Source organism: Paracidovorax valerianellae (genome assembly GCF_900102625.1).
In the GTDB taxonomy this organism is placed as follows: domain Bacteria; phylum Pseudomonadota; class Gammaproteobacteria; order Burkholderiales; family Burkholderiaceae_C; genus Paracidovorax; species Paracidovorax valerianellae.
Map to the genome: position 1 here is coordinate 1 of NZ_FMZC01000015.1, position 55,771 is coordinate 55,771.

Genomic DNA, 55,771 nt, shown 5'->3' on the forward strand with positions numbered 1-55,771 from the left:
GCCAAAAGCGTGGCATCACCCGAATGCTCAAGGCCATGATCAAAAGGCGCAGCGCCATCGAACCGGCTATCGGGCACATGAAGATGGACGGCAGGCTTGGCCGCAATCCGCTCAAGGGTGCGCTGGGCGATGCGCTGCATGCGGTGATGTGCGGGGCCGGGCACAACCTGCGCCTGATCCTGGCCGCGCTGCGGTTTTATTGCGCCCGATTCGGGCTGTCGATGCAGCCGGTCATCGCAGCCCTGGTCGCTGCACCCGCTGACCGCCGACCTCTCTGCTGCTGAGAACGGAATTGTTCAGGACGGACTATCGACGGATGGGCCGGCTTGGCTGGCAGGTGAGCGAAGTCGGCTACGGGATGTGGGGAATCGCCGGAGGCCCGGGCAACTTCACGGGCGCCAACTACGAGACGGCGCCACGCTGCCTGGAGCGCGCGGTGGAGCTGGGCTGCAACTTCTTCGACACCGCCTGGGTGTACGGGCGCGGCATCAGCGAGCAGATGCTGGGCAGCCTGCTCCGTGCGCACACGGGCGACCGGCTGTACGTGGCCACGAAGATCCCGCCGAAGAACCGCGAATGGCCGCCCCGCCCCGGTGATCGCCTGCAGGACGTTTTCCCCGCCGATCACATCCGCGAATTCACGATGAAGAGGCTGGAAAACCTGGGCACGGACCGCATCGACCTGATGCAGCTGCACGTCTGGGAGGACCGCTGGGCGGACGAAGAGGAATGGCAGCGCGCCCTCGGGGACCTGCGCGCCGAGGGACTCATCGAAGGCATCGGCATCAGCGTGAACCGGTGGGAGCCGGACAACTGCCTGCGGGCCATCGATACCGGGCTCATCGACGTGATCCAGGTGATCTACAACATCTTCGACCAGGCACCAGAAGACCGCCTGTTCCAGGTGGCTGCGGAGAAGGACATCGGCCTCATCGCGCGGGTGCCCTTCGATGAAGGCGGGCTGACGGGCACGCTTTCACCCGACACGGTGTTTCCCGCCGAGGACTGGCGATCGACCTACTTCGGTCCGGAGAACCTGCTTCCCACCGTGGAACGTGCCGAGCGGCTGCGCACGGTGGCGCCCGACGGCATGGCACTGCCCGAGATGGCGCTGCGTTTCATCCTGCACCACCCGGCCGTGTCGACGGTGATTCCCGGCATGCGCCAACTGCGCAATGTCGAGGCCAACCTGAGCGTGAGCGACGGGCACAGGCTGGAGGCGCCGCTGCTGCAGACGCTGCGCGCGCATCGCTGGGACCGCTCGCCCACCGCGTGGTCCCAATAAAGGCATCCGGCCGGGCGCCTGACGCACACCTTCCCTTTTCCGGAGCCTTCCATGAAACAGATCATTGCCCTCTGGGCGCACCAGCGCGCGCTGTCCACGGCCTTCCTGCGCATGATGATCGAGCGCAACGATGTCACCGTGATCCATGAGCCCCTGGTGACGCTGCTCGACACCGGCGAGGTGCCCCTGCCCGACGGCTCGGGCGGCCAGACAGTGGTGCGGTCCGAGCGTGCCTTCTTCGACCATCTGCGCGTGCTGGCGGAGCACCGGCCCGTGTTCTTCAAGGACACGGTGGAGCACCGCTACGGCTACCTCTTCGAGCACCCCGAAGAGGTGGCGGACATCGAACACACCTTCATCGTGCGGGACCCCGCGCCGACGATCAGTTCGATGTACCACATGAAGCCGACCATCGCCCTGCATGAAGTCGGCTATGAGCACCTGTTCGAGATCTTCGAGCTCGCTACCCGGCTGAAGGGGTCGGCACCGGTGCTGGTCGATGCCGACCGCCTGGTCGAAGCACCCCAGGCCGTGGTGCAGCGCTACTGCGAAGAAGTCGGCCTGCCCTTCATCGCGTCGGCCCTTCAATGGCAGCCCGGCGATCGGCCCGAATGGGGCCGCACCCGGCAGTGGCATCTGGATGCGATGCGCAGTTCGGGCTTCGCGGCCACCCACAAGACCTACCCCGACACCGTGGCCAACAACGCGGTGTTGAAGGGGTACTTCGACCACCACTACCCGTTCTACCGGCAGCTCGTGCAGCACGCGATCTGAGGGCCCTCGGCGCTTGCCAACCCGTTTGCCCCTGAACACGCACCACCTTTTCGCCTTTCCTCCGTTCACCTCGTTCCCACCCTTCCCAACCGAGAAAGCAGCCACCATGTCTTCGACCCAAGCCAACGCCATCGCTCCCCTCCGTCCCGTGGAGGCCCTGTCCTCCGGCGAGCAGTTCGCCCAGGCCTACCTGGAAAAAGGAGACAAGACCGAAGTGCACTTCGACTTCACCATCACCGAAGCCTTCAAGCCCACGCAGGACCGCCCGCGCCTGATGGTGAGCCAGCTCTTCAGGAAGCGCCTGGTGAGCGAGACGCACAACCGCTTTTGGTCCGAGAGCCGGCCGCCCAAGGTGGAAGCCGGCGGTATCCACGAAGGAGACTTGCGCCAGGAGGCCACCTTCCGCTTCGGCATGGGCGAAGGCATCGTCCGCCCGATCTCGGCCTGGGTGCAGTTGCCGCCCGACCTGGCGGGTGACGAGCGCGGCATCGCCGAGTTCATCGACTACCGGCTGCTGGTTCGCCTGGCCACGGCGGAAAACCAGGCGCTCACCTTCGGCCCGCACGGCCTGCTCAACCATCCCGGCGTGACGCGGCTGCCGTACGAAACCAGCTACTTCGACGGCATCATGGCCGCCTGCAACGCGATCGAGCAAAACGGCGCCACTGCGCACGCCATGATCGTGAACCCGGTGGATTACTACCACGGCCTTCTGGGCAAGGGCATCCTGGGCGACCTGCAGCAAAACGGCACGAAGATCGTGCGCACCCGCATGGTGGCCCCAGGCTGTGCGCTGGTCGGCGACTTCGCGGTGGCGGCGCGCATCCTGCACACGGGCAAGTCGGTCATCCGCGTCGGCACGCCGCCCGCCGGTACCTTCGCCACGGAAGGCACCGCGGTCTGCGCGGAAATCTACGAAGGGCTGGCGGTGCATCTGCCCACGCACTTCTTCCACGTCGTGAAGGCCGACTGAGCCCCGCAGCACAGCGCGCGGCGCCCGCCGCGCGCGCCCACCGACAAGGACCGCTCCCATGAACGCCCCACAGAACGGCCTGGCTTTCTACCGGCCTTTCATGCCGATCTTTCTCGGCCTTTTCTTTTGCCACCTGGGCATCGGCGCCACGTTGTCGGTGCTGCCCTTCTACGTCAAGGACGCGCTCGGCGGCAGCGATGTGGACGTGGGCACCGTCATCGCCGCCATCGCGGTCGCGGTGGTGCTCACCCGCCCCGTCGCCGGCCGCCTGTCGGACCGCGTCGGCCATCGCACGCTGATGTTGCTCGGCGCCATCCTTTGCGTGCTGGCCGGCGCCGGTTACGCCGTGGCACACCGGGTGGATGTGCTGACCGCCGTGCGGGTGCTGCATGGCATGGGCGAAGGCTGCGCCTTCACCGCCGGGGCCACCTGGCTGGTGGGGCTGGCGCCCGCGGCCCGGCGCGGAAAGATCATCGGTCTCTATGGCGTGAGCATGTGGTCGGGCGTCACGCTGGGGGCACTGGCCGGCGCGGCACTGATGCAGGCCGCCGGGTTCTCCGCCGTGTGGATGCTGTGCGTGGCGGCACCCCTGGCCGGCTTCGCCTTCGTGGTGGCCAAGCCTGCGCCGGCGAAAGTGCCTGCGGCGACGAAAAGCGCGCTGTTCCCCCGCTCGGCGTGCCTTCCCGGCGTCACCCTGGCGCTGGGGTCCATGGGGTACGCCGCGCTGGCCTCGTTCGTCTCGCTGTACATGGCGGCCAAGGGCATCGACAACGGCATTCTGGCGTTCAACGTATTCGGCTTCGCGTATGTGGGATCGCGGCTTTTTCTCGGGCATTGGCCAGACCAGTTCGGGCCTTACCGCGTCGCGCTTTGGGCGGCACTGGGCGAGGCCGTCGGGCTGGCGCTGCTGGCCATCGCGCCCAACCTGGCCGTGGCGGTGCTGGGCGGGCTGGCCATGGGGCTGGGCCTCTCGCTGTTCTACCCCTCGCTGGCGCTGATCGCCATCAAGAAGACCGAGCCGGCCCACCACGGCGCGGCGCGGCGCTCGGCATGTTCACCTCGTTCTGGGACCTGGGCATCGCCGCCGGCGGCGTGGTGGCCGGATTCGTGGCGGCCCGCTTCGGCTATGCCGAGATCTACGGCGTGATGCTGGCGGCCACGCTGGCGAGCACCGTCGGCGTGATGCTGCTGTGGATGCCGCAGCGCGCTCCCCGCCCGTCGCTGCCGCAATGAGGCACCCGCTCCGATCGCCCTGGAATTTCTGACCCTTCCTTTCTTTTCAAGGAGCCGACGATATGTTTCTCGATCATCTGCAGCGGCTGGAAGCCGAGAGCATCCACATTCTGCGCGAGACGGTGGCAGAGGCGGACAACCCCGTCATGCTGTATTCCATCGGCAAGGACAGCTCGGTGATGCTCCACCTGGCGATGAAGGCGTTCTACCCCGCACGGCCGCCGTTTCCGCTGCTGCACGTGGACACGCTCTGGAAGTTTCGCGAAATGATCACCTTCCGTGACCAGCGGGCGCGGGACACCGGCATGGAGCTTCTTGTGCACAGCAACCCCGACGGCATCGCGATGGGCATCGATCCCTTCGTACATGGCTCGGCGGTGCACACCGACTTGATGAAAACGCAGGCGCTCAAGCAGGCGCTGGACCACCACCGGTTCGATGCCGCTTTCGGCGGAGCGCGCCGCGACGAAGAAAAATCGCGGGCCAAGGAACGGGTGTTCTCGCTGCGGTCGGTGCACCACCGCTGGGATGCGCGGCGGCAGCGGCCCGAGCTCTGGCGGGTCTACAACACCCGCAAGCACCAGGGCGAGAGCATTCGGGTATTTCCCCTGTCCAACTGGACCGAAGCCGACATCTGGCAGTACATCGCGCGCGAGCAGATTCCCATCGTGCCGCTCTATTTCGCCAAGGAAAGGCCGGTGGTGGAGCGCAACGGCATGCTGCTCATGGTGGACGACGAGCGCCTGCCCCTCGCCCCGGGCGAGCGCCCCCAGATGCGGCGGGTGCGCTTTCGCACCCTGGGCTGCTACCCGCTCACCGGCGCCATCGAAAGCGATGCCGATTCGCTGGACGCGATCATTGCCGAAACCCTGGCGGCGCACACCTCCGAGCGGCAGGGCCGGGCCATCGACCACGATGGAAAAGGCTCCATGGAACTGAAGAAACAGGCGGGGTATTTCTGATGAGCGGCACCCAACCTTCTCCGGCACCACAGCGCAGCCTGCTGCGCGTGATCACCTGCGGCAGCGTGGACGACGGCAAGAGCACGCTGATCGGCCGCCTGCTGTACGAATCCAAGAGCCTCTACGAAGACCAGTTGCAGGCACTGGCCGTCGACTCGCGCAAATCGGGCACCCAGGGCGGCGCGCTCGACTTCGCGCTGCTGGTCGATGGCCTGGTGGCCGAGCGGGAACAGGGCATCACCATCGATGTGGCCTACCGCTACTTCTCCTCGCCCACGCGCAAGTTCATCCTGGCCGACACGCCGGGCCACCTGCAGTACACGCGCAACATGGCCACTGCGGCCTCCAACGCCGGCGCAGCCATGGTCCTGGTCGATGCGCGCAAGGGCGTGCTCACGCAGACCCGGCGGCATGCCTACATCGCCGCGCTGCTGGGCATCCGGGCCCTGGCGCTGGTGGTCAACAAGATGGATTTGGTGGACTACCGCGAAGACCGCTTCGCCGAAATCGAAGCGGAGTTCAGCGCGCTGGCGCAGCAGATGGGCCTGCCCGCGCCGGTGTGCATTCCGATGTCGGCCCTGCGCGGCGACAACCTGGTCGAGCGCAGCCCCCAGACGCCGTGGTACCAGGGCCCCACGCTCGGGCAGTGGCTGGAGGACACGGAGGTCGATGAAGCCGTCGCCGCGCGGCAGCCGCTGCGGTTTCCGGTGCAGTGGGTGAACCGGCCGAGCGAAGATTTCCGCGGCCTGGCCGGCACGGTCGCTTCGGGCAGCGTGCACGTGGGCGATGGGGTGGTGGTGCAGCCCAGCGCCCAGTTGGCACGCGTGAAGCGCATCGTCACGTACGACGGGGACCTGCCGGCCGCCACGGCAGGCCAGTCGGTCACCCTGGTGCTGGATGCCGAAATCGACGTCTCGCGCGGCGATCTCATCGCCGACCCGGCCTCGCCGGCGGAGGTGGCCGACCGCATCGAAGCCGACATGGTCTGGTTCAGCGAAACACCGCTCTTTCCCGGCCGTGGCTACTGGCTCAAGTGCGGCCCCCGCACCGTGGGCGCCACCGTCACGCGCATCGTCCACCGCGTGGACATCGAAACCTTCGACCGGCTGCCCGCGGACCAGCTCGACATGAACGCGGTGGGCCTGGTCGAGTTGACGCTGGACCAACCCATTGCCTTCGATGCCTACGACGTCAACCGCGACGCTGGCGGGTTCCTGCTGATCGACCGGATCGACAACGAAACCTCCGGAGCCGGCATGCTGGTGCGCGCCCTGCGCGACGCCGACAACCTCGTGTGGCACCACACCCAGGTCAGCAAGGCGCAGCGGGCGGCCATCAAGCACCAGAAAGGCTGCGTGTTGTGGCTCACCGGGCTTTCGGGAGCCGGCAAATCGACCATCGCCAACGTGGTCGAGCAGCAGTTGCACCGGCGCGGCTGCCACAGCTTTCTGCTGGATGGCGACAACGTGCGGCACGGCCTCAACAAGGACCTGGGGTTCACCGACGCCGACCGAGTGGAGAACATCCGCCGCGTCGGCGAAGTCGCCCGGCTGATGGTGGATGCGGGCCTGATCGTGCTGGTGGCGTTCATCTCGCGGTTCCGCGCCGAACGGCGTGCAGCGCGCGCGCTGCTGGAGGCTGGCGAATTTCTGGAGGTGTTCATCGACGCACCGCTGGAGCTTGCCGAACAGCGCGACCCGAAGGGCCTGTACCGCAAGGCCCGCAGCGGAGCGCTCAAAAACTTCACCGGAATCGACTCGCCCTACGAGCCGCCCGAGCAGCCGGACATCCACATCCAGACGGCGCACATGTCGCCCGAACAGGCGGCCGACTGCATCGTCTCGCGGCTCATCACCGCGGGGCTGGTGGTGCCGCCCTCGGCAGCGCGGACCCCTGCCACCGCATGAGCGGCGGCGGCTCTGCGAACACGAGTGGCGGGTCGCACTGGGACGCCATCGTGCTGGGCGGGGGCATGGCCGGGGCCAGCTGCGCCTGGGCGCTGGCGCAACACCGGCGGGTGCTGCTGCTGGAGCGCGAGGCGCACTGCGGCTACCACGCCACCGGCCGGTCGGCCGCGCTGTTCTCCGAATACTTCGGCAACCGGACGGTGCGCGCGCTCACGGCGCTCAGCCGCCCGTTTTTCGAAGCGCCCCCCTTCCGGCTTCGCCCCGGTGACGCTCGTGGCGCCGCGCGGCGTGGTGGCGCTCGCGACGCAGCAAGACATGGACGCCGGCCGCATCGACAGCGCCGTGGCCGACGGCTGCTACGCCCGCGAACCCGCCCGGGTGATCGGGCTAGAGGCCGCGCTGGCCCGCTGCCCGGTCATCGACCCGCGGCCGTATCGCTGCGCCGTGTGGCGGCCTTCGGTCATGGACATCGACGTCGATGCGCTGCACCAGGGCTATCTGCGCGGCATCCGCGCTGCAGGCGGCCAGGTACAGACCGCCACGCGCGTGGATCGCATCGTGGGTGACGCGCCGGGCCGCTGGGCCGTCCACACGGCAGCGGGCCGCTTCGTCACGCCCTGCCTCGTGAACGCTGCAGGTGCCTGGGCCGACGAGGTTGCGCGCCAGGCTGGCGTGGCGACCATCGACCTCGTCCCCAAGCGGCGCACCGCCGTGATCGTGGACCTGTCCGAGGGCATGCCCGGCCAGGCCCCGCTGGCGTCCTGGCCGATGGTCACCGACCTGGCGGACACGTTCTATTTCAAGCCAGAGGCCGGCCGCCTGCTGGTCTGCCCCAGCGATGAAACCCCCATGCCGCCTTGCGACGTGCAGCCCGAGGAATGGGATGTGGCGGTGGCGGTCGATCGGCTGCAACAGGCCACCACGCTCTCGGTGCGGCGCGTGGCCCACCGCTGGGCCGGCCTTCGCAGCTTCGTCGCCGATGGCTCGCCCGTGCTGGGCGCCACCAAGGAAGCGCCCGGCTTCTTCTGGGCGGCCGCGCTGGGCGGCTACGGCATTCAGATCGCTCCGGCGGTGGGGCAAGCCCTGGCTGCATTGGCTCTCACCGGTGACCTGCCGAGCCATTTCATCGAACGGGGGCTGTCGGCCGCCGCGTTGAGTCCGGGCCGGCAAACGCTGGCTGAATCGCCCCACGAGCGCGCCGAGACACTCTGATGAGGCCAGGCGAGATCGGGCCGGGCCGCCAAACGGCGGCCGTTCCCCTTGCCGGTTTCCACCCGGGTCAGAGGGAATGCTGCTTGAGCACGGTCGGTTCCAACGGCGCCCCGGGCCACATCTGCACGAGGTAGCGGTCTTCGCCTTCCAGCCCATCGGGGGACAGCGAATCCAGTCCCGCGCTCGACAGCCTGACCCGGTACGTCCCTGGCGGCAGATCGAACCGGGCGGCGTCGGGCAGGTAGTCCGTGCACCCCGCCACCACGAGCGGACCCGTAGCGATGACCACCGACCCATCGACCACATGGTCGAACCGGGCCAGGTCGGTCTGCGGCTCGGCCGCCAGAAACTCCAGCGTGACCGGCACCTGCATGTTTCGCACCGTACCGAACCCGACGACGCCTGCAGACACCGCCAGCATGCGGTGCGTGGCGGCCTCGTCCCACGCGCTGGCCAGGTCTCCCGGCGCGGATTCGTCCTGGAGATAGAACTGGTGGTAATCCGCGAAAAGCGTCAGGCGATGGGATGGCATGGCGGGAGGCTTCCTTTCCTGTCGGCAGTGTCGAAGAGGGCGTGTTTACCAAGGCGGCGTCTGCAGCCAAGCTTAGCGCTGGGTGACCGTCACGGGCAGCGTGGGCACCACGCGGGCACGGCGCGGGCAGCGGACGCATACACCGCGTCGCCCCTGAGCGCTTGATGCCAAATCGGCCTCCAGCGCAATGAAGACGCCGGCAGTGCGCTATAAATTTAATAGCAAACGAAAAAGCCCGCCGAAGCGGGCTTTCGTTGCCAGCCAAGGGCCGGTCAGGCGGCGACGCCGTCCGCGACTTCCTTGTACTCCTCGATCTGGTCGAAGTTCATGTACTTGTAGATCTTGTCGCCGTTCTGGCTGAGCACGCCCATGTCGGCCAGGTACTCTTCCTTGGAAGGAATGCGGCCCAGCTTGGAGCAGATGGCCGACAGCTCGGCCGAGCCCAGGTACACGTTCGTGTTCTTGCCCAGGCGGTTGGGGAAGTTGCGGGTGCTGGTGGACATCACCGTCGCGCCTTCCTTCACCTGTGCCTGGTTGCCCATGCACAGCGAGCAGCCGGGCATTTCCATGCGGGCGCCGGCCGCGCCGAAGACGCCATAGTGGCCTTCTTCGGTGAGCTGGTGCGCATCCATCTTGGTGGGCGGAGCCATCCACAGCTTGACCGGAATGTCCTTCTTGCCTTCCAGCAGCTTGGAGGCTGCGCGGAAGTGGCCGATGTTGGTCATGCACGAGCCGATGAACACCTCGTCGATTGCGGCGCCGGCCACGTCCGACAGCGTCTTGGCGTCATCGGGATCGTTGGGGCAGCAGACGATGGGCTCGGTGATCTCGGCCAGGTCGATCTCGATCACGGCGGCGTACTCGGCGTCTTCGTCGGGCTGCAGCAGCTGGGGGTTGGCCAGCCAGGCTTCCATGGCCTTGATGCGGCGCGTGATGGTGCGTGCATCGGCATAGCCCTGGGCGATCATGTTCTTGAGCAAGACGATGTTCGAGTTGATGTACTCGATGATCGGCTCCTTGTTCAGGCGCACCGTGCAGCCGGCGGCGGAACGCTCGGCCGACGCGTCGGACAGCTCGAACGCCTGCTCCACCTTCATGTCCGGCAGGCCTTCGATTTCGAGGATGCGGCCCGAGAAGATGTTCTTCTTGCCCTTCTTCTCGACCGTCAGCAGGCCGGCCTTGATGGCGTACAGCGGAATGGCGTGCACCAGATCGCGCAGCGTCACGCCGGGTTGCAGCGCGCCCTTGAAGCGCACCAGCACCGATTCCGGCATGTCGAGCGGCATCACGCCCGTGGCAGCGGCGAAGGCCACCAGGCCCGAGCCGGCGGGGAAGCTGATGCCGATCGGAAAGCGCGTGTGCGAATCGCCGCCGGTGCCCACGGTGTCGGGCAGCAGCATGCGGTTGAGCCAGCTGTGGATGATGCCGTCGCCGGGCTTGAGCGAAATGCCGCCGCGCGTGCTGATGAAGTCGGGCAACTCGTGATGCATCTTCACGTCCACGGGCTTGGGGTACGCGGCGGTGTGGCAGAACGACTGCATCACCAGGTCGGCGCTGAAGCCCAGGCAAGCCAGGTCCTTCAGTTCGTCGCGCGTCATCGGGCCGGTGGTGTCCTGCGAGCCGACCGAGGTCATGCGCGGTTCGCAGTACGTGCCGGGCACAACGCCCTCGCCTTCCGGCAGGCCGCAGGCGCGGCCGACCATCTTCTGGGCCAGCGTGAAGCCCTTGCCGGTGGCGGCGGGGTTCTGCGGCAGGCGGAACAGCGTGGACGGTGCCAGGCCCAGGGCTTCGCGCGCCTTGGACGTGAGGCCGCGGCCCACGATCAGCGGAATGCGGCCACCGGCGCGCACTTCGTCGAACAGCACTTCGCTCTTCACTTCGAACTCGGCGATCACCTGGCCGTTCTTCAGCGCCTTGCCGGCGTAGGGCAGCAGTTCGATCTCGTCGCCCATGTTCATCTGGCTCACGTCCAGCTCGATCGGCAGCGCGCCCGCGTCTTCCATGGTGTTGTAGAAGATCGGAGCGATCTTGGAGCCCAGGCACACGCCGCCGAAGCGCTTGTTCGGCACGTAGGGAATGTCTTCACCCGTGAACCACAGCACGCTGTTGGTGGCCGACTTGCGGCTGGAACCCGTGCCCACCACGTCGCCCACATAGGCCACGAGGTTGCCCTTGGCACGCAGGTCTTCGATGAACTTCACCGGGCCGCGCTTGCCGTCTTCTTCGGGCGTGATGCCGTCGCGCTTGTTCTTGAGCATGGCCAGCGCATGCAGCGGAATGTCCGGACGGCTCCAGGCATCGGGTGCGGGCGACAGGTCGTCGGTGTTGGTTTCGCCGGTGACCTTGAGCACCGTGAGCTTGATGCTCTGCGGCACTTCGGGACGGCTCGTGAACCATTCGGCATCGGCCCAGCTTTGCAGCACGGCCTTGGCGAATTCGTTGCCCTTGTCGGCCTTTTCCTTGACGTCATGGAACTGATCGAACATCAGCAGCGTCTTCTTGAGGCCTTCGGCCGCGACGGACGCCACGGCGGCATCGTCCAGCAGGTCGATCAGCGGCGTGAGGTTGTAGCCGCCCAGCATGGTGCCCAGCAGTTCGGTCGCCTTCTCGCGGCCGATCAGGGTGCACTTTTCGGTGCCGTGCGCCACGGCGGCCAGGTAGCTTGCCTTGACCTTGGCGGCATCGTCCACACCAGCGGGCACGCGGTACGTGATCAGTTCCACCAGCGTGGCCTCTTCGCCGGCCGGCGGCGCCTTCAGCAGCTCGATCAGCGAGGCGGTTTGCTTGGCCGTCAGCGGCAAGGGTGGAATGCCCAGTGCGGCGCGTTCGGCCACATGGTCGCGGTAGGCTTTCAACATGTTTTTCTCCGGTGGGTTTCTAGTGGGTAGGGTCGGCGGTGCCCGCCGTGCAGGCCCCAGGCGCGGCGCGCACCGGGGCCGCTGCGATCACTGGGCCGGCGCTGGCGCGGCTGGAGCAGAGGCCGTTGCAGGGGCGGTCGCGGATGCGGGCAGCGCCTCCAGCAGGCTTGGCTGCGGGTTCTTCTTGATCGACTCGGTCACGGCAACCTGCTGCGGGCTCATGCACTCGTCGGCCAGGCGCTGGCCGAGCTTCTGGTTCATCAGCATGGACTTGTTGGCGATCTGGATCCAGACGGCGCCGGCCTTCTGGTCTTCCAGGCGCACCGCACCTGTGCTCGTCGCGATCGGCGACATGTAGTAGTTGAAGCCCTTGCCGTCGATGCGGAAGTGGCCGGGCGACTTGGCGTCCGCCTCGATGTGCACCGAAGCGCCGAGTTCGCAAGGAATGTGGCCGGTGTGCACGCGCTCGGCGATGGCCAGCTCTTGCGGCGTCAAGGCGGCTTCGGCGGCGATGATGCCCGTGGCCACCTGGTTGGTGGCGCTCTTGAGTTGCGTGCGGCTGCTGGTGGCCTTCTTGGACGTCGCGGCAGGCTTCGCTGCGCTCTTGGCCGCAGGCTTGGCGGCCGGCTTGGCATCAGCGGACTTTTCCTTGGCCGCAGCCTTGGCGGGGGCGGCCTTGGCAGGTGCAGCCTTCGCGGGGGTCTTGGCCGGTGCGGGTTTGGCGGGTGCGGCGTCTTGCGCCATCACGAGTGCAGGGGCCAGCAGCATCAATGCAGAAGCGATGAAGGTTTTCATGGGAACTCCGACGAAAAGGAGATGTGGGGTGGGGGGGAACGTTGTTATCGAGACGGCTCAGGCGGAGCCTGCGGCCGGCAATGTAAACCACGCCTGTGCCTCGGTGGGCAGCACGCGGCCGGTCTGGTGCGCACGCTCCAGCACCTGCCAGAAATAGCGGTAGCTGGCGCGGTCGTGCAGTACGCCCTCGACGCTGACGGGAGCCCAGTCGGCGTGCGCGGCGATGGAAAGAAGCTGGGCGGCCTGGATGATCTCTTCCTGCGCCGGCGCGAAGGCCTCCAGGATGGGACGGATTTGCGCCGGGTGGATGCTCCACATGCGCGTGTAGCCGAACTGGCGCGCAGCGCGCCCAGCCGCCGCGCGCAGGGCATCGGCATCGTTGAATTCGGTCACCACGCAATGCGAGGGCACCTTGCCGTGCGCATGGCAGGCTGCGGCGATCTCGAGCTTGGCTCGCACCACCAGCGGATGCTCGAACTGGCCCTGCGAGCCCATGGCATGGGCCGGGATCGCACCGCCATGCGCGGACACGAAATCCATCAGGCCGAAACTGATCGACTGCACGCGCGGATGGGCGGCAATCTCGAAGGCGTGGTGCACTGCCTGGGGCGATTCGATCAGCACGTGCAAAGGCACCTGCCCTGCCGACGCGGCCAGCAGCGCCTTTTCGGCGTGGAGCACGTCGTCCACCGACTCGACCTTCGGCACCATGATGTGGCAAAGGTGGGCGGCAGCTTCGCCGGCGATGGTGGCCATGTCTTCGGCAAAGGCCGGGTGGTCCACGGCATGCACGCGGGCGGCGACCCGGGCGCCGGGCTGCGCGGTGCAGGCCAGGTGGGCCACCAGGCTGGCATGCTCGCGCTCCTGCCCGACAGGCGCGCCGTCTTCGCAGTCGAGCGTCACATCGAACACGCAGTGGCCGAACTCGTCCGCCATGGCGGCCTGAAGCTCCAGGCTCTTGCGCATGCGCGCTGCCACGCCGCTGTAGTGGTCGCAGACCGGCAGGCGCACGGCGCTGGCCTGGGCGCCCATGAGCACCGAGGCGGGATGGGCGGAGGCCACGGTCATGAGGGGCGCTGCGCCACGATGAACATGCGCGGGAACGCCAGCAACCGGCGGCCATCGCTGCGCACGGCATACGCTGCATCGACGCGACGCTCGTACTCGGTCAGAAAGCTCTCGCGCAACGGCTCGGACAGCGGGTCGATGAAAGGCTTGAGGCCGGTGGCGCGCACCCATTCGACGATGGCCGCGGGCGACTCCATCACGTGCTGGTACACGGTGTGCCACACGTCCAGGCGCTCGGCACGCGGCGCCAGCAGGTCGTAATAGCCGCCGATGCCGAAAAGCTCGGTGCGCAGCGCATCGGCATCCCCGATGGGCTCGCGCCATGGCGCCTCTGCGGCCATCTCGCGCATCAGCCGATGCGTGGGTTCCTGGCGGTTGTCCGGCATCTGTATCGCCAGCACGCCACCCGGGGCAAGGCTGTCGAACAAACGCGGGATGAGGGTTTCGTGCCCTGCCACCCACTGCAGGGAGGCATTGGCGTAAATCAGGTCGGGCGCCATCTCAGGCGTCCACTGGGCGATGTCGCCCAGCACGAAGGACACGCCGGGCAGGCGCTCGCGCGCACTGGCCAGCATGGCTTCGGAATTGTCGATGCCGGTCACCCGCGCTTCAGGGAAGCGCCGGACCAGCAGCTCGGTGGAATTGCCCGGCCCGCAGCCCAGGTCCACCACGTGGACCGGCGCAAGATGGGGCACCCGCGCAAGCAGCTCCTGGGCCGGGCGCGTGCGCTCGTCCTCGTAGCGGCGGTAAAGCGCGGGATTCCAGTCGAGCATAAGAACGAAAACGAGAGACGAAAAATTACAGCAGGTGCTTCACGCCGTCTTGCTCGCCTTGCAGCTCGCCCAGCGTCTTGTCGATGCGTTCCTGGCTGAATGCGTCGATTTCCAGGCCTTCGACGACCTTGTATTCGCCGTTTTCGCAGGTGACGGGGAAGCCGAACATCACGTCCTTCGGAATGCCGTACTGGCCGTCCGAAGGAACACCCATGGTGACCCACTTGCCGTTGGTGCCCAGGGCCCAGTCGCGCATGTGATCGATGGCAGCGTTGGCGGCCGAAGCGGCGGAAGAAGAACCACGCGCTTCGATGATGGCCGCGCCGCGCTTGCCCACCGTGGGCAGGAACGTGTTGGCGTTCCACTCCTGGTCGTTGATCATCTTGGCGACGCTCTCGCCGTTGATGGTGGCGAAGCGGTAGTCGGCGTACATCGTGGGCGAGTGATTGCCCCACACGGCCAGCTTTTCGATGTCTGCCACGGCCTTGCCGGTCTTGGCGGCGATCTGGCTGGCAGCGCGGTTGTGGTCCAGACGCAGCATGGCGGTGAAGTTCTTGCGCGGCAGGTCAGGCGCGCTCTTCATGGCGATGTAGGCGTTGGTGTTGGCGGGGTTGCCGACGACCAGCACCTTCACGTTGCGGCTGGCCACGGCGTTCAGTGCCTTGCCCTGGGCGGTGAAGATGGCGCCGTTGACGGCCAGCAGCTCGGCACGTTCCATGCCGGGGCCGCGGGGGCGGGAGCCGACCAGCAGGGCATAGTCCGCGTCCTTGAAAGCCGTCATCGGGTCGCTGTGGGCTTCCATGCCCACCAGCAGCGGGAAGGCGCAGTCGTCGAGTTCCATCATCACGCCCTTGAGCGCCTTTTGCGGGCCTTCGACGGGCACTTCGAGCAATTGAAGGATGACGGGCTGGTCCTTGCCCAGCATTTCGCCGGAGGCAATACGGAACAGCAGGGCGTAACCGATTTGACCAGCGGCGCCGGTGACAGCAACGCGGACGGGCTTCTTGCTCATGAAAAACTCCAGAAAGTGGAAAAACGGGTGTCGGTGCAGTCGATGCACCAGCGCCAGTCAAACCAAGCAGCCCGTGCCCTGCAGAACAGCTCCCGAGTGTACTGCTGAAATCCGGGGCCGGTCAATTTGTCTTATGTCTTATATAAGATATCATCCTGCCTCGCCAAAGCGCGAAACCTCTCCATTGCCCCGCGCTCAGCCGCCCCTCGATACGCCGCCATGTCCACGCCCCCGGTTGCTACCTCCGACAACCCTGCCGCTCCTGCAGGGAACGTCGGCGCGCCCACGCCGGCGTTCAGCCCGCTCTATCAGCAGATCAAAGGGCTCATCCTGCACAGCCTGCAGCATGGCGAGTGGAAACCGGGCGAATCGATCCCCAGCGAGATGGAACTGGCCGCGCGCTTTCGCGTCAGCCAGGGCACCGTGCGCAAGGCTATCGACGAGCTGGCCGCGGAAAACCTCGTCGTCCGCCGCCAAGGCAAAGGCACATTCGTCGCAACGCATGCCGAGCGGCACGTGCAGTACCGTTTTCTCAAGCTCATGCCCGACTCGGGAGATGCCAGCGTCGAGGGGCCCGCGCAGCGCCACATCATCGATTGCCGCCGCATCCGCGCCAGCGCGGAGATCGCGCGGGCGCTGGCGCTGCGGGGCGGAGATGCCGTCGTGCACGCGAGGCGTATCCTTTCGTTCGGCGACGTGCCCACCATTCTGGAAGAAATCTGGCTACCAGGACAGGCCTTCAAAGGGCTCACCGCCGAGCAAATGTCCAGCTACCAGGGGCCCACCTATGCCATGTTCGAAATCGATTTCGGCGTAAGAATGGTGCGGGCCGACGAAAAGCTGCGCGCCGTGCAGCCCGACGAAGAACAGGCCCGGCTGCTGCAGGTGGCGCCGGGCACGCCGCTGCTCAGTGTCGAGCGCATTGCCTATACCTACAACGAAGTTCCGATGGAGTTACGCAAGGGTCTCTACCGCACCGATACGCACCACTATCACAACGAACTGAGCTGAACCGAGGGTAGGCGCCGATACCGCCGGGCGAAATTACGCCGTACCGAAATACTCCGGTTGTTGCATTGCAATAGAATTTTGGGTTGTTTCGTTCGCGCGAAATTACAAAGCAGTTACATCCACGAAAGCACCGCCATGACCGAGATCGCCAAAAAGCGGCCTGAATTCCGCAACATCAATGCCCTCACGGACCTGCCCACCTACCGCCTTCCCGCTGCGGGTTGGGTGTCGATCCTGCACCGCGTCAGCGGCGTGATCATGCTGGTGCTGCTCCCTTTCATCCTGTGGATGTTCGACACCTCGGTGTCCTCGGAAATCTCTTTCGGAAGATTCAAGGCAGCCTTCGTGGTGGGCCTCGGATTCGTGCCAGGATGGTTTCTCAAGCTCGTGGTGCTGGCCCTCATCTGGGCTTACCTGCACCACTTCATCGCCGGCCTGCGCCACCTCTGGATGGACATCAGCCACGACGCGGTGAACAAGAACTTCGGCGCCAAATCCGCCACGGCCACCCTCGTCATCAGCATCGCCCTCACCCTCGTGCTGGGCGCCAAGCTGTTCGGCCTGTACTGAGCTGAGCCGCACCGACATTCCCACGAACCCACAAAAAAAGGATTTCCTATGTCCGTGAATTACGGCTCCAAGCGCATCGTCGTCGGCGCGCATTACGGAACCCGCGACTGGCTGAGCCAACGCGTGACCGCCGCTTTGATGGCTCTATTCACCATCATCCTGCTGGCTCAGGTGCTGCTGACCAAAGGCCCCATCGGCTATGACCGCTGGGCCTCGATCTTTTCGGCGCAATGGATGAAGGTCCTCACGTTTTCCGTCATCGTCGGCATGGCCTGGCACGTCTGGGTCGGCACACGCGATGTGTTGATGGACTACGTGAAGCCCGTGGGCCTGCGCCTAGCCTTGCAGGCCGTCGCGATCTTCTGGCTCGTCGGCTGCGCCGGCTGGGGTATCCAGATCCTCTGGCGTCTCTGATCCATTCCCGCGACTGAAGGCAACAAAAATGAGCTACACCAAAGCGAACATCACCACGCGCAAGTTCGACGTCGTCATCATCGGTGCCGGCGGCTCCGGCATGCGCGCCGCCCTCGAACTGTCCCGAGCCGGCCTGAACGTGGCGTCCCTGTCCAAGGTGTTCCCCACCCGTTCGCACACCGTTGCGGCGCAGGGCGGCGTGAGCGCATCGCTCGGCAACATGAGCGAGGACAACTGGCACTACCACTTCTACGACACCATCAAGGGCTCCGACTGGCTGGGCGACCAGGACGCCATCGAGTTCATGTGCCGCGAAGCCCCCAAGGTCGTGTATGAGCTGGAGCACTTCGGGATGCCGTTCGACCGCAACCCCGACGGCACCATCTACCAGCGCCCCTTCGGCGGCCACACGGCCAACTACGGCGAAAAGCCGGTTCAGCGCGCCTGCGCAGCGGCCGACCGTACCGGTCACGCCATGCTGCACACGCTGTATCAGCAAAACGTCAAGGCGAAAACCAACTTCTTCGTCGAGTGGATGGCGCTGGACCTGATTCGCGACGCCGACGGCGACGTGGTCGGCGTCACCGCGCTGGAACTGGAAACCGGTGAGCTGTATGCCCTGCAGGCCAAGGCCGTGCTGCTCGCCACCGGTGGCGCTGGCCGCATTTTTGCCGCTTCGACCAACGCCTTCATCAACACCGGCGACGGCCTGGGCATGGCGGCACGCGCCGGCATTCCGTTGCAGGACATGGAGTTCTGGCAGTTTCACCCCACCGGCGTAGCCGGGGCCGGCGTGCTGCTGACCGAAGGCTGCCGCGGCGAAGGCGCCATCTTGCTCAACAGCAACGGTGAGCGCTTCATGGAGCGCTATGCACCCACGCTGAAGGATCTGGCACCACGCGACTTCGTCTCGCGCTCGATGGACCAGGAAATCAAGGAAGGCCGCGGCTGCGGCCCCAACAAGGACTACGTGCTGCTCAAGCTCGACCACCTCGGTGCCGAGACGATTCACAAGCGCCTGCCTTCCGTGTACGAAATCGGCGTCAACTTCGCCAATGTCGACATCACGAAGGAACCGATTCCCGTGGTGCCCACCATCCACTACCAGATGGGCGGCATTCCGACCAACATCAATGGCCAGGTCGTGATCCAGAACGGCGACGTGCACAACCAGGTCGTGAACGGTCTGTATGCCGTGGGCGAATGCTCGTGCGTGTCGGTGCACGGTGCGAACCGCCTGGGCACCAACTCGCTACTCGACCTGCTGGTGTTCGGCAAATCCGCCGGTCGCCACATTGTCGACATGATCAAGAGCAGCGGTGAGCACAAGCCACTGCCGGCCGATGGCGCTGACCGCACCCTGGCCCGCCTGAACCAACTGCAGGACTCCAACGAAGGCACGTACGCGCAGGATGTGGCCAATGACATCCGCGCATCCATGCAACAGCATGCCGGCGTGTTCCGCACCCAGGAAAGCATGGACGAGGGCGTGGTCAAGATCAACGCCATCCGCGAGCGCGTCGGCGCCGTCACGCTCAAGGACAAGTCCAAGGTCTGGAACACCGCCCGCATGGAAGCGCTGGAAGTGGACAACCTCATCGAAGTGGCGCAGGCCACGATGACCTCCGCTGCTGCCCGCAAGGAATGCCGCGGCGCCCACACCGTGTATGACTACGAGCACCCGGCCGATCACGCGGAATTCCCGCTGGGCCGCAACGACAAAGAGTGGATGAAACACACCTTGTGGCACAGCGCAGGCAACAACCTGACCTACAAGCCCGTGAACCTGAAGCCTTTGACGGTCGACAGCGTGCCTCCCAAGGTCCGTACGTTCTGACCCTACAAGCCCACGAGAAAGAACACCATGAAGCGCACCTTTCAAATCTACCGCTACGATCCGGACAAGGACGCCAAGCCCTACATGCAGACCGTCGAGATCGAACTCGATGGCCACGAGCGCATGCTGCTGGACGCCTTGGTGAAGCTCAAGGCGCAAGACCCGTCCATCTCGTTCCGCCGCTCGTGCCGCGAAGGCGTCTGCGGCTCCGATGCGATGAACATCAACGGCAAGAACGGCTTGGCATGTCTCACCAACATGAACACGCTCAAGGGCACCATCGTGCTCAAGCCCCTGCCCGGCCTGCCAGTGATCCGCGACCTGATCGTGGACATGACGCAGTTTTTCAAGCAGTACAACTCCATCAAGCCGTACCTCATCACCGAAGGCATCACGCCCGAGAAGGAACGGCTGCAAAGCCCTGAAGAGCGCGATGAGCTCAACGGCCTGTACGAGTGCATTCTTTGCGCCAGCTGCTCCACGAGCTGCCCAAGCTTCTGGTGGAACCCCGACAAGTTCGTGGGCCCTGCCGGCCTGCTGCAGGCTTACCGCTTTATCGCCGACAGCCGCGACGAAGCCACGGGCGAGCGCCTGGACAACCTCGAAGATCCGTATCGCCTGTTCCGCTGCCACACCATCATGAACTGCGTGGACGTGTGCCCCAAGGGCCTCAATCCCACGAAGGCCATCGGCAAGATCAAGGAACTGATGGTGCGTCGCGCCATCTGACCGCCATGGCCGACGAAGACTTGCTCGACGAACGCGAGGCTGCCAAGCTGAAGTGGCGCAGCCGCCGCGGTTTGGTGGAAAACGATCTGTTCATCGAGCAGTTCTTCGCCACCTATGGCTCGCGCCTGACCCAGCGCCAGGCACAAGGTCTCACGACCTTGATGGACCTTTCCGACAACGACCTGCTGGACCTGCTGCTGCGGCGCACGGAACCTTCGGGCGAGATCGATACCGGGGACGTCAAGGAAGTGCTTGAACAGCTGCGCCGCAGAGCGTCAGCACCCCCTCCACCGCTTGCGGGCTAACAACAGAAGGAAACTGGAAATGAAACTGGCAGACAACAAGGCAACGCTATCGTTCAGCAACGGCAGCCCGAGCGTGGAACTCCCCGTGTACCAAGGCAGCATCGGCCCCGATGTGGTCGACATCCGCAAGCTGTACGCGCAGACGGGCATGTTCACGTATGACCCCGGTTTCCTTTCCACGGCGGCGTGCCAGTCCTCGATCACCTACATCGACGGCGACAAGGGCGAACTGCTGTATCGCGGCTACCCGATCGAACAGTTGGCCACGCAGTGCGACTTCCTGGAAACCTGCTACCTGCTGCTGAAGGGCGAACTGCCCAACCCCGCCCAGAAGACCGAGTTCAGCGACAGCGTGACCAAGCACACGATGGTCAACGAGCAGATGCAGTTCTTCCTGCGTGGCTTCCGCCGCGACGCGCACCCGATGGCTGTGTTGACGGGCCTGGTCGGCGCGCTCTCCGCCTTCTATCACGACAGCACGGACATCAACAATCCGCAGCACCGCGAAATCTCGGCCATTCGCCTGATCGCCAAGATGCCGACCCTGGTGTCTATGGCGTACAAGTACGGTGTGGGCCAGCCCTACATGTACCCACAGAACGACCTGAGCTACGCTGGCAACTTTCTGCGCATGATGTTCGGCACGCCATGCGAAGAGTACAAGGTCAATCCGGTGCTCGAACGCGCCCTGGACCGCATCTTCATCCTGCACGCAGACCATGAACAGAATGCGTCGACCTCCACGGTGCGCCTGTGCGGCTCTTCGGGCACCAACCCGTTCGCTGCCATCGCTGCCGGCGTAGCCTGCCTGTGGGGCCCTGCCCACGGCGGCGCCAACGAAGCCGCGCTGAACATGCTGCACGACATCCAGGCCCAAGGCGGTGTGGAAAAGATCGGCGAGTTCATCAAGCAGGTCAAGGACAAGAACTCCGGCGTGAAGCTCATGGGCTTCGGTCACCGCGTGTACAAGAACTACGACCCGCGCGCCAAGCTCATGCAAGAAACCTGCAATGAAGTGCTGGCGGAGCTGGGCCTTGAAAAAGACCCGCTGTTCGCCCTGGCCAAGGAACTGGAAAAGATCGCCCTGGAAGACGACTACTTCGTGCAGCGCAAGCTCTACCCGAACGTGGACTTCTATTCCGGCATCGTGCAGCGCGCCATCGGCATTCCCGTGAACCTGTTCACCGGTATCTTTGCACTCGCCCGTACCGTGGGCTGGATCGCTCAGCTCAACGAAATGATCGGCGACCCCGAGTACAAAATCGGCCGCCCTCGCCAGCTGTTCGTGGGCGCCGAGCGCCGCGACGTGCATCCGCTGGACAAGCGTTAAGTCCTCCGTCCTGCAGAAGGCCTACCAGCCTTCTGCAAGCGCGAAATACCGAAGCGAAAGCCAGTCAGCGAATGCTGACAGGCTTTTTTCTTAGGAGCTTGTGAATGTGAGTGAAGGCCGCGCGTTGCAGACCTGAGCCTATGAGCGGGCCGAGCGGGGAGCACTATGGGCTAATGCGCTGCAGACTGCACATGCAGTGAATGCTCAAAGGCAATGAGACATAAAAAAAGCCTTCCAAATCTGTGATTTGGAAGACTTTATACCAATGGTTAGTTGGTAGGCGCGATTGGACTCGAACCAACGACCCCCACCATGTCAAGGTGGTGCTCTAACCAGCTGAGCTACGCGCCTGCGTGTATTCGAGAAGCGAGATTGTAGCAGTAAAAAATGCGCGTTTTGACCACTCGCGTGCGCTTTCTTTCAACGACGGCGCGCGGAGCGAACGCCCTGCACCGTCGCCACGATGCCGAGCACTTTATTCAAGCGCCCGGAGTCCGACACTTCCACCGTGAACGTCATCCAGGCCGTGCCTTTGACCGACTGGGTCTGCACGCCGATGACGTTGGTTTTCTCACGGGCGAACACTTCCGAAATATCGCGCAGCAAGCCCTGCCGGTCTGCAGCCTCGACAGCGACATCCACCGGATAGACCGAAGGACCTGCACCGGCCGAGGGCTTGGACTGGCCCCACTCCACTTCAATGACACGTTCGGCACTGCGTGCAGCCATCTCGCGAAAGTTACTGCAATCCGCACGGTGCACGCTCACGCCCTTGCCGCGGGTGACGAAGCCGCGAATGTTGTCGGGCGGTGCAGGCTTGCAGCACTTGGCCAATTGCGTCATCAATGAATCGATGCCCACCACCAGCACCCCGCCCTTGGGGGCCGATTCAGACGTGCGCGATTTCTTGAGCAGCAGGTAATCGTCGGGCTGGAGCACAGGCTCCGGTGGCCGCAGCAGCGTTTCGATCGTGCGCAGCGAGAACTCGTCCTTGCCCACGACTTCGAACAGCGCGTCGGCCGTTTTGAAGCCCAACTGCACGGCCAGGTCGTCGAGCTTGATGGCTGTCTTTCCCTCGCGCTGCAGCAGCTTTTCGACGGCTTCCCGGCCCCGTGCCGTGGTTTCGTGCGTGGCCTGCGCATTGAACCAGGCGCGCACCTTGGCCCGGGCACGGTGGCTGGTGAGATATCCCAGTTCCGCGTTGAGCCAGTCGCGCGACGGGCGGCCCTCTTTCACCGTGGCGATTTCCACCGTCTGCCCGTTTTGCAGCGGCGTGTTGAGCGGCACCATGGCCCCGTCGACACGCGCGCCCCGGCATCGGTGGCCGACGCTCGTGTGCACCGCGTAGGCGAAATCGACCGGGGTAGCACCTTGCGGCAACTCCACCACAGCAGCGTCGGGCGTGAGCACGTAGATGCGGTCTTCGAACAAGCCTCCGTGCTGGACGGCGCCCGCCATGTCGCGCTCCCAGGCCAGCAACTGGCGCAGCACGGCAATCTTGGCGTCGTACTCGCCGGTGGCAGACACGCCTGCGTAGCCCTTCGTACCCGCCTCCTTGTAGGCCCAGTGCGCCGCCACGCCGTGTTCGGCGTGGTCGTTCATCGCCTGGGTACGGATCTGGATTTCGATGGCCTTGCCCGCCTCGTCGCGCACCACGGTGTGCAGCGATTGGTAGCCATTGGGCTTGGGCTTGGCGATGTAGTCATCGAACTCCGCATCGATGGGCTTGAAATGCTCGTGCACCCATGACAGTGCGGCGTAGCAGTCCTTGACCGAAGGCACCACGACCCGCAATGCGCGAATGTCGAACACGTGGTCGAAGTCGAGCGACTTGCCGCGCATTTTCTTGACGATGCTGTAGATGTGCTTGGGGCGGCCTTGCACGCTGGCGCTGATGCTGCGGGCGCGCAACTCCGATTCGAGCCGGCCGCGCAACTGCTCCATGTACACCTCGCGCTCGGCTCGCTTCTCATCGAGCAGCCGCGCCACTTGCTTATAGGTGTCAGGCTCCAGAAAGCGGAACGACAGGTCTTCGAGCTCCCACTTCATCTGCCAGATGCCGAGTCGGTTGGCCAGCGGAGCAAATACCTGCAGTGCTTCGCGCGCGATACCTGGAGAGACTGCGCGTTTGGTGGCTGCGTAAAAACGCAGTGTCTGAAGGCGAGACGCCAGCCGCAGCATCACGACGCGCAGGTCGCGCGAGAACGCCAGCAGCATCTTGCGAACGTTCTCGGTCTGCGTGGCCGGGTCATCCACGGGCTGCCCGGCCATCTGAGCTTCCCGGGCGTGCTGCTGCACGCGCATCAGCTTGGTGGTTTCCACCGCCAGGGCGGCGAAATTCTGTCCGAACGCCTTGGCAATGACTTCTTCCGGCTTGTTCAGGTGCGAACAGGCATGCACCAGGTAGCTGGCGGCCTGCATGGCCTCGGAGCCCCCGATGCTCTTAAGAATGGCGGCCACGGCTTCGGCATGGGCGAACGTGTTCTCGCCCGTCTCCAGCGTTTCGCTGGACAGCAAGGGCTCGGCAAAGGCCCGTGCACGCGCGAGCGCTCCAGCCTGCTCGGGAAGCGAGAGCGCCGTGGCGGCGATGAGCTGGGGTACGCCTTCGGCACGTGCCTCCAGGCTCCCCATGCCATGACTGGCGTGAGGCGCAGTGGCGAGGCTCTTCACAGCCCGCTCCGCTGTTGAGGGTCGGCAGGTCCGAAAAGAAAAGCCTCGACCACATTCACCTGCTCGTCCGCCACCAAGGTAGGGGCATGCCCCACGCCGCCCCACTCCACCACTTGCGCACGGGGCCCGCGCCGCGACATGGCCTGGGCAGTCGCTGGCGACAGCAGGTCGGACTGCGCACCGCGCAGCAGCAACGTGCGCGCGGTGATCTGGTCGTACAGCTGCCACAACTGGGCTTCGCCGGAGATGGCGGCGTCTTGCGTCATGGCGCGAAACGGCAATGCGATGGAAGGGTCGTAATGCAGCACGAAGCCGTCTTGCGCCGCGGGGCGCAGCATGGCACGCGACAAGGCCAGCCATTGCTCGGGCGTGTGCGGGCCGAAGCTGGCAGAGATGGCCCACAGCGCGTCCGCCGCTTGCTGCTCCGTCTCAAAATGCGCGGGCCGCCCCAGGTATTGCCCAATGCGCTGCAGCGCGCTCCATTCGATCACGGGGCCCACATCGTTGAGGACCAGCTTGCGCACCGGCACAGGCAACGGCAAGCCCGGCTGGCCGCACAGCGCCATGCCGATGAGTCCTCCCATGCTGGTGCCCACCCAGTCCAATTGCCCGATGGTCGCCTGGCTGTGCACATGCGCCAGAAGAGCAAGCATGTCGGCCGCGTAGACCGGCACCTGATATGCCATCGGATCGGCGAGCCAATCGCTATGGCCGCGGCCGGCAACGTCGGGGCAAAGAACGCGGGCGTGTTGTGACAAGCGCCGAGCCAGCACATCGAAATCACGGCCCTGCCGCGACAGGCCATGGACACAGAGCACCACAGCGGGATGGTCGGGTTGCCCCGTCTGGTTCCACTCCCAATAAGCCATGCGATGGCTGGGCGCCGCACCATTCGCTGCGGCCTCCTTGGCGGCGATGCCGGGGCAATTCACGTAATTCAGCGTAGGCTCGGTCATGGGAACGAATTCGTCACGGGGGCGCTCGATAATGGTTGCGTTCATCCTAATTCATTCGGAGAGACTCACATGCTTCAAGGCAAAACGGCCCTCGTCACCGGCTCCACCAGCGGCATCGGACTGGGCATCGCGAAGGCACTCGCACGCCAGGGCGCCAACGTCGTACTCAACGGGTTCGGAGATGTGGACGGCCCCCGCGCAGAAGTCCTGGCCGCTGGCGAAAGCCTGGGCGCCCAGGTGGCCTACCACGGCGCCGACATGAGCCGCGCGGCGGACATCGAGGACATGATGAAGTACAGCGCCAGCCAGTTTGGGCGCGTCGACATCCTGATCAACAACGCCGGCATTCAGCACGTGGCGAACGTGGAAGACTTTCCCGTCGAGAAGTGGGATGCCATTCTGGCCATCAACCTGAGCAGTGCCTTCCACACCACGCGCCTGGCCCTGCCTTCGATGAAGGCAGCCAACTGGGGCCGCATCATCAACGTCGCCTCGGTGCACGGCCTGGTGGCTTCGGCCCAGAAGTCGGCGTATGTCGCGGCCAAGCACGGCATCGTTGGCCTGACGAAGGTCACCGCGCTGGAAAACGCCACCACGGGCGTGACCTGCAATGCGATCTGCCCGGGCTGGGTGCTCACCCCGCTGGTGCAAAAGCAGGTTGACGACAAAGCCGCCGCTCAGGGCCTGTCGAACGAAGAGGCCAAGAAGCAACTCCTGGGTGAAAAAGAACCGTCCCTCCAGTTCACCACGCCCGAAGAGCTGGGCGAGCTCGCCGTGTTTTTCTGCTCGCCGGCCGCTAACAACGTTCGCGGCGTCGCGTGGAACATGGACGGCGGCTGGGCGGCGCAATAACCGCTGTTTCAATGAAGCGATAGCGCACTGCCCCTGGCATCTCGGGCATTGCGCTAGCCGGCTCCGCCTTCAACGCAACTGCACGGCGCCAGAGACGTTCACGACCACCTGCGCCTTGCCGGCTTCCACGGGCACAGCGGAGTCGGACGACATCGAAGCGGCCTTGGCCTCCATGGCCATCATGCGAGGCCGTGGCCCGGGCATCATTTCATTGCTGTTCACCGCCACTTCTCGCAAGGTGTAGCCGCTGAAACCGAAACCCTTGGCCAGTTCGTTGGCGCGGGCCTTGAACTGTTCAATCGCCTTGGTCTGTGCCTCGCCTTCCACTTTTTCACGGGCTTCGCGCGACAGATCGAACGCGATCTGGCTGATCGACATGGACTGGATCTTGCCGGCCGCCGTCGTGATGCGCGAGAAGTCGCGGCCTTGCAGCACCAGTTCGGCCCGGCCCTGCCAGCCGTTGATCTTGCCTTCCTTGCCGTAGCGGGGGTACATGCCGAAGGTGCCCGTGCGCACATCCATCTGCTCTGGCTGGGCCGTGCGCTTGGCTTCGGCCAATGCGGAATCAAGCGCTTGCTTGAGTTGCGTCTGTACCGCCGCGGCGTCTGCGCCCTCTTTGGTAGTGGCCAGCGTCAGCACCAGCAGGTCTTGCTGAACCTCGACGGTGCCCGTTGCGGAAAGTTGCAGCACGTTCTGCGGCGGAGCGATGACGGCAGTTTGAGCAAATACCGCCCCAGCGCAAGCAAATACTGCGCTGGCAGCTATTAATTTAGTAGCAATTTTCATGTTTTTGAAATCCTTTGGGCAGAAAAGAAAGGGATGCAAGGCACTGCGGAACCCCACGTTAACCGGTCCTGATCAATCGCCGGTAAAGGTCCGATAGCGTCTGTGCGTGGCTGGGCAAAACTTGTAACAGTTAGTCAGGTATCTGGCAAAAACCCGAACTTCGGGGTTCAAGGTGGTCAGAATCGGCTCTGTTACAAATAGGACTTGGGAAACAAATGGCCTCAACAACCAACCGTACCGACAAGATTCTCGTGGTGGATGACGACGCCCGCATTCGCGATTTGCTGCGGCGCTATCTCACGCAAGAGGGCTTCGAAGTCATGGTTGCGGAAGACGGCAAGGCCCTCAACCGCATTCTGCTGCGCGAAACCGTGGACCTCATCGTGCTCGACCTGATGATGCCCGGCGAAGACGGCCTTTCGATCTGCCGCCGCCTTCGCGCCGCCAACGATCGCACTCCCATCATCATGCTCACCGCCAAGGGCGAGGACGTGGACCGAATCGTGGGCCTGGAAGTGGGCGCCGACGATTACCTGGGCAAGCCTTTCAATCCCCGCGAGCTGCTGGCCCGCATCCACGCGGTGCTGCGCCGCCGTCCGCCGCAAGAGGCGCCGGGTGCGCCATCGGGCGACAACGAAGTCGTCACCTTCGGTCCGTTCACGTTCGATCTGGGCACGCGGGCGCTCCAGCGCAATGGCGAAGAGTTGCCCCTCACCACCGGCGAATTCGCCATGTTGAAGGCCCTGGTCCGCCACCCCCGGCAGCCGCTGTCGCGGGAAAAGCTGGCCCTGCTGGCGCGCGGCCGCGAGTTCGAGCCGTTCGACCGCAGCCTGGACGTGCAGGTGTCCCGGCTGCGCAAGCTGGTCGAGGTCGATGCCGCAGCCCCTCGCTATATCCAGACCGTCTGGGGCGTAGGCTACGTGTTCGTGCCGGACGGAACCAGCTGATCCCCTTGGACCGAAGGCCGCCGTTTCCGCCTGTGGCGCCCCTGGCCTTCGGTCATTTCCGGACGATTCTCACGACATGAGCGCCAATTACGAAGCGTCTTCCGACGCCACCAGCCCCGCCCCCCTCGAGGCACCCGTGTACTTGCGTGCACAGCGTGCGCGAGTGGGGCTCAACCTTTTCTGGCGCACCTTCTTTCTGCTGGCCCTGCTGCTGGTGGGCAGCATCCTGGCGTGGCTGCAAACCTTGCGGGCGCTGGAGTTCGAACCGCGCACGCTGCAGACGGCGCAGCAGATCGCCTCGCTGGTGAACCTGAGCCGCGCCGCACTGGTGCATGCCGATGCGATCGCCCGCGTCTCGCTGATCAAGACCATGGCCGACCAGGAAGGCGTTCGCATCCTGCCGCGCGAGCCCACCGACCGTTTCGACCTGCTCGATGCCTCGGCACTCGGCATGCGGTTGACCGAAGAGCTCACCACGCGCCTGGGGCCGGGCACCATCGTGGCCAGCAACGTCAACGGCGAGAGCGGCCTGTGGGTGGGCTTCACCATCAATGGCGACCCGAACTGGCTGTTGATGGACCGATCCCGCCTGAGCGCCGCCGGCGGCAAGACCTGGATGATCTGGCTCATCACCGCAGCGGCGCTGTCGCTGGCGGGTGCCGCGGCCATCGCACGCCTGATCAACCGGCCGCTCAAGCAGCTGTCGTACGCCGCCAACCGCGTGCGCGACGGCGACTTCGCTGCCAGCCAGCTCGACGAGGAAGCCGTGACCAGCGAGATCCGCGAGGTAAACATCGGCTTCAACCGCATGGCGCAAAAGCTGGCCAAACTGGAGCAGGACCGGGCCGTCATGCTGGCGGGCATTTCGCACGATTTGCGCACCCCGCTCGCCCGCCTGCGGCTGGAGACGGAAATGAGCGTCTCGGACAACGTGGCGCGCGAGCACATGGTGGCCGACATCGTGCAGCTCGACGCCACCATCGACAAGTTCCTGGACTATGCACGGCCCGACAACGTGACCTTGAACCCGGTCAACCTGCACGGCGTGGTTTCGTCGTGCGTGTATGCCGTGCAGGACCACCGCGAGCTGCAGATTTCGATGAACGTGCCCGAAGACCTGAACGTGCTGGCCGACGAGGTCGAACTGGCCCGCGTGATCTCCAACTTGCTGGAGAACGCGCGCCGCTACGGCAAGACGCACGACAGCGGCACGGCCACCGTCGACATCGCGGCCAAGGGGCGCGAGAAATGGGTGCTGATCAAGGTGCGCGACCATGGCCCGGGCGTGCCGCCCGAGCAGTTGGCCAACCTCACCAAGCCATTCTTTCGCGGCAACTCGGCGCGCACGGCGGCGGCTGGCGCGGGCCTGGGCCTGTCGATTGTGGACAAGACGGTGCAGCGCATGGGCGGCATCTTCGCGCTGGCCAATTCAGGGTCCGGCGGACTGGTGGCCCACATTCAATTGCAGCGGGCCAACGACCTGCCCGGTGGCAAGGACCCCAAGCAGCGCCTGCAACGCCCGCAGATCAAGCGGAATCTGCCTCCGCGGCGCCCTAAGCCGGCGAAGGCTTGAACAACAGGGTGGCGGCACGGGCTTCCATCGCGAGGCCCTGCCCCACCGGTCCTATGCGCTCCGCGGTCTTGGCCTTCACGTTGACCTGGTCCTCCTGAAGGCACAGCGCCTGCGCGATGCAGGTTCGCATGGCGGGAATATGGGCCGCCAGCCGGGGCGCCTGGGCGATCACCGTGCTGTCGATGTTGCCGATCTCGTAGCCCCGGGCCCGCACGCGCCGCGCGGCCTCTACCAGCAGCACGACCGAATCCGCGCCCTTGAACGTGGGATCGGTGTCCGGGAAATGGCTGCCGATGTCCCCCAACGCCGCAGCGCCCAGCAAGGCGTCGGTGATCGCATGCAGCAGCACGTCGGCATCGGAATGGCCCAGCAAGCCCATGGTGTGCGGCACCTCCACTCCGCCGATGACGAGGCGTCGCCCCGGCACCAGCGCGTGCACGTCCCAGCCTTCGCCGATTCGGATGTTCATGGTTCGAGTTTCCCGCGGAGCGATGAGATGTGGTCAGTGTTCAAAAAATCGTCTTGCCCGGCACGGCCGAAGCCTCGCCCCGCGCGCCGCCGAAGCGATCCAGCGTGCCGGCATGCATGCGCTGGGCCAGCACGGCCTCCGCCAGGGCGAAGTCGGCCGGGTAGGTCACCTTGAAGTTCTGCGCACCGCCCGGCACCAGGCGCGGGTGCAGGCCCATGGCTTCCATCGCGCTCGCTTCGTCGGTGGCGGCGAGGCCGAGGTGCTCCAGTGCCTGCCGCAGCGGCCCCAGGCGGAACATCTGAGGCGTCTGCGCGAGCCATTTGTCGGTGCGGTCCACGGTGGAAGACACGCGCACGCCGCCCGGGCCGTCGATGGCGGTCTTCAGCGTATCGGCCAGCTTGTGCGCCAGGAGTCCGCCCACGGCGTCGTCCGCGCAGGCATCGATCAGCGCGTCGATCTGCGCGGTGGTGACGAGGCAGCGCGCCGCATCGTGCACCAGCACCCAGTCTTCGGCCAGCGCGCCGCGCTCTTGCAGCACCCGCAAGCCGCCCAACACCGTGGCGGCTCGGGTGGCACCGCCGCAGGGCGCCACGAAGAACGTCGGCTGGGGCTGGGCATCGAAAAATCCGTCGCCTGGCGCCACTGCCACCAGCGTGCCGAGCAGCCGGCCTACGCCCGCGAACGCCGCCAGGGTGTGCAAGACCATGGGAAGGCCAGCCACCGTCTGGTACTGCTTGGGCAGCACGGGCGCGGCGCCCTGCCCGCTGGCCAATGCCCCGAAGGTTGCCGGCACCGCGACGGGCGGCTCGGCCATGGCGCGGGCTCCGACGCCGGCGCAGGGCAACAGCGCCCAGAAGCGCCCCTGCCCGGAGAGCGGTGGCGGAGTGAGGGGCGTGAGCAGATCGGTCATGGGGCGGCCATTGTAGGAGCGGCAAGCGTCCTCATCTGACAGCACAGCCGCCTAGAATTGCCGTTCGCCCACACCGCCCGACCGCCGCGCACACCGCGCCCCGGGGGGCCGGTGGCCCCGGGCACGACGCACCGTCCACCGCATGGAACTCCCCAAACTCATCCCCGGAAAACGTTTCACCCTGCCACGCCCGGTGGGCAGCGCCGACGCGCTGCTGCTGGCCCGCCTGGGCGAGCGAGAAAAGGCCGCACGGCGCACCACCGCCATCGTCACCGCCGACGCGACCGATGCGCAGCGCCTCATCGACGAGATGGCGTTCTTCGCGCCCGATTTGCGCTGCTCGCTGTTTCCTGACTGGGAGACGCTGCCCTACGACACGTTCTCGCCCCACCAGGACCTGATCAGCGAACGCCTGGCCACGCTGTGGCGCATCAGCCAGAAGGACAAGGACACCGGCGCCGACGTGGTGCTGGTGCCGGCGACCACGGCGCTGTACCGCCTGGCACCGCCCTCGTTCCTGGCGGGCTACACCTTTCACTTCAAGGTCAAGCAGAAGCTGGACGAGGCGAAATTCAAGGCGCAGCTCACGCTGGCGGGCTACTCGCACGTATCGCAGGTGGTGAGCCCCGGTGAATACGCCGTGCGCGGCGGCCTGATCGACCTGTTTCCCATGGGCTCGCTCGTGCCCTACCGCGTGGACCTGTTCGACGACGAGATCGACAGCATCCGCACGTTCGATCCGGACAGCCAGCGCAGCCTGTACCCCGTGCCCGAAGTGCGCCTGCTGCCGGGCCGCGAGTTTCCGATGGACGACGAGGCGCGCGCCAAATTCCGCAGCCGCTGGCGCGAGATGCTGGAGGGCGACCCGACCAAGAGCCGCATCTACAAGGACATGGGCAACGGCGTGGCCACGGCCGGCATCGAGTACTACCTGCCGCTGTTCTTCGACGAGACGGCCACCGTGTTCGACTACCTGGGCAGCGAAGCCACGGTGGTGCTGCACGGCGACCTGGAGCCGGCCTTCCAGCGCTTCTGGCAGGACACCAAAGATCGCTACCGCCTGGTGCAAGGCGACCCGGACCGCCCCGCCCTTCCGCCGGAATCGCTCTTCTTGAGCACCGAGCAGTTCTATTCGCGCGCCAACGCCCACCCGCAGCTCGCGCTGCGGCCGGGCGTGGAAGACATCGCGGACAACGCCCAGTTCCAGAAGCTGGGCGACCTGTCGGTCACGCGCGGCGCCGAAGACCCGCTGGCACGGCTGCATGCGCACATCCGCAACACCCAGCACCGCGTGCTGCTGCTGGCCGAGAGCGCCGGCCGGCGCGAGAGCCTGCTGGATTTCCTGCGCGCATCGCAGTTGAACCCGCCGGCGTTCGATTCGTTGGCCGAGTTCCAGGACACCGATGCCGAGAAGGTCGGCATCGCCACGGCAGGCCTGGCGACGGGCTTCAGCTGGATCGAGGACGGCATCGACTTCGTCACCGAGACCGAGCTGTTTGCCGCGGGCGCGACCACGCGCCGGCGCAAGAAGCAGGAGCAGGTGAGCGATGTCGAGGCGCTGATCAAAGACCTGTCGGAGCTCAACGTGGGCGACCCGGTGGTGCACAGCGCGCACGGCATCGGCCGCTACCACGGGCTCATCAACATGGACGTGGGCCAGAAGAACACCGACGGCACGCCCGCGCTGCAGGAATTCCTGCACCTCGAATACGCCGACAAGGCCGTGCTCTACGTGCCGGTGAGCCAGCTGCAGCTCATCAGCCGCTACACCGGCGTGAGCGCCGACGAGGCACCGCTGCACAAGCTGGGCAGCGGCCAGTGGGAAAAGGCCAAGCGCAAGGCCGCCGAACAGGTGCGCGACTCGGCCGCCGAGTTGCTCAACATCTACGCCCGGCGCGCGGCGCGCGAAGGCCACGCCTTCCGCTACAGCCCGCAGGATTACGAGCAGTTCGCCAACGACTTCGGCTTCGAGGAAACGGCCGACCAGAACGCGGCCATCCACGCGGTGATCCAGGACATGATCTCGCCCCGCCCCATGGACCGGCTGGTCTGCGGCGATGTGGGCTTCGGCAAGACCGAGGTGGCCCTGCGCGCCGCGTTCGTCGCCGTCACGGGCGGCAAGCAGGTGGCGTTTCTCGCGCCCACCACGCTGCTGGCCGAGCAGCACTACCAGACGCTGATAGACCGCTTCAGCAAGTGGCCGGTGAAGGTGGCCGAGGTATCGCGCTTTCGTTCGGGCAAGGAGATCACATCCGCCATCAAGGGCATCGGCGATGGCACGGTGGACATCGTGGTGGGCACGCACAAGCTGCTGTCCGAATCCACCAAGTTCCACGACCTGGGCCTGCTCATCATCGATGAAGAGCACCGCTTCGGCGTACGCCACAAGGAGCAGATGAAGGCGCTGCGCGCCGAGGTGGACGTGCTCACGCTCACCGCCACGCCGATCCCGCGCACGCTGGGCATGGCGCTGGAAGGGCTGCGCGACCTGTCGGTGATCGCCACCGCGCCGCAGCGGCGCCTGGCGATCAAGACGTTCGTGCGCAACGAAGGCACCGGCGTCATCCGCGAGGCCGTGCTGCGCGAACTCAAGCGCGGCGGGCAGGTGTACTTTCTGCACAACGAGGTGGAAACTATCGAGAACCGGCGCCAGAAGCTGGAAGAGATATTGCCCGAGGCCCGCATCGCCGTCGCCCACGGCCAGATGCCCGAGCGCGAACTGGAAAAGGTCATGCGCGACTTCGTCGCGCAGCGCTACAACATCCTGCTGTGCTCGACCATCATCGAAACCGGCATCGACGTGCCAACGGCCAACACCATCATCATGAGCCGCGCCGACAAGTTCGGTCTGGCGCAGCTGCACCAGCTGCGCGGCCGCGTGGGCCGCAGCCACCACCAGGCGTATGCCTACCTGATGGTGCCCGACACCGAGGGCCTGACCAAGCACGCCGCCCAGCGGCTTGATGCCATTCAGCAGATGGAAGAACTGGGCAGCGGCTTTTATCTCGCCATGCACGACCTGGAGATCCGCGGCGCGGGCGAGGTGCTGGGCGAGAACCAGAGCGGCAACATGCTCGAGGTCGGCTTTCAGCTCTACAACGAGATGCTGTCCGAGGCCGTGCGCTCGCTCAAGGCGGGCAAGGAACCAGACCTGCTGGCGCCCTTGTCTGTCACCACCGACATCAACCTGCACGCGCCGGCGCTGCTGCCCAACGACTACTGCGGCGACGTGCACCTGCGCCTGTCGTTCTACAAGAAGCTGGCCACCGCCAAGACCACCGACCAGATCGACAGCCTGCTCGAAGAGATCGTGGACCGCTTCGGCAAGCTGCCGCCCCAGGCGCAGACGCTGATCGACGTGCACCGCCTGCGCTGCCTGAGCCAGCCTTACGGCGTGGTGAAGGTGGATGCGGCACCGGGCGTGATCCACATCACGTTCAAGCCCAAGCCGCCGATCGATCCGATGAACATCATTCACCTGATCCAGAAGAACAAGCACATCAAGCTGGCCGGCAATGAAAAGCTGCGCATCGAGCGCGAACTGCCCGAGGCCAAGGACCGCGTGCAGATGGTGCGGGATGTGCTGCGCAGCCTGGGACAGCCAATCGCCACGCCAGCATGAGGCACAGCTCGGCAGCTACCCCCGCTTGCTTCGCGTCGCCTGCGCTTAACCACTAAATGCACTTGCAGTCCCACGCGAGCACGAGGATCGCAACACCAAGGAAGGCGTTGACAGCCGCCTGGGCAGTATTGCTGGTGGTGTGGGTGGTCATTGCGTGGAACGCGCAAAGCGGGTTCTCATCCAGCGGCCCGATGAACATGCGGTTCGCCCCAGCGCTGTTGGTGTTTTTCAGCCTCCCGGTCAGCCTGTTCGCCCCGTGGTCTGCACGTGTGCTCGGGACTTGGCTTCATCGAGCAGCAGCCCTGGCCGTGGTCGCAATCACGTGCTGGTGGCAGTTCTGGTTACCGGCCACGATGGCGGACATCAGCTACTCCCTTCGATACGACATCCCCGATCCGTACATCTGGCCTGGCGAACCGGGTGCTCCAGTGCTGGCTTTGAGCGTTGCACTGTGGCTAATGACACCGCTAGCCGATTGGAAAGGTCGCGGCATTTGGGCCTGCTGGGCGTTGGGCATGCTGTGCACCATCGCTGCAGTGAAGTTGCTGGGCTGGTCGAGCCACGATGCCACTCCTTGGCAAGCGGCTCTGTGTTGTTTGGTCGGGCTCGCCGCTGTGATGACGGCATGCCAGCGCACGGCCCCGGAGCGCCGCATATTCCGTTGGCTGATGCTTTGGGCCGCAGGGATGATGGGGCTGGTGGTGTTCTGGTATGCCACCGAGGCTGTCGCGGGCTGGGTGCCTCTTGCGATGAACCAATGGTTTGTGAACTGGCGGTTCTAGAACTTTCTGATTGCATCGAATAGCGTTGCTAACGCTTATCCGTCTTACGCCATAAGCTATTAAATTCATAGCTAGCGCATCGTAGAAAAAACTGAGCCACGCCACGCCGCTCACTACGCAGTCTCGTGTGGTGCAGGAATTGCTAAGCCTAGGAACATGCGGATTGCCCTGCACGCAGCGGTTGCTGCACTTCGCGGCGCCGCTGATGTTCCACCTGTTTTGGGAGTCGCTTCATGCATTCTTGGCGTCCTGTTTCTAATCTGGTCTGCGCAATACTGGTGCTTGGAACAGCACTCACTGCAGTCACGGCCTCGGCACAAACGGCCTATCCGGACCGCCCCGTCAAAGTGATCGTCGCGCTGCCCGCCGGCGGCAGCGCCGACATGATCGCGCGCATGGTGACCCAGAAGATGGCAACCGAATTGGGCCAGCCGTTCGTGGTGGACAACAAGGCCGGCGCCTCCGGGCAGATCGGCACGCCGATGGTGTCGCGCGCCGCGCCGGACGGCTACACGCTCATGGTGTCGCCCGCGTCGTTCCTGACCACCAACAAGAGCATCTTCAAGACCCTGCCCTACGACCCGCAAGCCGACTTCGTGCCCATCACCAAGCTGGTGAACCAGCCCATGGTGCTGGTGGCCCGGGACGCGCAGAAATACCCCACCGTGGCCGCCGTGCTGCAGGCCGCGCGGGCGGCGCCGGGCCGGTTGACCTACGCGTCGTCGGGCGACGGCAGCCCGCAGCATCTGGCGGCGCTGATGTTCGGCACCCGCACCCAGTCAAGCATGCTGCACGTTCCGTACAAGGGCGGCGCACCCGCCATCAACGACACGCTGGCGGGCAACGTGGACCTGATGTTCGCCGTGCTGCCCGAAGCGCTGCCGCACATCCAGTCGGGCAAGCTGCATGCGCTGGCGCTGATGAGCGCGCAGCGCTCGGCGGTGCTGCCGCAGGTGCCCACGATGGCGGAGAGCGGCGTGCCGCAGATGGAACTCTCGGCCTGGGTCGGCCTGCTGGCCCCGGCCAAGACGCCGCAACCCATCATCGACCGGCTGCGCACCGCCGCCCATGCCGCGCTGACCGGTGACCCGCAGGCCAAGCTGGCGGCCAACGGCATCGAAGTGGCGCCGGGCACCACCCAGCAACTACAGGACAGCATCGCTGCGGAGATGAAGCTGCATGCCGAGCTGGTGAAGGCGGCGGGACTGGCGCCCCAGTGAGACGGGGACCTTGAGGCAGCGGGCATGAGGTAGGGATAATCCCGCCTGCGCCCGGCCGCGCTGCCAGCAGGGCGGCCCCTCTTTCGTCTCTTCTTTTTCTACGCGGGGATTCATGCCCCGATCCATGCCCATGTCCCAGAGTGCCGCCACCGAATTCGCTCCGGGCCTTGTCGTTCAAGGCCTCGCCCTCCCGCAATCCCTGTCGGACTACAAACTGATGGCGTTCGACATGGACTCGACGCTCATCAACATCGAGTGCGTGGACGAGATCGCCGACGCTGCCGGCCGCAAGGCCGAAGTGGCTGCCATCACCGAAGCCGCCATGCAGGGCCTGATCACCGACTACAAGGAAAGCCTGCGCCAGCGCGTGGCCCTGCTGCGGGGCGTGGACATGAGCCATCTGGAGCGCGTCTTCACCGAACGCCTGCGCTTCAACCCCGGTGCGCAGGCGCTCATCACCGCCGCCAAGGCCGCGGGGCTGACGACGCTGCTGGTCTCGGGCGGCTTCACCTTCTTTTCCGACCGAGTGCGTGCAGGCCTGGGCATCGACCTGTCGCGGGCCAACGTGCTGGAGGCGGAAGGCGGCCAGCTCACCGGCCGCATGGTGGACCAGCCGTGGGGCGACATCTGCGACGGCGCAGAAAAGCGCCGCACGCTGCTGGAAGTGGCATCGCTGATGGGCATTTCGCCCTCGCAAGCCATCGCCGTGGGCGACGGTGCCAACGACCTGCCGATGATGGGCGTGGCCGGACTGTCGGTGGCCTATCACGCCAAGCCCACGGTGCGAGCGCAGGCCAATGTGGCGATCAATGAAGGCGGACTGGACCGGTTGCTGGAAGTCCTGCGCTGAAAACGCTGGTTCTGCGAGGGGCAGCAGCGCCAACCCGGCTCGGTGGATTTGCTATTTAATCGATAGCTATCAGGGCACGCCAATAAAGCGCTGGAGTCGATTTATTCTCAGTATTTCAGGCTACTCAAAAGTATAAGACGGTCGCGCGTTATATCGTTATGACAATAAATTCGTGACCGCACCTTTTTGGGGATTTAGACTTGGGGCACCCGGCAAAGCCAAGGAAACATCGGTTTGCCGCCTTCTCATTCCTCCAGAAAGTCTTGCCCACATGTCTCTCAAGAAAACCCTGTCCGCCGTGGCGCTCGCCACCCTCGCTCTGGGCGCCCATGCCGCCGATGCCGTGCTGAAGGTCGCCGCCACTGCGGTGCCGCACGCCGAGATCCTGAACTTCGTCAAGCCGCAGCTCAAGGCACAGGGCGTGGACCTGCAGGTGCGGGAATTCAGCGACTACATCCAACCCAATGCCGCCGTCGAAGACAAGCAGCTCGACGCCAACTTCTTTCAGCACCAGCCCTATCTGGACAGCTACAACAAGGACCGCAAGAGCAGCATCGTCGCGGTGCCGAACGGCAAGGTGCATGTGGAGCCTTTCGGCGCGTACTCCAAGAAGATCAAGGCCGTGAGCGAGTTGAAGGACGGCGCCGTGATCGCCATCCCCAACGACCCGTCCAACGCCGGCCGTGCGCTGCTCCTGCTGCAAAAGCAGGGACTGATCGAGTTGAAGGACCCGAAGAACATCACCGCCACACCCATCGACATCGCCAAGAACCCGAAGAAGCTGAAGTTCCGCGAACTCGAAGCCGCCCTGCTGCCGCGCGCGCTGCAGGACGTGGACCTGGCCCTCATCAACACCAACTACGCCATCGAGGCCAAGCTCAATCCGACCAAGGACGCGCTTTTCATCGAAGGCGCCGACTCGCCGTACACCAACCTCGTCGCTGCACGCGCCGATCGCGCCAACGACCCCAGCATTCAAAAGCTGGTGAAGGCGCTGCACACCCCTGAAGTGAAGAAATTCATTCAGGACAAGTACCAGGGCGCCGTCGTTCCCGCGTTCTGACCATCACAGCCTGACTTGGCTCCCGCGGCCCGCACGCTCTTGAATCAAGGGCGTTGCGGGCCGAGTCGTTTGGGGCAGGCCACCGCTTCTTCCGACGCCAGGACCGGACGGCGCAGCGAGTCCACCGGCCTCCAGCGTGCCTCAGAACACCATGCCGCCGGCCACGTCGATGGTGGTTCCGGTGATCCATCCGCCCCGCTCCGACACCACGAACGCCACGGCGTGGGCGATGTCCGCCGGCATGCCCGCGCGGCCGAGCGGTGTCTTGCCCACCAGCACGTCGACCATTTCCCGGGCGGCATCGGCACTGCCTTCCGTCTTCACAAAGCCCGGGGCAATGCCCACCACACGGATCTGGCGTGGGCCCAATTCCATCGCCAGCGACCGCGTGAGCGTATCGACGGCGCCCTTGGTGGCCGAATACGCATGCACCACGGGGTACGGGCTCTTAGCCAGTCCCGAACTGATGTTGACCACGACGCCACCCGCCGGCAGCACCCGCGCCGCAGCTTGAGTGGTCAGGAGCAGGCCCCGCACATTGAGCGCAAAGTGTGCATCGATGCTGTCCGCCGTGACCGAATCCAGCGAGTCCACACGGTAGATGCCGGCGTTGTTGACCAGGATGTCCAGCCGCCCGAAGTGCGTCAGCGCGGCATCGATCAACGGCTGGATCTGCGACGGCTGCGACAGGTCTGCCTGGGCCGCTATGGCGCGCCCTCCTGCGGCGGTGATGCGGCGAACGACGGTGTCCGCATCAGCCGCGCTGGTGGCGTAGTTCACGATGATGGATGCGCCATCGGCAGCCAGCCGCTCGGCGATGCCGGCGCCGATGCCTTTGGATGAACCGGTGACGATGGCGACCTTGCCTGCGAGTGAGCTCATGGAATTTCCTGGGGGGTTGAGTTTGAAAAAACACCGGCACTGGGCCGGAGAAGCACCGACGATAGGCACAACGTCGCTTCAGATAAATGGGGGCTCCCGGCATGCGGCTTGAAGCAGCGCTTCATAATCCGCGCCATGTCTCCTGACCTGCTCGCCCCCATCGCCGCGTTCGCGCGCGTGGCGCACCACGCCAGCTTCACCCGCGCCGCCGCCGAGCTGGGCGTGTCGCCATCGGCCCTGTCGCAGACCATCCGCAAGCTCGAAGCCGGCCTGGGTGTGCGGCTGCTCGACCGCTCGACGCGCCGCGTCGGCGTGACCGAATTGGGCCAGCGGTTCCTGGCGCAGGCACAACCGAGCCTGGCTTCATTGGCGCTGGCGATCGAAGGCATGAACGAGTCGCGCGACACGCCTTCCGGCCTGCTGCGGCTCAACCTGTCGCGCACCGCCGCCGACATCGTGGTGATGCCGCACCTGACGGCGTTTCTCGATGCGTTCCCGGACGTCACGCTCGACCTGCACTGCGACAACGCGCTGCTCGACATCGTGGCCGGCGGTTTCGATGCCGGCATTCGCCTGGGCGAATTCCTGGCGCAGGACGTGGTGGCCGTGCCCATGGGTGGACGGCAACGCATCGCGACCGTGGCGGCACCCCGGTACCTGGAGGGACGCGCCCTGCCCAAAACACCGCAGGATCTGGCCGGCCACCGCTGCCTCAACGTGCGGCTGGGCGGGGGAATCTACCGCTGGGAATACACGCACGGGGGGCGCGAGGTCGAGGTGGAAGTGCAAGGGCCGCTGATCTCCAACGACGGCGACACCCTGATCGCCGCCGTGCGCGCCGGCGCCGGCATCGCCTGCGTGTTCGAAGTGCAGGTGGCCGACGACATCGCCGCAGGCCGGATGGTGCCGGTGCTGGAGCCGTGGTGGCCGACGTTTCCGGGCTTCTACCTCTACCACCCCAGCCGCGCCCACGTGCCACGCAAGCTGCGCGTGTTCATCGACTTCATGCAGGCCCGCGCGGGGCGCTGACGGCCGGCATCATTCGACCTGAAGGCTGCGCGCCACCCACCAGGCCAGCGCGAACATGGTCGCACCGGTCAGCGTGTCGAGCACCCGCCACGCGAGCGGGTTGGCGAACACGTTCTGCAGCCGCCGTCCGGCAAAGGCCAGCAGCAGAAACCACAGCAGGCTGGCGCTGGCCGCACCCACCACGAAGACCCACTTCAGGCCGCCATCCTGGCGCGCGCCGATCGAGCCGATCAGCACCACCGTGTCCAGGTACACATGCGGATTCAGCAGCGTGATGACCGCCAGCGCGCCGAGCACGCCCAGCACGCCGCGCTCGGCCCGCCCCGTCGCCGCCAGCCCGGCTTGCAGTGCGAAGAACGCGCGGTGCCAGGCAAAGCAGCCGTACGCGAAAAGGAACACTGCGCCGCCCAGCGTCAAGTAGTGGGCCAGCGTGGGCGAGCGCCCCAGCAACTGCGCCATGCCCGCCACGCCCACGGCCACCAGCAGCGCATCGCAGACGACACACCACGCCACGCAGGCGCGCACATGGCGGCCCTGCACGGCCTGGCGCAGCACGTACAGGTTCTGGGCACCGATCGAGACGATCAGCGTGAGGCACACCGTGAAGCCGGCCAGCCAGGAGGCAGAGACGGAAGCGGCGGAAAAGGAAGAGGTCGAAGCGGTCCACATGGGGTGAATTGTCTGAACCGCGCCGGTTTAAGTAAACTTAAAGTCTCTAACCAATGTGAAGCAAAACTGATGCTGGACTACGCCGGATTGGAAGCCTTGGCCGCCGTGGTGCGCGAGGGCAGCTTCGAGCGCGCCGCGCGCAAGCTGCACGTCACGCCGTCGGCCATTTCGCAGCGCGTGAAACAGCTGGAAGAGCGCGTGGGCCAGGTGCTGGTGCTGCGCGGAACGCCTTGCACGGGCACCGAGGCCGGCCGCCGGCTGTGCCTGCACGTGGAACAGGTCGCCTTGCTGGAAAACGAGTTGCGCCGGGCCAACCCCGCGCTGATGCCAGACACGCAGGCGCCCGCACCGACGTTGAAACTGGCAGTGAACGCCGACTCGCTGTCCACCTGGTTCATGGACGCGATGACAGCCTTCACCGCCGGGGGCAACGAACTGCTGGACATCCGCATCGACGACCAGGAACACACGGCCCAGCGGCTGCGCGAAGGCGAAGTGATCGCGGCCGTGACCGCCAGCGCGGGCACCATCGCGGGTTGCAACACCTGGCCGCTGGGGGCCATGCACTACGTGGCGGTCAGCAGCCCGGCCTTCGTCGCCCGCCACTTCGCCGAAGGCGTCACGCCCGAGACCGCCGCGCTGGCGCCGATGATGGTTTACGGCCGCAACGACCGGCTGCAGGACCAGTGGCTGCAGCACCAGGGCCTGGCGTCGCGCCGGCACCCGCCCCGGCACTTCATGCCGTCCAACCAGGGGTTCCTGCGCAGTTGCGAAGTCGGCATGGGCTGGGGCATGCACCCCACGGTGCTGATCGAACGACAACTGGCCGACGGCACTCTGGTGGAGTTGCTCCCCGGCGCCACACTGGACGTGCCGCTGTACTGGGCACTTCCCCGCTCGGCCCAGGCCGGCCTGGAGCGGCTCACCCATTGCGTGATGGCGGCGGCCACGGCATGGCTGGGCGAGGGCGCGAAGGCCGGGCAGCGCGCGGCCATTTCAAAAAGACCTGGCAAAAAGCATTGAAGACTCGGATCAAGGCCGCAGTGGCCGCCATGCCTGCTCTCGGGCCATTGCCCTGCATCAACGCCCGGTTGGCGAAGGCAAGGCATGCTGGCAATGCTCCAACCATCCTCGCCGACCATCCTCGCCGACCTTTCCCCGCCGAATCACTGCTGAATCACTGCACAGTGCGCCGCACCGATGACTGAACCTTTACCGCCCCGTCCCGTTCCGCAGAGCACGGTGGACCTGTCCCGCCTGACCGATCTCGTGCACGGCTTTTATGCCGACGTGCGCCGCGATGCCCTGCTGGGCCCGGTGTTCGATGCGGCGCTGCATGGGCGCTGGGAGGCCCATCTGGAGCGCATGGTGGACTTCTGGAGCACGGTGGCGCTGGGCAGCCAGCGCTATCGCGCCAACGTGCTGCAGCGGCACGGGTCGCTGGAAGGGGTGACGCCCGCGCATTTCGCGGCCTGGGTGGGGCTCTGGCAACGGCACACCGAGCAGCGTTTCACGCCCGAGGTCGCGCAACCCCTGCAGCAGGCTGCGCACGGTGTGGCACGGGCCTTGTTCAAACGCTGTTTCGGACATGCACCGCCCTTTGACGCGGAGCGCGAAGACAGCGACTGAGCGGGTTCCTGGAAAAAGACCGGCCAGCCCGTTCAGTCCTGCCGTGTTGACCGGCCCTGGGCGCGCAGCGGTTCCAGCAGCGCAGACAGCCCGTTGTGGTCGATCTCGTGCATGAGGGCCAGCAGCCGGCCCAGATCGCCGCGCGGAAAGCCTTCGCGGGCGAACCAGTTCAGGTAATTGCCGGGCAGGTCCGCAATTGCATGGCCCTTGTATTTGCCGTAGGGCATCTGGACGGTCAGCAGGCGCTGCAGTTGCTCGGTGTCCATCGCGGAGTTCACGCTCAGCCCCCGGCCCGCTTGACGGTGTGGCCCCGCTGGCGAAGCGCTTCCATCACGCGCTCCACATGGTCGCCTTGCACTTCGATGATGCCGTCCTTCACGGTGCCGCCGCTGCCGCAGGCGGCCTTGAGCTGCTTGCCCAGTTGCGCCAGCGCGGCTTCGTCGAGCGCCACGCCTTTCACCAGCGTCACGGCCTTGCCGCCCCGCCCTTTCGTCTCACGCGATACACGCACGATGCCGTCGCCGGCAGGCGCCGGGCGGGCCGCCTTGCATTCGCACTGCGCGACCGGCTTGCGGCAACCCGGACACATGCGCCCGGCATCGGTCGAGTAGACGAGCCCGCCCAGATCGCTCAAGCGCATGGCGATACCCCCGGAGCGGCGGCGGAACCGAAAACAAAAGCGGGGTTGAAGGCAAAGGCGGAGGCAATCGACATCATGGCGTTCGGCGACGAAGGGCAGCAGACCCGGCCCAGCGAGGCCAGGTCAACCAACGGCTGCAAAACCGCGAATTATCCGCGCCCCGGCCTGGGGCGGCACAATCGCGGGTTGCTCTCTTTCGCGCCACCGTGCGCGCCTGCCATGCCTTTTGCCTCTCTCGGCCTCTCGCCCGCCCTTGCCCACGCTGCCGACGCGATGGGTTTCACCACGCCCACGGCGGTCCAGGCCGAGGCCATTCCCGCCGTGCTGCGCGGCGCCGACGTGCGGGCCTGCGCTCAGACCGGCTCGGGCAAGACCGCGGCCTTCGCCCTCCCCCTGCTGCAGCAGTGCCTGCCGCATACGCTGGCCCAGCCCGGCCGGGGCGCACGCCGCGCTCGCGCCCTGGTGCTGGTGCCCACGCGTGAATTGGCCGAGCAGGTCGGCGAGGTGCTGCGCGACCTGGCGCGGCACCTGCTGCCCCAGCGCCTGGCGGTGGCCGTGGTGTTCGGCGGCGTGTCGATCAATCCGCAGATGATGGGCCTTCGCAGCGGGGCCGACATCGTGGTCGCCACGCCGGGCCGCCTGCTGGACCTGGTGGACCACAACGCGCTGTCGCTGTCCGCCGTCGAGACCCTGGTGCTCGACGAGGCCGACCGCCTGCTCGACCTGGGGTTTGCCGACGAACTGAACCGCGTGCTGGCCCTGCTGCCCGCGCAGCGGCAAAACCTGCTTTTTTCGGCCACCTTCGCGCCGGCCGTGGCGGCGCTGGCCGACGGGTTGTTGCGCGAGCCGGTGCGCATCGACGTGGCCCACACGCCCGAAACCACCCCCGACATCGCGCAGCGCGCCATCGCCGTGGACCCGGGACGGCGCACGCAGTTGCTGCGCCACCTGGTGCAGACGCACGAATGGTCGCGCGTGCTGGTCTTCGTGGCCACGCAGTACGCGGCGGAACACGTGGCCGAAAAGCTCTACCAGGCCGGCATTTTCGCCTCGCCCTTCCACGGCGGGCTGAGCCAGGGTGCGCGCAAGCAAGTGCTGCAGGAGTTCAAGGACGACCGCTGGCAGGTGGTGGTGACGACCGATCTGGCCTCGCGCGGGATCGACATCGCGCAGTTGCCCGTGGTGGTCAATTTCGACCTGCCGCGCTCCGCCACCGACTACGTGCACCGCATCGGCCGCACCGGCCGCGCGGGCGAAGCCGGCACGGTCGTGAGCTTTGTGAGCGGCAGCACCGAAGCGCACTGGCGGCTGATCGAAAAGCGCCAGCGCCTGAACCTGCCCCTGGCGCAGATTCCCGGGTTCGAGCCCACCGAAGCCGCGCCCGCGGTCCCTCCGGGCAATGGCGGTATCAAGGGCAAGCGCCCCAGCAAGAAAGACAAGCTGCGCGCTGCCGAAGCGGCCCGGCAAGGCGGCGACGGCGGCGCCAACGATTGATCCGGCCTCGGTCGCTCCTGGCCCCGTTCAGCCGCGGGTTCGGGGGTACAGCGGATAGCCCGGGTCGGTATAGCCCGGCGTGGACGGGTGGCCCGGCGCCACCAGTTCGTCGATCAGGGATTCGTCCTCTGCGGTCACGGTCACGCCGAGCGCCGGCGCGTAGTCCTGCCACTGCGCCAGCGTGCGAGGGCCCGCGATCACCGAGCTCACCGCGCGGTGGGCCAGCACCCAGGCGGTGGCGAACTGCGCCAGCGTCACGCCACGTGCCTCGGCATGGCCTTTCAGCCGCTGCGCGATCTGCAGCGACTCTTCACGGAACTCGGTCTCGGCCATGCGCTTGTCGCCGCGCGCGGCGCGGGTGCCCTCGGCGGGCGGCTGGCCCGGCAGGTACTTGCCGGTGAGCACGCCGCGCGCTACCGGGCTATAGGGCACCACGCCCACGCCGTGGTATTCGCAGGCCGGCAAGATTTCGACCTCGGGCATGCGATTGAGCAGGTTGTAGTAAGGCTGGCACACCACCGGCCCCGGCATGCCGATGCGCGCCGCCAGGTTCACCAGTTCGGTGATGCGCCAGGCGCGGAAGTTGGACACGCCCCAGTAGCGGATCTTGCCGGCGCGCAGCAGCGCGTCGATGGCGAAGAGCGGCTCCTGCAGGTCCATGCCGTTCTCGTCGCGGTGCAGGTACAGGATGTCCACATGGTCGGTCTGCAGCCGGGCCAGGCTGGCATCGACTTCGCGCAGCATCCAGGTGCGCGAGTACTGCGCTTCGTTCACCCGGTCGGACATCTTGTTGCCCAGCTTGGTCGCCAGCACCCAGTCGTGACGCTGGCCCTTGAGCAGCTCGCCCAGCATGGTTTCCGAAGCGCCGCGCGTGTACACGTCGGCCGTGTCGACGAAGTTCACGCCACGCTCGCGCGCATCGGCCACGATGGCCGCCGCCTCGTCGCGCCCGGTCTGGTCGCCGAACATCATGGTGCCCAGGCACAGGGCGGAAACTTTCAGGTTGCTGCGGCCAAGGCGGCGGTATTGCATGGCAAAAACCTTTCGGTGAAAAAAGAAGGACAGGGGAAAGAGCGGGAGGAAAGAGAAGCGGATGCGCCTGCAGGCACCGGCCAGCAGCGGCCCAGCATCGGCGCTGGATTAATAGTGCGGCGGCAGTTCGTCGCGCAGGTTGCGCACGCCCGCGCCGCCGCCTTCGGGGATCTGCTGGCGAAGCTGCAGTACTTCGCCGATGAGCCGGTCGATCTGTTGCTGCTGGCGGTAGATGGTGAGGTTGAGCTGGTCCAGCAGGTCTTCGGTGTAGCTGGCCTTGATCTCCAGCTCGTTCAGGCGGTGTTCGGTGGGATTCGTGTCGGGCATGCCGCTATTGAAACCGATCGGCCCTGCCCCGCGTGCAAGCACCCGTAAAAAGGGGCGCCGAAGCGCCCTGATGTGCCGACACCGGTGGTGTCGATCGACGCTGCGGCACTCAGGTGCGCACGGCCTGCCCCAGGCGGGCCACGCCCTCGCGGATCTTGTCCACATCGGCCGTGGCGAACGACAGGCGCAGCGTGGCGTGGTCCGGCTGGGCGCAAAAGAACGGCGTGCCCGGCACGAAGGCCACGCCCTGTTCGATGGCTTTTTTGGCCAGCACGTTGCCGTCCGCCACCTGCCCGCGCGCGCCGGTGAGCCGCGCCCAGACGAAAAGCCCGCCCTGCGGCTGCACGAACTCGATCGCATCGCCCAGTTCCTTGCGCAGCGCATCGCCCATGGCCTGCGCGCGACCGGCGTACACCGCGCGCACCTTGGCCAGCGTGGCGGGCATGCGGCCCGCCTTCAGGTACTGCGCGGCGGTGGCCTGCGCGAAGGTGCTGGTGTGCGCATCGCTGAACTGCTTGCACATGGTGGCCTTGGCGAGCAGCTCGGCCGGGGCGATGAGCCAGCCCACGCGCAGGCCCGGGCTCAGCACCTTGCTCAAGGAACCGCAGTGCACGAGCAAGTCGCGGCTTCCCGGCACATCGGCCGACAGTGCCAGCAGGCTTGGCGGCGGTGCATCGCCGAAGTACAGATCGCCGTAGGGGTCGTCCTCGACGATCAGCGTCTGGTAGCGGGCGGCCATCTCCAGCACCTTCTTGCGGCGCTCCAGATTCAGCAGCGCGCCGCTGGGGTTGCCGAAAGTGGGAATGAGATAGACGAACTTCGGCCGGTGCTCGGGGATGAGCTTTTCCAGCGCATCGGTCTGCACGCCTTCGCCATCGACGGGCGCGCTGATGAGTTCGGCGCCATACAGGCGAAAGCACTGGATGGTCGCCAAGAAGGTCGGGCCTTCGACGATGACCTTGTCGCCGGGGCTGATGAGCGTCTTGCCCAGCAGGTCCAGCGCCTGCTGGCTGCCGGTGGTGACGATGAGGTTGTCGGCCCCCACGGCCTGCGCGCCCTTGGAGGCCATGAAGGCGGCGAGCTGCTCGCGCAGGGGGTTGTAGCCCTCGGTGGCGCCGTACTGCAGCGCGGCGCCCGGCTCTTCAGCCAGTGCCTGATTGGACGCCTCGCGGATGCCGTCCACATCGAACATGGCGCTGTCCGGAAACCCCCCGGCAAAGCTGATGATGCCGGGCTTGCCCAGCAGCTTGAAAAGCTCGCGGATGGCGGAGGTCTCTACGTTGTTCAGTCGGTCGGCAAATTGCAAGGGCATGGTCGGGTCTCACTTTCTGGGTGCGATTGTCGCCAAATCGGCACGCTGTTTTCCTGCTTACTACTTATGGGTGCGCCGCCCGGCAGCCGGGCGGGCCACTGGCTCAGCCGGGCACTGCAGCAGGCGCCGGCCTCGGGCCCAGTTGCTGCCACAGGTAGGCGAACTCCAGCGCCAGCAGGTGCGCGCGCTGCGCGTTGTCGGCCGCGCCGCCATGGCCGCCCTCGGTGTTTTCGTAGTACAGCAGGTCGTGGCCCTGCGCCAACATGCGCGCCGCCATCTTGCGCGCATGGCCGGGGTGCACGCGGTCGTCGCGCGTGGAAGTGGTGAAGAGCACGCGCGGGTAGCGCACACCGGCACGCACCTGGTGGTAGGGGCTGTAGCGCGCCAGGAAAGCCCAGTCGGCCGGATCGTCCGGGTCGCCGTATTCGGCCATCCACGAGGCCCCAGCCAGCAGCGTGTGGTAGCGGCGCATGTCCAGCAGCGGCACCTGGCACACCACCGCGTTGAACAGATCGGGCCGCTGCACCATGACCGCGCCGACCAGCAGGCCGCCGTTGCTGCCGCCCTGGATGCCCAGGTGCCGTGGCTGGGTCACGCCGCGCGCGATGAGGTCTTGCGCCACCGCGATCAGGTCGTCGTAGCTGCGCTGCTTGTGCTCCCGCACCGCGGCCTGGTGCCATGCGGGGCCGAACTCTCCGCCACCGCGCAGGTTGGCCACGACGAACACGCCGCCGTTCTCGCACCATGCGCGGCCGTAGTCGGCGGCGTACCAGGGCGTTAGCGCCTGCTCGAAGCCGCCGTAGCCATACACCAGCGTGGGGTTGCGGCCGTCGGCCTGCGCCCCTTGCGGCCACAGCACGAAATACGGCACACGCGTGCCGTCGGCCGAGGTGGCAAAGCACTGTTCGGTGCGCATGCCTTGCGCGTCGAAACGCGCCGGGCCGGCCTTGAGCAACTCACGCTCGTCACTCGCGGTGCTGGCCAGGAACAGCGAGCCCGGCGTAATGAAGTCGGTGTACGACAGCAGGTAGTGCTCGGCCAGCGGATCGTCGGCCAGCAGCGGGTCGTACAGCGAGGTCACGCCCAGCTGGCCCGGGAACGGCGTGTCCACCGTGCGGCCGGTAAAAGGGCCCACGTCACCGCCGCCGGGGCGGTGCCACAGCTCCAGCCGCTCGGCCACGTTGTCCATCACCTGCAGCAGAACATGGCCGCGGGTGGTGTCGTAGCCGGCCAATGATCGGGTCACGGTCGGCGTGAACAGCGCAGCGGCCACGCGCTCGCCGCGCAGCCACGCCGCTGCATCGGCATGCAGCAGCGAGCCGGCGACAAAGCGCTGATCGCCCAGCTCCAGGTCGCTGCGCAGCTGCAGCAGCAGCGTGCCCCGCACGAAGTCGGGAATGGCGTCGTCCGGCACGTCGAGCAGCACGGGCGCCGGGGGCGCGGCCACGGGGCCTTCGGCCAGCCAGATCTCATGGCGGTAGAAATCGATCATGCGGGTGAACACGGTGCGCTCGAAGCCGGGCGTGGCGTCCACGCCGACCCCCACGCCCACATCCGAAACCTCGCCCTCGAAAACGGTCACCGCGCTGGTCAGTGGCGTGCCCCGCTGCCACCGCTTGACGATGCGGGGGTAGCCCGATTCGGTCATCGAGCCCTCGCCGAAATCGGTGCTCACATACACCGTGTCCGCATCGATCCAGCCGAGGTCCGACTTGGCCTCGGGCAGGTGGAAACCGCCTTCGACGAACTGTTTCGTCGCCAGGTCGAATTCGCGGATTACCGTGGCGTCGGCCCCGCCGCGCGAGAGCGACACCAGCGCGTGGCGGTAGGCGGGGGCCAGGACTTCGGCGCCGCCCCAGACCCAGTTCTCGCCCTCGGCCACGGCCAGGGCGTCCAGGTCGAGCACAGTCTCCCAGGCGGGTTCGCGCTGGCGGTATTCGGCCAGCGTGGTGCGCCGCCACAGACCGCGCCGGTGGTGGCCGTCCTGCCAAAGGTTGTACAGCCACTCGCCGCGGCGCACCACGCTGGGAATTCGGTCCTGCGCATCGAGAATGCCGAGCAGTTGCTCACGGGTGGGCGCGTATTCGGGGCGCGCCGTCAGCACGGCCTCGGAATGGGCATTGCGCTCGCGCACCCAGGCTAGGGCACGGTCGCTGTCCACCGCTTCCAGCCACAAGTAGGGGTCTTCGTCCCGCGCGGGATCGTGGGCTGGGGATGCGGTGGGCTGCGTGGGTTCGGGCATGGATTCCTTGGGGCGGCGGTGTTTGCGGGCCGGCAGTGCCGGAGCCGGTCGATTCTCCCCGCACCGGCCTTGCCTGTGCCGGGCCAGGGGTTTGGCGCCGGCCCGGCTCACTTCGCGGGACGGTCCCGGTCCGTGCTGGAGGGTGCAGCGGCGCGGTCGAACCACCACAGCAGACACCACGCCCCGCCCAGCGGCAGAAAGATCACGAGCCAGGCCAGCAGCACATGCAGTACGACGCCTGGCATGGCCGCTGGTCCGTCCATCTGTCAGCGCTTTTTCAGTGCATCCAATGGGCCGGCTGCGCGATGCGGCCGAACTCCGCGCGCGGCATGCTGGCGGTGAGCAGGCGCAGGCAGTTGGCCAGTTCGCCGCGGCGCACGTGCAGCGACACGCGAATGCAATGCCGGCCCGCGTCCACATCGATCGCATAACCCTGCAGCCGCGTGCCCAGGATGCGGTGCAGCGAGCGGCGCGCCTCCAGCACATCGGTGTGGAACACGCGCAGCGGCAGTGCCACGATGTCGCTGTCGGCGGGGGGCCGCGGAGCGAAGGCCACGCGGTGCAGGCCTGAAAAAGCGGTGGAAGGTGACATGGAACGGCTCGGCACCACAGGGCTTTGCGCCGCAAGGCGAAGGGTGGCGGGCAGCGGGTGGAACATGCGCTGCAGTCTAGAAGCGGCCGCGTAAAAACGCCGTAAATATTGGCCCCGCGCGAGGCAAATCGCCATCAAGGCCGAACCGCCGCGACCTTTGCCCAAGCCACCGCGAAAGCCCGGCCGGCTGCGGGACAATGCGGGCTTCCCTGCGTCTGCCCAGCCCTTTCAGAACCCCAATTCCCACCATGAAGACCGCGCTGATCGAACCCTTCTTCGCCACGCTGAAGGCCGCCAACCCGATGCCCAACACCGAGCTGGAATACACCACCGTGTTCGAACTGCTGGCCGCGGTGCTGCTCTCGGCCCAGGCGACCGACGTGGGGGTCAACAAGGCCACGCGCAGGCTGTTCCCCGTGGCGGGCACGCCGCAGGCCATCCTGGAGCTGGGGCTGGAAGGTCTGGAGGGCTACATCAAGACCATCGGCCTGTACCGCAGCAAGGCCCGGCACCTGCTGGCGACCTGCCGCATCCTGGTCGAGCAGCACGGCGGAGTGGTGCCCCGCACGCGCGAAGCGCTGGAGGCCCTGCCCGGCGTGGGCCGCAAGACGGCCAACGTGGTGCTGAACGTGGCCTTCGGCCAACCCACCATGGCGGTGGACACGCACATCTTTCGCGTCAGCAACCGCACAGGACTGGCTCCGGGCAAGAACCCGCTGGCGGTCGAGCTGCAACTGATGAAGCGCGTGCCCCCGGCCTACGCGGTGGACTCGCACCACTGGCTGATCCTGCTGGGCCGCTACGTATGCCAGGCGCGCAAGCCGCGCTGCTGGGAGTGCGTGGTGGCGCGCTACTGCGACTATCAGCCGAAGACGCCGGCCCCTTGGCAAGACGGATCAGCATCAAAAGTGCCTCCAGCGCAATAACCACTAGGGCGAATAGCTATAAATATAATAGCAATCCCTGATGAGTCAGCACGGGGCGGGATTCACTCTTTGCCAAGCCAGCCCGAGCGCATCGGCCGGGGCCTGCCGCCTCAGGCGCGCAGTTCGCGCAGCAGCTTGCCCACATCCAGGCCCTTGGCCTTCTCCTGGATCTGCGGGGTGTAGCGCTGCTGCAGGTTGCGCGCCTCTTCCACCGTGCGCGAGAAGGACGACTTGAGCGACTCCTTGCTCAGCGTGCGGCCACCGGCGTAGTAGCGCTGCGCCACCTTGCCCAGGGCATAGGTCGTGGCGAACGAAAACGCCGAGCCGGTCGCGGCGCTGCCCACCGCGCGTCCCATGCCGCCCATCATCTTGCCCAACAGGCCGCCCACCAGCTTGCGGCCGAACTGCTCCACGTACTGCGAGGTCAGCCCCACGCCGACGGTGGCGAGAAAGTCGGTGATGTGGCCCTTGTCCAGTTCGTAGCCGTACAGCTTGCCGATGCGGTACACCAGCCGCGTCTGGAGCGGGATGATGGCCATGGAAGCGAGCGACTGCGGCAGCAGCTCCAGCGCGCCGTTGAGTATGGCGGCGTTCATCACCATGGAGTCGATCTCCGCGGCGTGGACGTCAGGGGCAGCTTGTGCCGGGGTGCCGGCCGGCACCGGTGCCAGCGCGTTGCCCGGGGCGGAGACTGCCGCCGCGCCTGCGGCCACCGCAGCGGCGGCGCCGGCTCCCGCCGTGGTGAAGGCAGCGGGCTCGGCCCATTGCGGCGATTGCGGCTGGGAAGCAATGGGCGCATCGCGCAACGGGGCGGCGGCCAGCGCATCGGCCTCGCGCACCACGGCGGCGGCTTCGTCCGGCGCCACCTGCAGGGCCGTTGCCAGGCGCTGCAGGAAAGCCTTTTCCTGCGCGTTGCACACGCCGTCGGCATCACAAACGCCCACCGCCATTTCATAGGCCAGCTGCCGCAGCGGCGGGGTGTCGAGCGCCTGGGCCGCGTCTTCGATGCGCACGCGCTGCAGCAAAACGTCCTGGTACAGCTTCATCAGGTCCAGACCGGTGCCGGCGCTCAGCGACTCGGCCATTTCGCGCAGGTGTTCGCGTTCGCGCTCGTCCTTGTGTTCATCGGCGAAGGCGGCCATCAGGCTGATGGCCATGACGGCGCGGGTGTGTTCTGGCTGCATGGGTTGGGTTTCCTTGGTCGGCAAAAAACGTGAATTCGGAGGGGGAGACGGACAGGACCGGCGATGCGCAGGCCAGCGAAGAGCTCGCTGCCGATCCAGGTTCCCGCTGCGCTGTGTGTTTGGGTTTTGCAGAGGAAAAGGGGGCGCGGCCACTCTGGCAGCCGCGCCGACCCCGCACCGCATGTAGGCGCGAACGGCCGGTTTTCAAGAGCCACAGCCCTGCCTGCCGACCCCAGCGTGGGCGATGGCCGCCCGGATCGACCGCAACGCCTGCCCTGCGCACAGGCAGCGATGCCGGATTTGGCTGACAACGGCACTTCGTCGTCCGCACGACAATGCGGCCTGCCACAACAACACCCTTCCGCATGCGCCCGCCTGCGGCCCAGAAAGGCTCGTCTTCATGACTCCACCCGCCACACCCACGGCCGACACCGACGCAACGGCGCCCCGCGCCTACACCGCCGAAGAGAAACGCCACCGCGTCTTCTCGATCATGGCGGCCTCGTCGGGCAACCTCGTCGAATGGTTCGACTTCTACGTGTACGCCTTCTCGGCGCTGTATTTCGCGCCGGCGTTCTTCCCCAAATCCGATCCCACCGCCCAGTTGCTGAACACGGCCGGCGTGTTCGCCGCAGGCTTTCTCATGCGGCCCATCGGCGGCTGGCTGTTCGGCCGCATCGCCGACAAATACGGGCGCAAGACGTCAATGCTGATCTCGGTCACCATGATGTGCGCCGGCTCCCTCGTCATCGCCGGGCTGCCCACCTATGCGGCCATCGGCGCCTGGGCGCCCTTCCTGCTGCTGATGTGCCGCCTGTTCCAGGGGCTGTCGGTGGGCGGCGAATACGGCACCACCGCCACTTACATGAGCGAAGTGGCGCTGCGCGGACAACGGGGCTTTTTCTCGTCGTTCCAGTACGTGACGCTGATCGGCGGGCAACTGCTGGCCGTGCTGGTCATCGTGATTCTGGAAACGCTGCTCAGCGAGGCGGAACTGAAAGCCTGGGGCTGGCGCATTCCCTTCGTGATCGGCGCCATTTCAGCCGTGGTCGCGCTGCTGCTGCGCCGCACCCTGCATGAAACGCAGACCGACGCCGCCAGGCAGAACAAGGAAGCCGGCACCATGGCCGGCCTGTTCCGCCACCACAAGGCAGCGTTCTTCACCGTGCTGGGCTACACGGCCGGCGGCTCGCTGATCTTCTACACTTTTACCACCTACATGCAGAAGTACCTGGTGAACACCGTGGGCCTGCCGATCAAGACCACCAGCTACGTGATGACCTGCGCGCTGTTCGTGTACATGTGCATGCAGCCGCTGTTCGGGGCGCTGTCGGACCGCATCGGGCGGCGCAACAACATGCTGCTGTTCGGCGCCCTGGGCGCCCTCTGCACCGTGCCCATCCTCACCGCGCTGCAGCACACGACCAGTCCCTATGTCGCCTTCGCGTTGATCGCGCTGGCGCTGGCGATCGTGAGCTTCTACACCTCCATCAGCGGCATCGTGAAGGCCGAAATGTTCCCGCCCGAAGTGCGCGCGCTCGGCGTGGGCCTCGCCTATGCGGTGGCGAATGCGATCTTCGGCGGGTCGGCCGAATACGTCGCGCTGGGGCTCAAATCCATCGGCCACGAAACGGTTTTCTTCTGGTACGTGACGGGGATGATGGTGCTGGCGTTCGTCGTGAGCCTGCGCCTGCCGCGTCAGGCGAGCTATCTGCACCACGACCATTGATGCGGTAGCTACGCAGCGGGAGGCGGTCACGGTCGCATGCCGCTGAGCGCGCCCTGCCCGGCTTCGGTGGCTGGCCTGATGCGTGCGATGGCTACGACACCCCGCCATCGCCGCAACGGCAGCGGTCAAGCCGTCAAACGGCTGCAGTGCCTGGTTGCCGGGGCGCCAGCCCCAGTGCCGCCAACTCCGGCGAAACGCCTTCCCAAACCACGTCGCACCCGGGCGCCAGCCGCTCCGACGGCAGCGCCGGCGTGCGCAGCGCCCATTGCGCGCCGGCCACTACGCTGTCGATCACCGGAACGCCCACCTCGGGTTGAATGGCGTCTGCCATGCCGGCGAGGCCTGCACCGCCCAGGATGACGGCCTGCACGCCCATCTGCCGCACGACGTCGCGGCAGGCCTGGGCCAGCAGCGCGCGCGCGGCGGCGGGGTCGGCCGCCAGTTGGGCGCCGGTGGGCGCCACCGTGTGGATCCCTGCCAGCATGGGCGCATGCCCCAGCGCCTGCGCCAGGCGCTGCAGCATCGGCCCCCAACGTTCCCCTCCCGTGACGATCCCGAAGCGCCCATGCCGCGCCGCGGTGATGAACGAAGCCTCGGCCAATCCGGTTACCGGCACGGGGCTGCTTTCGCGCAGCGCCATCAGGCCGGGGTCGCCGAAGCAACCCACGAGCACCGCATCGGGTGCGCTGTCGCCATCGCTACCGCTATCGCCGACGCCTGATGCGGCGGCCCAGGCGTCCAGCGCCGCATGCGAAGCCACTGCATAGCTGGCCTCGCAGGCGATGTAGGGCGCACCGAAGCGCGCGGTGACCGTGCGCACCTGCACGTGCGAGCCGGCAGCCGCCTGCACGTGGCGCTGCAGCAGCGCGCTCACGCTGGCCGAGGTGTTGGGGTTGATCACGAGCAGCTGGCGCACGCGGGTCCTTTCGGTGGCTGGGGTGCCGAGGCTGGCTTGGCCGGCTTCGCGGGAGTCAGGCTGCGCGGCCCAGGCCGAGCAGCTGCACCAGGTCGGGCGCCTCATCCTGCGGCGGCGTGAATTCGAGCTGCGACTCGATGCGCGCCAAATGGTCCAGCATGCGCCGCGAGGCCTCGCCGGCATCGCGCAGGCGGATCGCATCGATCAGTGCGCGGTGCTCGCGGCAGCCGCAGGCGGTGGCTTCTTCGCGGGCCTGCACGTGGCTGGGGCTGTAGGTCATGAGGATGAGCGAGGTGCGGGACACCAGCTCGCGCAGGATGCGCCCCAGCGTCTGGTGGCCCGCCGCCTGCGCGATGTGCAGGTGAAAGTCCCCGGAGAGCCGGATCGCCCGGCGCATGTCGCCCGCCTGCCGCGAAGCCTCTTCGTCGGCCACGCTCTGCACCAGCCAGGCCACGTCCTCAGCAGTGGCGGTTTCGACGAACAGCGACACCAGCCGCGGCTCGATGAGGCGGCGGGCTTCGAACACTTCGCGCGCCTCCTGCACCGTGGGCTGCGCGATGGAGGCGCCGCGGCGCGGCGTGAGGGTGACCACCTGCTCGCCCGCCAGCCGCACGAGCACCGGCCGCACGCGGGTGCGCGACACGCCGAAGGCCGTGGCCAGCTTGTCCTCCACCAGCTTGGTGCCCGGCGGCAGCCGGTGGTCGAGGATGGCCGACACCATGCGTTCGTACATGTCGTTGTCGCTCAGCAGGCCCTCGTCGGCGTCGGCCCCGGGCAGCGCGGACGCACGGGGAACAGTGGCCCGTCGGCGGGGTGCTGCCGCGGCTGCACCGGGCGTGCGAGGTGCACGGGGCTGAACTGGCGCACGGCCGGAAGGCGCGGGGCTCT

The 55,771-nt window shown here is 66.4% G+C and carries 52 protein-coding genes, 1 tRNA gene and 3 pseudogenes (1 of these 56 cut by a window edge); 31 read left to right on the forward strand and 25 right to left on the reverse strand.

Translation table 11 applies throughout. The features are described 5' to 3' along the window. The 10 genes and pseudogenes from BLT03_RS19200 to BLT03_RS24710 all read left to right on the forward strand — a co-directional run. A pseudogene (locus BLT03_RS19200) lies at window positions 1-284 on the forward strand (IS5/IS1182 family transposase); the annotation flags it as partial. Between the two features lie 32 nt (window positions 285-316). Next, window positions 317-1,285, forward strand: a complete 969-nt coding sequence (locus tag BLT03_RS19205; protein WP_092745384.1) for an aldo/keto reductase — start codon at window positions 317-319, stop codon at window positions 1,283-1,285. Between the two features lie 51 nt (window positions 1,286-1,336). After that, complete coding sequence (locus tag BLT03_RS19210) at window positions 1,337-2,059, forward strand: sulfotransferase-like domain-containing protein (protein ID WP_092745385.1); 723 nt, start codon at window positions 1,337-1,339, stop codon at window positions 2,057-2,059. A 106-nt stretch (window positions 2,060-2,165) separates the two neighbouring features. Continuing rightward, the gene (locus tag BLT03_RS19215; protein WP_092745386.1) at window positions 2,166-3,032 is read left to right on the forward strand and encodes a family 3 encapsulin nanocompartment shell protein; all 867 of its coding nucleotides are present in this window, start codon (window positions 2,166-2,168) and stop codon (window positions 3,030-3,032) included. 58 nt (window positions 3,033-3,090) lie between these two features. Next, window positions 3,091-4,179, forward strand: coding sequence for an MFS transporter (locus BLT03_RS19220; RefSeq protein ID WP_092745387.1), 1,089 nt, complete (start codon window positions 3,091-3,093; stop codon window positions 4,177-4,179). Continuing rightward, the gene (locus BLT03_RS25040; RefSeq protein ID WP_271466342.1) at window positions 4,140-4,265 is read left to right on the forward strand and encodes a hypothetical protein; all 126 of its coding nucleotides are present in this window, start codon (window positions 4,140-4,142) and stop codon (window positions 4,263-4,265) included. Before BLT03_RS19220 ends, BLT03_RS25040 begins: the two co-directional genes overlap by 40 nt. A gap of 62 nt (window positions 4,266-4,327) precedes the next feature. Further along, a complete protein-coding gene (gene cysD / locus BLT03_RS19225) occupies window positions 4,328-5,227 on the forward strand; it encodes a sulfate adenylyltransferase subunit CysD (RefSeq protein ID WP_092745388.1) in 900 nt (299 codons plus the stop codon). Continuing rightward, window positions 5,227-7,134, forward strand: a complete 1,908-nt coding sequence (cysN, locus tag BLT03_RS19230) for a sulfate adenylyltransferase subunit CysN (protein WP_092745389.1) — start codon at window positions 5,227-5,229, stop codon at window positions 7,132-7,134. Before cysD ends, cysN begins: the two co-directional genes overlap by 1 nt. Then, a pseudogene (locus BLT03_RS25115) lies at window positions 7,131-7,283 on the forward strand (FAD-dependent oxidoreductase); the annotation flags it as partial. The gene cysN and the pseudogene BLT03_RS25115, both read left to right, overlap by 4 nt. Further along, window positions 7,236-8,346, forward strand: a pseudogene (locus BLT03_RS24710) (NAD(P)/FAD-dependent oxidoreductase); the annotation flags it as partial. The pseudogenes BLT03_RS25115 and BLT03_RS24710, both read left to right, overlap by 48 nt. Before the next feature lie 67 nt (window positions 8,347-8,413). Here the strand turns inward: BLT03_RS24710 and BLT03_RS19240 are convergent. From BLT03_RS19240 to BLT03_RS19265, 6 genes are all read right to left on the reverse strand, one after another. After that, window positions 8,414-8,878: a hypothetical protein gene (locus BLT03_RS19240; RefSeq protein ID WP_092745390.1), complete on the reverse strand. Its 465-nt coding sequence runs from the start codon at window positions 8,876-8,878 to the stop codon at window positions 8,414-8,416. Window positions 8,879-9,150: 272 nt separating this feature from the next. Beyond that, window positions 9,151-11,736 (reverse strand): bifunctional aconitate hydratase 2/2-methylisocitrate dehydratase, encoded by a 2,586-nt coding sequence (acnB, locus tag BLT03_RS19245; RefSeq protein ID WP_092745391.1) that lies wholly within the window; start codon window positions 11,734-11,736, stop codon window positions 9,151-9,153. Window positions 11,737-11,823: 87 nt separating this feature from the next. Next, window positions 11,824-12,531 (reverse strand): hypothetical protein, encoded by a 708-nt coding sequence (locus BLT03_RS19250; protein ID WP_092745392.1) that lies wholly within the window; start codon window positions 12,529-12,531, stop codon window positions 11,824-11,826. Between the two features lie 57 nt (window positions 12,532-12,588). Beyond that, complete coding sequence (locus BLT03_RS19255) at window positions 12,589-13,599, reverse strand: HpcH/HpaI aldolase/citrate lyase family protein (RefSeq protein ID WP_092745393.1); 1,011 nt, start codon at window positions 13,597-13,599, stop codon at window positions 12,589-12,591. After that, the gene (tam, locus tag BLT03_RS19260) at window positions 13,596-14,372 is read right to left on the reverse strand and encodes a trans-aconitate 2-methyltransferase (protein WP_092745394.1); all 777 of its coding nucleotides are present in this window, start codon (window positions 14,370-14,372) and stop codon (window positions 13,596-13,598) included. The genes BLT03_RS19255 and tam overlap by 4 nt, the downstream gene beginning before the upstream one ends. A gap of 25 nt (window positions 14,373-14,397) precedes the next feature. Further along, the gene (locus BLT03_RS19265; protein WP_092745395.1) at window positions 14,398-15,384 is read right to left on the reverse strand and encodes a malate dehydrogenase; all 987 of its coding nucleotides are present in this window, start codon (window positions 15,382-15,384) and stop codon (window positions 14,398-14,400) included. Between the two features lie 219 nt (window positions 15,385-15,603). On the opposite strand from BLT03_RS19265, the gene BLT03_RS19270 reads away from it, so the two are divergent. The 7 genes from BLT03_RS19270 to BLT03_RS19300 all read left to right on the forward strand — a co-directional run bounded on the left by BLT03_RS19270 (window position 15,604) and on the right by BLT03_RS19300 (window position 21,580). Further along, on the forward strand, window positions 15,604-16,395 hold the full coding sequence (locus tag BLT03_RS19270) for a GntR family transcriptional regulator (protein WP_092745396.1): 792 nt from the start codon (window positions 15,604-15,606) through the stop codon (window positions 16,393-16,395). 135 nt (window positions 16,396-16,530) lie between these two features. Further along, window positions 16,531-16,965, forward strand: a complete 435-nt coding sequence (gene sdhC / locus BLT03_RS19275) for a succinate dehydrogenase, cytochrome b556 subunit (RefSeq protein WP_092745397.1) — start codon at window positions 16,531-16,533, stop codon at window positions 16,963-16,965. Between the two features lie 48 nt (window positions 16,966-17,013). Next, entirely contained in the window at window positions 17,014-17,379 is a 366-nt protein-coding gene (sdhD, locus tag BLT03_RS19280; RefSeq protein ID WP_092745398.1) for a succinate dehydrogenase, hydrophobic membrane anchor protein, read from the forward strand. Window positions 17,380-17,407: 28 nt separating this feature from the next. Further along, window positions 17,408-19,216, forward strand: coding sequence for a succinate dehydrogenase flavoprotein subunit (sdhA, locus tag BLT03_RS19285; protein ID WP_092745399.1), 1,809 nt, complete (start codon window positions 17,408-17,410; stop codon window positions 19,214-19,216). 27 nt (window positions 19,217-19,243) lie between these two features. Beyond that, complete coding sequence (locus BLT03_RS19290) at window positions 19,244-19,945, forward strand: succinate dehydrogenase iron-sulfur subunit (RefSeq protein ID WP_092745400.1); 702 nt, start codon at window positions 19,244-19,246, stop codon at window positions 19,943-19,945. Window positions 19,946-19,950: 5 nt separating this feature from the next. After that, window positions 19,951-20,250 (forward strand): FAD assembly factor SdhE, encoded by a 300-nt coding sequence (locus tag BLT03_RS19295; RefSeq protein ID WP_092745401.1) that lies wholly within the window; start codon window positions 19,951-19,953, stop codon window positions 20,248-20,250. Between the two features lie 19 nt (window positions 20,251-20,269). Beyond that, on the forward strand, window positions 20,270-21,580 hold the full coding sequence (locus BLT03_RS19300) for a citrate synthase (RefSeq protein ID WP_092745402.1): 1,311 nt from the start codon (window positions 20,270-20,272) through the stop codon (window positions 21,578-21,580). 274 nt (window positions 21,581-21,854) lie between these two features. Here BLT03_RS19300 and BLT03_RS19305 read toward each other — a convergent pair. From BLT03_RS19305 to BLT03_RS19315, 3 genes are all read right to left on the reverse strand, one after another. After that, window positions 21,855-21,931, reverse strand: a tRNA-Val gene (locus tag BLT03_RS19305). Window positions 21,932-22,000: 69 nt separating this feature from the next. Then, complete coding sequence (locus tag BLT03_RS19310) at window positions 22,001-24,211, reverse strand: RelA/SpoT family protein (RefSeq protein WP_092745469.1); 2,211 nt, start codon at window positions 24,209-24,211, stop codon at window positions 22,001-22,003. 35 nt (window positions 24,212-24,246) lie between these two features. Then, on the reverse strand, window positions 24,247-25,206 hold the full coding sequence (locus BLT03_RS19315) for an alpha/beta fold hydrolase (protein ID WP_092745468.1): 960 nt from the start codon (window positions 25,204-25,206) through the stop codon (window positions 24,247-24,249). A gap of 69 nt (window positions 25,207-25,275) precedes the next feature. On the opposite strand from BLT03_RS19315, the gene BLT03_RS19320 reads away from it, so the two are divergent. Next, window positions 25,276-26,058: a 3-hydroxybutyrate dehydrogenase gene (locus BLT03_RS19320; protein WP_092745403.1), complete on the forward strand. Its 783-nt coding sequence runs from the start codon at window positions 25,276-25,278 to the stop codon at window positions 26,056-26,058. Between the two features lie 69 nt (window positions 26,059-26,127). Here the strand turns inward: BLT03_RS19320 and BLT03_RS19325 are convergent, their stop codons facing one another. Then, window positions 26,128-26,844: an SIMPL domain-containing protein gene (locus BLT03_RS19325; protein WP_092745404.1), complete on the reverse strand. Its 717-nt coding sequence runs from the start codon at window positions 26,842-26,844 to the stop codon at window positions 26,128-26,130. A 215-nt stretch (window positions 26,845-27,059) separates the two neighbouring features. On the opposite strand from BLT03_RS19325, the gene ompR reads away from it, so the two are divergent. Beyond that, window positions 27,060-27,791 carry an osmolarity response regulator transcription factor OmpR gene (gene ompR, locus BLT03_RS19330; protein WP_092745405.1) on the forward strand — a complete coding sequence of 244 codons (732 nt, stop codon included), beginning with the start codon at window positions 27,060-27,062 and terminating at the stop codon, window positions 27,789-27,791. A gap of 76 nt (window positions 27,792-27,867) precedes the next feature. Next, window positions 27,868-29,364 (forward strand): sensor histidine kinase, encoded by a 1,497-nt coding sequence (locus tag BLT03_RS19335; protein WP_092745406.1) that lies wholly within the window; start codon window positions 27,868-27,870, stop codon window positions 29,362-29,364. Here BLT03_RS19335 and ispF read toward each other — a convergent pair. Together ispF and BLT03_RS19345 are read right to left on the reverse strand one after the other, a co-directional pair. Next, window positions 29,345-29,833, reverse strand: coding sequence for a 2-C-methyl-D-erythritol 2,4-cyclodiphosphate synthase (ispF, locus tag BLT03_RS19340; protein ID WP_092745407.1), 489 nt, complete (start codon window positions 29,831-29,833; stop codon window positions 29,345-29,347). The genes BLT03_RS19335 and ispF overlap by 20 nt on opposite strands. 40 nt (window positions 29,834-29,873) lie before the next feature. Continuing rightward, window positions 29,874-30,743, reverse strand: a complete 870-nt coding sequence (locus BLT03_RS19345; RefSeq protein ID WP_092745408.1) for an IspD/TarI family cytidylyltransferase — start codon at window positions 30,741-30,743, stop codon at window positions 29,874-29,876. A 142-nt stretch (window positions 30,744-30,885) separates the two neighbouring features. On the opposite strand from BLT03_RS19345, the gene mfd reads away from it, so the two are divergent. From mfd to BLT03_RS19370, 5 genes are all read left to right on the forward strand, one after another. Then, a complete protein-coding gene (gene mfd / locus BLT03_RS19350; RefSeq protein ID WP_092745409.1) occupies window positions 30,886-34,365 on the forward strand; it encodes a transcription-repair coupling factor in 3,480 nt (1,159 codons plus the stop codon). 107 nt (window positions 34,366-34,472) lie between these two features. Continuing rightward, complete coding sequence (locus tag BLT03_RS19355; protein WP_139160449.1) at window positions 34,473-35,147, forward strand: hypothetical protein; 675 nt, start codon at window positions 34,473-34,475, stop codon at window positions 35,145-35,147. A gap of 278 nt (window positions 35,148-35,425) precedes the next feature. Continuing rightward, entirely contained in the window at window positions 35,426-36,367 is a 942-nt protein-coding gene (locus BLT03_RS19360) for a Bug family tripartite tricarboxylate transporter substrate binding protein (protein ID WP_245711466.1), read from the forward strand. A gap of 130 nt (window positions 36,368-36,497) precedes the next feature. After that, window positions 36,498-37,217, forward strand: coding sequence for a phosphoserine phosphatase SerB (gene serB / locus BLT03_RS19365; RefSeq protein ID WP_092745412.1), 720 nt, complete (start codon window positions 36,498-36,500; stop codon window positions 37,215-37,217). Window positions 37,218-37,488: 271 nt separating this feature from the next. After that, window positions 37,489-38,280: a MetQ/NlpA family ABC transporter substrate-binding protein gene (locus BLT03_RS19370; protein ID WP_092745413.1), complete on the forward strand. Its 792-nt coding sequence runs from the start codon at window positions 37,489-37,491 to the stop codon at window positions 38,278-38,280. Between the two features lie 141 nt (window positions 38,281-38,421). On the opposite strand, the gene BLT03_RS19375 is transcribed toward BLT03_RS19370, so the two are convergent. After that, window positions 38,422-39,162 carry an SDR family NAD(P)-dependent oxidoreductase gene (locus BLT03_RS19375; protein ID WP_092745414.1) on the reverse strand — a complete coding sequence of 247 codons (741 nt, stop codon included), beginning with the start codon at window positions 39,160-39,162 and terminating at the stop codon, window positions 38,422-38,424. A gap of 135 nt (window positions 39,163-39,297) precedes the next feature. Here BLT03_RS19375 and BLT03_RS19380 point away from each other — a divergent pair, with 135 nt between their 5' ends. Continuing rightward, window positions 39,298-40,191 carry a LysR family transcriptional regulator gene (locus tag BLT03_RS19380; protein ID WP_092745470.1) on the forward strand — a complete coding sequence of 298 codons (894 nt, stop codon included), beginning with the start codon at window positions 39,298-39,300 and terminating at the stop codon, window positions 40,189-40,191. A gap of 9 nt (window positions 40,192-40,200) precedes the next feature. Here the strand turns inward: BLT03_RS19380 and BLT03_RS19385 are convergent, their stop codons facing one another. Next, entirely contained in the window at window positions 40,201-40,860 is a 660-nt protein-coding gene (locus tag BLT03_RS19385; RefSeq protein ID WP_092745415.1) for a LysE/ArgO family amino acid transporter, read from the reverse strand. A gap of 69 nt (window positions 40,861-40,929) precedes the next feature. On the opposite strand from BLT03_RS19385, the gene BLT03_RS19390 reads away from it, so the two are divergent. Together BLT03_RS19390 and BLT03_RS19395 are read left to right on the forward strand one after the other, a co-directional pair. Then, on the forward strand, window positions 40,930-41,883 hold the full coding sequence (locus BLT03_RS19390) for an HTH-type transcriptional regulator ArgP (protein WP_092745416.1): 954 nt from the start codon (window positions 40,930-40,932) through the stop codon (window positions 41,881-41,883). A 177-nt stretch (window positions 41,884-42,060) separates the two neighbouring features. Then, window positions 42,061-42,489 (forward strand): group III truncated hemoglobin, encoded by a 429-nt coding sequence (locus BLT03_RS19395; protein WP_092745417.1) that lies wholly within the window; start codon window positions 42,061-42,063, stop codon window positions 42,487-42,489. 32 nt (window positions 42,490-42,521) lie between these two features. Here BLT03_RS19395 and BLT03_RS19400 read toward each other — a convergent pair whose 3' ends face one another. Continuing rightward, window positions 42,522-42,755, reverse strand: a complete 234-nt coding sequence (locus BLT03_RS19400) for a DUF3820 family protein (RefSeq protein WP_092745418.1) — start codon at window positions 42,753-42,755, stop codon at window positions 42,522-42,524. A 14-nt stretch (window positions 42,756-42,769) separates the two neighbouring features. Continuing rightward, window positions 42,770-43,129, reverse strand: a complete 360-nt coding sequence (locus tag BLT03_RS19405; protein WP_092745419.1) for a translation initiation factor Sui1 — start codon at window positions 43,127-43,129, stop codon at window positions 42,770-42,772. A gap of 219 nt (window positions 43,130-43,348) precedes the next feature. On the opposite strand from BLT03_RS19405, the gene BLT03_RS19410 reads away from it, so the two are divergent. After that, entirely contained in the window at window positions 43,349-44,623 is a 1,275-nt protein-coding gene (locus tag BLT03_RS19410; RefSeq protein ID WP_092745420.1) for a DEAD/DEAH box helicase, read from the forward strand. 27 nt (window positions 44,624-44,650) lie between these two features. Here BLT03_RS19410 and BLT03_RS19415 read toward each other — a convergent pair whose 3' ends face one another. From BLT03_RS19415 to BLT03_RS19435, 6 genes are all read right to left on the reverse strand, one after another. Next, window positions 44,651-45,655 (reverse strand): aldo/keto reductase, encoded by a 1,005-nt coding sequence (locus tag BLT03_RS19415; protein ID WP_092745421.1) that lies wholly within the window; start codon window positions 45,653-45,655, stop codon window positions 44,651-44,653. A gap of 108 nt (window positions 45,656-45,763) precedes the next feature. Beyond that, window positions 45,764-45,982, reverse strand: a complete 219-nt coding sequence (locus tag BLT03_RS19420; RefSeq protein ID WP_092745422.1) for a SlyX family protein — start codon at window positions 45,980-45,982, stop codon at window positions 45,764-45,766. A gap of 109 nt (window positions 45,983-46,091) precedes the next feature. Further along, window positions 46,092-47,288, reverse strand: a complete 1,197-nt coding sequence (locus BLT03_RS19425) for an aminotransferase-like domain-containing protein (RefSeq protein WP_175537810.1) — start codon at window positions 47,286-47,288, stop codon at window positions 46,092-46,094. A 109-nt stretch (window positions 47,289-47,397) separates the two neighbouring features. Beyond that, window positions 47,398-49,536 carry a prolyl oligopeptidase family serine peptidase gene (locus BLT03_RS19430; RefSeq protein ID WP_092745424.1) on the reverse strand — a complete coding sequence of 713 codons (2,139 nt, stop codon included), beginning with the start codon at window positions 49,534-49,536 and terminating at the stop codon, window positions 47,398-47,400. A gap of 107 nt (window positions 49,537-49,643) precedes the next feature. Continuing rightward, window positions 49,644-49,781, reverse strand: coding sequence for a hypothetical protein (locus tag BLT03_RS24565; RefSeq protein WP_175537809.1), 138 nt, complete (start codon window positions 49,779-49,781; stop codon window positions 49,644-49,646). Window positions 49,782-49,813: 32 nt separating this feature from the next. Continuing rightward, the gene (locus tag BLT03_RS19435) at window positions 49,814-50,128 is read right to left on the reverse strand and encodes a hypothetical protein (RefSeq protein WP_139160450.1); all 315 of its coding nucleotides are present in this window, start codon (window positions 50,126-50,128) and stop codon (window positions 49,814-49,816) included. A 248-nt stretch (window positions 50,129-50,376) separates the two neighbouring features. On the opposite strand from BLT03_RS19435, the gene nth reads away from it, so the two are divergent. Continuing rightward, a complete protein-coding gene (gene nth / locus BLT03_RS19440; protein ID WP_092745426.1) occupies window positions 50,377-51,054 on the forward strand; it encodes an endonuclease III in 678 nt (225 codons plus the stop codon). A gap of 110 nt (window positions 51,055-51,164) precedes the next feature. Here the strand turns inward: nth and BLT03_RS19445 are convergent, their stop codons facing one another. Beyond that, window positions 51,165-52,421, reverse strand: a complete 1,257-nt coding sequence (locus BLT03_RS19445; protein WP_092745427.1) for a DUF533 domain-containing protein — start codon at window positions 52,419-52,421, stop codon at window positions 51,165-51,167. 217 nt (window positions 52,422-52,638) lie between these two features. On the opposite strand from BLT03_RS19445, the gene BLT03_RS19450 reads away from it, so the two are divergent. Further along, on the forward strand, window positions 52,639-53,967 hold the full coding sequence (locus tag BLT03_RS19450) for an MFS family transporter (protein WP_092745428.1): 1,329 nt from the start codon (window positions 52,639-52,641) through the stop codon (window positions 53,965-53,967). A gap of 133 nt (window positions 53,968-54,100) precedes the next feature. Here BLT03_RS19450 and BLT03_RS19455 read toward each other — a convergent pair whose 3' ends face one another. Together BLT03_RS19455 and BLT03_RS19460 are read right to left on the reverse strand one after the other, a co-directional pair. Continuing rightward, complete coding sequence (locus BLT03_RS19455) at window positions 54,101-54,883, reverse strand: aspartate/glutamate racemase family protein (protein ID WP_092745471.1); 783 nt, start codon at window positions 54,881-54,883, stop codon at window positions 54,101-54,103. Between the two features lie 55 nt (window positions 54,884-54,938). Beyond that, window positions 54,939-55,771: the 3' portion of a GntR family transcriptional regulator gene (locus tag BLT03_RS19460; RefSeq protein WP_092745429.1), read on the reverse strand. It continues 4 nt past the right edge of the window; 833 of the gene's 837 nt are visible here — the last part of the coding sequence; the start codon falls outside the window, past its right edge — the gene reads right to left on this strand; its stop codon occupies window positions 54,939-54,941.

Bases quoted from the DNA above. Each gene is read 5' to 3' on its own strand.
- BLT03_RS19205 (WP_092745384.1), top strand. From the start codon at position 317: ATGGGCCGGCTTGGCTGGCAGGTGAGCGAAGTCGGCTACGGGATGTGG.
- BLT03_RS19210 (WP_092745385.1), top strand. From the start codon at position 1,337: ATGAAACAGATCATTGCCCTCTGGGCGCACCAGCGCGCGCTGTCCACG.
- BLT03_RS19215 (WP_092745386.1), top strand. From the start codon at position 2,166: ATGTCTTCGACCCAAGCCAACGCCATCGCTCCCCTCCGTCCCGTGGAG.
- BLT03_RS19220 (WP_092745387.1), top strand. From the start codon at position 3,091: ATGAACGCCCCACAGAACGGCCTGGCTTTCTACCGGCCTTTCATGCCG.
- cysD (WP_092745388.1), top strand. From the start codon at position 4,328: ATGTTTCTCGATCATCTGCAGCGGCTGGAAGCCGAGAGCATCCACATT.
- cysN (WP_092745389.1), top strand. From the start codon at position 5,227: ATGAGCGGCACCCAACCTTCTCCGGCACCACAGCGCAGCCTGCTGCGC.
- BLT03_RS19240 (WP_092745390.1), bottom strand. From the start codon at position 8,878: ATGCCATCCCATCGCCTGACGCTTTTCGCGGATTACCACCAGTTCTAT.
- acnB (WP_092745391.1), bottom strand. From the start codon at position 11,736: ATGTTGAAAGCCTACCGCGACCATGTGGCCGAACGCGCCGCACTGGGC.
- BLT03_RS19250 (WP_092745392.1), bottom strand. From the start codon at position 12,531: ATGAAAACCTTCATCGCTTCTGCATTGATGCTGCTGGCCCCTGCACTC.
- BLT03_RS19255 (WP_092745393.1), bottom strand. From the start codon at position 13,599: ATGACCGTGGCCTCCGCCCATCCCGCCTCGGTGCTCATGGGCGCCCAG.
- tam (WP_092745394.1), bottom strand. From the start codon at position 14,372: ATGCTCGACTGGAATCCCGCGCTTTACCGCCGCTACGAGGACGAGCGC.
- BLT03_RS19265 (WP_092745395.1), bottom strand. From the start codon at position 15,384: ATGAGCAAGAAGCCCGTCCGCGTTGCTGTCACCGGCGCCGCTGGTCAA.
- BLT03_RS19270 (WP_092745396.1), top strand. From the start codon at position 15,604: ATGTCCACGCCCCCGGTTGCTACCTCCGACAACCCTGCCGCTCCTGCA.
- sdhC (WP_092745397.1), top strand. From the start codon at position 16,531: ATGACCGAGATCGCCAAAAAGCGGCCTGAATTCCGCAACATCAATGCC.
- sdhD (WP_092745398.1), top strand. From the start codon at position 17,014: ATGTCCGTGAATTACGGCTCCAAGCGCATCGTCGTCGGCGCGCATTAC.
- sdhA (WP_092745399.1), top strand. From the start codon at position 17,408: ATGAGCTACACCAAAGCGAACATCACCACGCGCAAGTTCGACGTCGTC.
- BLT03_RS19290 (WP_092745400.1), top strand. From the start codon at position 19,244: ATGAAGCGCACCTTTCAAATCTACCGCTACGATCCGGACAAGGACGCC.
- BLT03_RS19295 (WP_092745401.1), top strand. From the start codon at position 19,951: ATGGCCGACGAAGACTTGCTCGACGAACGCGAGGCTGCCAAGCTGAAG.
- BLT03_RS19300 (WP_092745402.1), top strand. From the start codon at position 20,270: ATGAAACTGGCAGACAACAAGGCAACGCTATCGTTCAGCAACGGCAGC.
- BLT03_RS19310 (WP_092745469.1), bottom strand. From the start codon at position 24,211: ATGGGGAGCCTGGAGGCACGTGCCGAAGGCGTACCCCAGCTCATCGCC.
- BLT03_RS19315 (WP_092745468.1), bottom strand. From the start codon at position 25,206: ATGACCGAGCCTACGCTGAATTACGTGAATTGCCCCGGCATCGCCGCC.
- BLT03_RS19320 (WP_092745403.1), top strand. From the start codon at position 25,276: ATGCTTCAAGGCAAAACGGCCCTCGTCACCGGCTCCACCAGCGGCATC.
- BLT03_RS19325 (WP_092745404.1), bottom strand. From the start codon at position 26,844: ATGAAAATTGCTACTAAATTAATAGCTGCCAGCGCAGTATTTGCTTGC.
- ompR (WP_092745405.1), top strand. From the start codon at position 27,060: ATGGCCTCAACAACCAACCGTACCGACAAGATTCTCGTGGTGGATGAC.
- BLT03_RS19335 (WP_092745406.1), top strand. From the start codon at position 27,868: ATGAGCGCCAATTACGAAGCGTCTTCCGACGCCACCAGCCCCGCCCCC.
- ispF (WP_092745407.1), bottom strand. From the start codon at position 29,833: ATGAACATCCGAATCGGCGAAGGCTGGGACGTGCACGCGCTGGTGCCG.
- BLT03_RS19345 (WP_092745408.1), bottom strand. From the start codon at position 30,743: ATGACCGATCTGCTCACGCCCCTCACTCCGCCACCGCTCTCCGGGCAG.
- mfd (WP_092745409.1), top strand. From the start codon at position 30,886: ATGGAACTCCCCAAACTCATCCCCGGAAAACGTTTCACCCTGCCACGC.
- serB (WP_092745412.1), top strand. From the start codon at position 36,498: ATGTCCCAGAGTGCCGCCACCGAATTCGCTCCGGGCCTTGTCGTTCAA.
- BLT03_RS19370 (WP_092745413.1), top strand. From the start codon at position 37,489: ATGTCTCTCAAGAAAACCCTGTCCGCCGTGGCGCTCGCCACCCTCGCT.
- BLT03_RS19375 (WP_092745414.1), bottom strand. From the start codon at position 39,162: ATGAGCTCACTCGCAGGCAAGGTCGCCATCGTCACCGGTTCATCCAAA.
- BLT03_RS19380 (WP_092745470.1), top strand. From the start codon at position 39,298: ATGTCTCCTGACCTGCTCGCCCCCATCGCCGCGTTCGCGCGCGTGGCG.
- BLT03_RS19385 (WP_092745415.1), bottom strand. From the start codon at position 40,860: ATGTGGACCGCTTCGACCTCTTCCTTTTCCGCCGCTTCCGTCTCTGCC.
- BLT03_RS19390 (WP_092745416.1), top strand. From the start codon at position 40,930: ATGCTGGACTACGCCGGATTGGAAGCCTTGGCCGCCGTGGTGCGCGAG.
- BLT03_RS19395 (WP_092745417.1), top strand. From the start codon at position 42,061: ATGACTGAACCTTTACCGCCCCGTCCCGTTCCGCAGAGCACGGTGGAC.
- BLT03_RS19400 (WP_092745418.1), bottom strand. From the start codon at position 42,755: ATGGACACCGAGCAACTGCAGCGCCTGCTGACCGTCCAGATGCCCTAC.
- BLT03_RS19405 (WP_092745419.1), bottom strand. From the start codon at position 43,129: ATGCGCTTGAGCGATCTGGGCGGGCTCGTCTACTCGACCGATGCCGGG.
- BLT03_RS19410 (WP_092745420.1), top strand. From the start codon at position 43,349: ATGCCTTTTGCCTCTCTCGGCCTCTCGCCCGCCCTTGCCCACGCTGCC.
- BLT03_RS19415 (WP_092745421.1), bottom strand. From the start codon at position 45,655: ATGCAATACCGCCGCCTTGGCCGCAGCAACCTGAAAGTTTCCGCCCTG.
- BLT03_RS19420 (WP_092745422.1), bottom strand. From the start codon at position 45,982: ATGCCCGACACGAATCCCACCGAACACCGCCTGAACGAGCTGGAGATC.
- BLT03_RS19430 (WP_092745424.1), bottom strand. From the start codon at position 49,536: ATGCCCGAACCCACGCAGCCCACCGCATCCCCAGCCCACGATCCCGCG.
- BLT03_RS24565 (WP_175537809.1), bottom strand. From the start codon at position 49,781: ATGCCAGGCGTCGTACTGCATGTGCTGCTGGCCTGGCTCGTGATCTTT.
- BLT03_RS19435 (WP_139160450.1), bottom strand. From the start codon at position 50,128: ATGTCACCTTCCACCGCTTTTTCAGGCCTGCACCGCGTGGCCTTCGCT.
- nth (WP_092745426.1), top strand. From the start codon at position 50,377: ATGAAGACCGCGCTGATCGAACCCTTCTTCGCCACGCTGAAGGCCGCC.
- BLT03_RS19445 (WP_092745427.1), bottom strand. From the start codon at position 52,421: ATGCGGTGCGGGGTCGGCGCGGCTGCCAGAGTGGCCGCGCCCCCTTTT.
- BLT03_RS19450 (WP_092745428.1), top strand. From the start codon at position 52,639: ATGACTCCACCCGCCACACCCACGGCCGACACCGACGCAACGGCGCCC.